Source organism: Brevundimonas faecalis (assembly GCF_040549405.1).
Lineage (GTDB): Bacteria > Pseudomonadota > Alphaproteobacteria > Caulobacterales > Caulobacteraceae > Brevundimonas > Brevundimonas faecalis.
The window spans coordinates 54,826-109,948 of sequence record NZ_JBEPTF010000004.1 but is presented as its reverse complement, the minus strand read 5'-3'; the positions used below and the strand labels follow the sequence as shown (position 1 = coordinate 109,948).

Here is a 55,123-nt window from a genome sequence, read left to right as displayed (position 1 = left end):
GCCGAGCGTTTCAACGGCGGCGGTCAGGTCGTCCAGAGTCGTCACGGCGGCGAAGGCCACGGTCGGAGCGCCCACGGCGTTCAGATAGGTCTTCTCGTCCACCCGGTCCTGGGCGACGGACAGGGCCGTCGGCCCCGGCGCGACCAGGGCGCCGGCCTCGGCCAGGGTCTCGACCGAGGCGGCGGGGACGTTCTCGAACTCGAAGGTGACGACGTCGCACAGGCGGCCCAGGGCCTGAAGCGCGTCAGGGTCGTCATAGGGGGCGGTGATCTGGGCGCGGGCCACGCGGGCGGCGGGGCAGTCGGGTTCGGGGTCCAGGATCACCACGTCGAAGCCCAGGCGCGAAGCGGCCTGGGCCAGCATCCGTCCCAACTGGCCCCCGCCGAGGACGCCGAGGGTCGATCCGGGGGGCAGGGGAAGCTGGGGCAAGTCAGTCCTCGACGGTTTCGGCGACGGAATCGGTCTGGGCGGCGCGGAAGGCGGACAGGCGCTCGGCTAGGCCGGGGTCCGACAGGGCCAGGATCTGCGCCGCCAGTATGCCGGCGTTGGCCGCGCCCGCTTCCCCGATGGCCAGGGTCGCGACCGGCACGCCGCCGGGCATCTGGACGATGGAGAGCAGGGAATCGAGACCCTTCAGCGCCTTGGACTGGACCGGGACGCCCAGCACCGGCAGATCGGTCATGGAGGCGGCCATGCCGGGCAGGTGGGCCGCGCCCCCGGCGCCGGCGATGATCACCTTGTGGCCCCTGGCCTTGGCGGTCGTGGCGAAGTCATAGAGGCGCTGGGGCGTGCGATGGGCGCTGACGACCTTGGCTTCCCAGGCGACGCCCAGTTGGTCCAGGCGTTCGGCGGCCAGCTTCATCGTGGGCCAGTCCGAGCGGCTGCCCATAATGATAGCGACAGGCGGCGTGGAGGCGGTCATGCGCAAAGGCTCCCCATGCGGAAAGCGGCCCGTTACAGCACACGCGTTGCGCCCGCAACCGAGGTCGCTAGAATCCTTGTCGTCGCGAGGGCCTGAGTCGCCCGGGACGGCGACAGCGGAGCCCTGACTTGACCGACGTGGCCGAACCGACTGCAGAGACCGATCTGCACGCCGAGATCGAACGGCTGCGCGCCGAAGTGACGGCCCTGACCGAGCGGGCCGAGCGGGCCGAGGCCCTGGCCGACCACGACGTGCTGACCCCGGCGCTGAACCGACGCGGCTTCATGACCGTGCTGGCGCGGAACCTGGCCTATTGCCGTCGGCACGGGGTCGAGGCGGCCCTGCTCTATCTCGACATGGACGGCTTCAAGGGAATCAACGACGGCCTGGGCCACGCGGCGGGCGACGCCGCCCTGCTGGCCGTGGCCGAACTGCTGCTGGAGAACGTGCGCGAATCCGACGCCGTGGGCCGCCTGGGCGGGGACGAGTTCGCCGTGGTGCTGATGAACGCCGGCGCCGACGAAGGGCGCGAGAAGGCGCGGCGGCTGGCCTCGGCTCTGGAAGATGAAGGCTTCGACTGGCAGGGCGCGCGCGTGGCCCTGGGCGGGTCCTTCGGCGTGCGCGCCTACGCCGGACAGACCGACGCCGAGGTCTGGCTGTCTGAAGCCGACGCGGCCATGTGGCTGCGGAAGAAGGCGCGGCCCGAGGCGACGCGCTGAGGAATTGAAAAGGGCGCCGGATCGACCCGGCGCCCTTTCCTCCATGGCGCGATTCTAGCCGTTCAGCAGGCTGCTGCGGCGGCTGTACAGCAGATAGACCGCCACCCCGATCACGTTCCAGACGACAAAGTTGATCTGGGTCGCGGCCGGCAGGCTGAAGAACAGATAGATGCAGCCCAGGATGGCCACTGGCCCGACCAGCCACCAGACCGGGGCGCGGAAGACGCGCGGGCGGCCCGGCTCGCGACGGCGCAGCACCATCAGACACAGGCCGACCGAGGCGAAGGCCACCAGGGTTCCCGCATTGGCCAGGGCGGCCAGGTCGCCCAGGGGGATGAAGCCGGCGATGATGGCCATCAGCACGGCCGTGCCCGCCGTGACGCGCACCGGTCCGCCAGACCGCTCCGACACATGGGCCAGGCCGCGCGGCAGCAGGCCGTCGCGCGCCATGACGAAGAAGATGCGGCTCTGGCCGAACATGAAGGCCAGGATGACGGTGGGCAGGGCCACCACGGCGGCTCCTGCGATCAGGGTGGCCCACAGGTCCGAGCCGACGGTGCGGATGATGTGGGACAGGGGCTCGGGCGACTTCATGAAGTCGGTGAAGGGCATGGCGCCCAGGGCGGCGACGGCCACGGCCATGTAGATGGCGACGCAGGCGACCATGGAGCCGACGATGCCGATGGTCAGGTCGCGGCCGGGGTTGCGGGTCTCCTCCGCCGCCGTGGCCACGGCGTCGAAGCCGTAGAAGGCGAAGAAGATGATGGCCGCCGCCGCCATGACCCCCATCTGCGCCCCGACCCCGTGCGAGAAGCCGTAGGGCATGAAGGGCTTCAGGTTGTCGGCGTTGAAGTGGGGCAGGGCGATGACGACGAAGGCGATCAGGGCGGCGATCTTGACCACGACCAGCACGGCGTTGATCGAGGCGCTTTCGCGCGTGCCCGCCACCAGCAGGGCGGCCACGGCCCCGACGATCAGGACGGCGGGCAGGTTGACGATTCCGCCCTGGGACGGGGCCGAGGTCAGGATGGCGGGCAGGCCCAGGCCGATCCCCTCCATCATGCCCGAGAAATAACCGGCCCAGCCGACGGCCACGGCCGAACAGACGACGGTGTATTCCAGGATCAGGCTCCATCCGACCATCCAGGCCGCCCCCTCTCCCAGGGCGGTGTAGGAATAGGTGTAAGCCGAGCCCGAGACGGGGATCATCGACGCCAGCTCGGCATAGGCCAGGGCGGCGCAGACGCAGACGATCCCGGCGATGACGAAGGCCAGCATGACGGCGGGGCCCGCCCGTTCCGCCCCCACCCCGATCAGGGTGTAGATGCCGGTGCCGACGATGGCGCCCACGCCCAGGGCCACCAGGTGCGGCCAGGACAGGGTCTTCTTGAGTCCATGCTCGGAGGGCGGCGCCTCCAACGACGGCATGGCGCGTCGGCGTGTAATGAAGTCCATACATCTCCCCCGAGAACGGGCGGTCGACATCCGGAAGGAAGTTCGCAATTCCGTCGGCAGACCGCATGAAATATCGCCATGAACCCTAAGGGCGCATGGAGGATGCGCTGGGAAATTCCTTCCAAGCAGCGCGTTTGGCAGCGTCTCGACTGGATGATAAATTCAGTTTTGGCGCAGAAACAACGCCATCACGCGTCTTTTGACCGAAAAATGGGCAATTCGAACTTGCGGGTCGTTTTTCGGCGCTCCGGTGAATTTTATTCCGGCAAGGCGGCAATATCCGAAACTCCTCTCGGTCGCTAAGTGGTAGCGAATTGAATACGGGAGAGCGGCGCTATTCAGCCGCCGGGGCGAGGGGCCCCGATCTTGGGAGGGACGACGGCTTGCAGACGACGGGTGGAATTCGTGCGGTTGCAGACGGTCTGGGCCGCGGCTTGGGCTGGGGACTGGGCGCGGTTTGCGCGGCGGCCCTGATGCTGGCGGCGACGCCGGCGGGGGCGATCTCGGGCCATGCTCAGACGCCGGCCCAGGCGTCCGCTCAGGCCTCGGCGCCGGCCGGTCGTGCGACCCTCAATCCCGCCCCGGCGCGACGCGCCGACGAAGGCTTCGGTCCCTATCCGCTGATGGTGATCCGGGGCGCGACCCTGATCGACGGCACGGGCGCGCCGCCCATGGGGCCGGTCGACATCGTCATCCAGAACGACAAGATCACCGACATCATCCAGTCCGGCTGGCCGGGCATGCCAGAGCGCCAGAACCGTCCGCCCCTGAACGCGGCGCACGAGATCGACGCGCGCGGCATGTACGTCATGCCCGGCTTCGTCGACATGCACGCCCACGGCGGCAGCCCTCAGAAGGCGCCGGACCTGGAATATGTCTACAAGCTGTGGCTGGCCCACGGCGTGACCACGGTGCGCGGCGTCAGCCTGGCGTCGCAGGACATCGCCGTGTCGGAAAAGGCCCGCTCGGCCCGCGGCGAGATCGTCGCCCCGCGCATCTACAACTATCAGACCATCGGTTCGGGCTGGTCGCGGGGCCGCATCCGCAATCCGGAAATGGCGCGCGAATGGGTCCGCTGGGGCAAGGCCAACGGCATCGACGGGATCAAGTTCTTCCTGCGCGGCGATGAAACGCCCGAGGTGGTCCTGGCCGCCATCGACGAGGCCAAGAAGAACGGCATGGGCACGGTGGCCCACATCGCCCAGCCGGGCGTGGCCCAGTTGAACGCCCGCGACCTGGCCGAGGCGGGCCTGGGCACGGTGACCCACTTCTACGGCCATTTCGAAGCCCTGCTGGGCGGTCGCCGCATCCAGAACTACCCGACCGACTACAACTTCTACGACGAGCAGAAGCGCTTCGGGGAAGCGGCCGAGATCTGGAAGGAGGTCGAGCCGGGCACGCCCGAATGGTTCGAGTACCTGGAGGAGCAGAAGAAGACCGGCGTCGTCTTCGATCCGACCATGACCATCTACGCGGCCTCGCGCGACCTGATGCGGGCCCGCAACGCGCCGTGGCACGAGCTGTACACCCTGCCGTCGCTGGCCGACTACTTCCAGTCCACGCGCGACAACCACGGCAGCTATTTCTTCGACTGGACGACCTCGAACGAGGTGGCCTGGCGTCACTTCTACGAGCGCTTCATGCGCCTGGTGAACGACTACAAGAACATCGGCGGGCGGGTGACGGTCGGGTCCGATTCCGGCTTCATCTGGAAGCTCTACGGCTTCGGCTACATCGAGGAGCTGGAGCTGTTGCAGGAGGCGGGCTTCAACCCGCTGGAGATCGTTCGCGCCGCCACCATGGACGGGGCGACCACCCTGGCCGAGCCGACCGGCCAGGCGCCGACCTTCGGCGTGGTGCGTCCGGGCATGAGCGCCGACCTGGTCATCACGTCTGAGAATCCGCTGGCCAACTTCAAGACCCTGTACGGCACCGGCCATGAACGCCTGAGCCCGGAAAACCGCATCGAGACGGTGGGCGGGGTGCGTTGGACGGTCACGCGGGGCGTCGCCTACGACGCGCCCGCCCTGCTGGCGGACGTGCGGGCCATGGTCGAGCGCCAGAGGCGCGAACGCGGCGAAGCCCCTGCGGGAGCCGCGTCGGGACGCTGATCATCGAATTCGTCGGCGCGGGCAGGAGGAGATCGCGCCGATGTGAAAATCAAAAATAAAGAGGGGACCACATGAGACTGTCAGCCTATCTGAAGACCGGAACCATGATCGCCGGCCTGGCCGTCATGGCGACTGCGCAGCCCGTCTGGGCGCAGGAAGCCCCGGCGTCCGCCGCCGAGCAGGAGGAGACGGTCAGCGCCGTCGCCGACATCGTCGTCACCGGCTCGCGCATCCGCCGTCCGAACGTCGAGGCCTCGACCCCGGTCAACGTCGTCGACGCCCAGGAAATCGAGAACACCGGCGTCACCAACCTGATCGACGCCATGGCGCGCCAGCCTCAGGTCGGCCTCGGCAGCTCGGCGGCCAGCACCACCAACTCGGTCGCGGGCCAGGGTCTGGCCACGCTGAACCTGCGCAACCTGGGTTCCAGCCGGACCCTGGTCCTGGTCAACGGCCGCCGTCATGTGGCCGGCTCCAGCGGCACCAGCGCCGTGGACGTCAACACCATCTCCAAGACCACCATCGCCCGCGTCGACACGGTGACGGGCGGCTCCTCGGCCGTCTACGGCGCCGACGCCGTGGCCGGGGTGGTCAACTTCATCACCAAGCAGGACTTCGACGGCGTCGCCTTCCAGTCGCAGTACGGCTCGGCCGACGGCCCCAGCACCTACTTCGGCTCGATCGCCGTGGGCCGGAACTTCAACGACGGCCGCACCAACATCATGGGCGCCGCCACCTACGACAAGACCGAAGGCCTGTACCGTCATGAGCGCGACTACGCCATGAGCGGCCTTGCCTACATCCCGAACCCGAACAAGAAGAGCCCGAACGACGGCCTGCCGTCCTTCATCATGGCGCGGGACGTCTACACCAACATCACCAACGACTCCTTCACCCCGGTGATCGTCACGCCGATCGGCGCGAACGCGGCCTACAGCCTGACCTTCACGCCGGACGGCAAGCTGGTTCCCTTCGATCGCGGCCAGATCACGGTGGACGGCGCGGGCCGTCCGCAGAAGTTCTCGATCGGCGGCGACGGCTTCAAGTTCCGTGAAGACGCCCTTCGCACCCCGGTGGAGCGTTACGGCGGCGAACTGCAACTGCGCCACCAGTTCCAGCCCACGGGCGGCTTCATCACCGAGCTGAACCTGTTCGCCGAGGGCAAGTATTTCCACACCGAGGCCACCAGCCAGCGCGAAAACGGCACCTTTGCCGGCGACGTGCCCGGCACGGCCACCGGCAACGCCTATCGCATCCAGGCCGACAACGCCTTCCTGCCCGACGACCTGAAGACCATGCTGACCACGGCCGGGGTGACGCAGTTCGACATCACCCGCAACGACCGCGACTTCGGCATCCGCACCTACGAAAGCGTCTACGACACGACCCGCTTCGTGACCGGCTTCGACGGCGCCTTCGCCAACGGCTGGCGGTTCGAGGCCTATATCAACTACGGCCAGACCAAGTCGGAGTTCACCAACTTCGACCGCCTGCAGAAGGAGTTCTACGAGTCGATCGACGCCATCCGCGAGAACGGCCAGATCGTCTGCCGCAGCGTCGACGCCCGCAGCCGCGGTTGTAAGCCGCTGAACCTGTTCGGCGCCGGCATCGCGTCGCAGGAGGCCATCGACTACTCCTACATCTACACGGTGCGGAACGATATCACCCGCCAGTGGAACGCGGTGGCCAGCGTCAACGGCGAACTCTTCTCCTATCCGTCGCTGTTCAGCGGAACCAGCCTGCCCGTATCCTTCGCGGCCGGCGTGGAGTGGCGCAAGGAATACGCCCGCTCGGTGCCGGACATCCGTTCGCAGAAGGGCCTGATCTTCCAGAACGCCCAGCAGATCACCGAGGGCCGCTATGAGTCCAAGGAGATCTTCGGCGAGATCAACCTGCCGCTGCTGGCTGATGTTCCCTTCGTCCAGTACCTGGATCTGACGGCGGCCTATCGCTACCAGGACTACACCACCACGGGCGGCGACAGCAGCTACGGCGTCGGCCTGGAATGGACGATCAACCGCGACATCCGCTTCCGGGGCAACTACGCCAAGGCGGTGCGTTCGCCGAACATCAACGAACTGTTCGGCGGCGGCAGCGAAGGCTACAACCTGATCGACGATCCGTGCGACGCGACGCGCCTGAACCTGGGCAACGCCTCTTCGAACCGGAAGGCGAACTGCGCGGCCCTGGGCCTGTCGCCGAACTTCGTCCAGTCGACGGCGACCCGGCCGGTGGTCAGCCAGGGCAACCCCGCCCTGAACCCGGAAGAGGGCGAAACCCTGACCCTGGGCGTAGTGCTGACGCCGTCGTTCCTGCCGGGCTTCGCCCTGACGGTCGACCACTACAGCATCAAGATCAGCGACGTGATCGCCTCGCTGGGCTTCCGCAACATCATCAACAACTGCGTCGACAGCCCGACCCTGAACAACCCGTTCTGCGCCAGCGTGTCACGGGGTTCGGACGGCAACATCACCCGGGTTCTGAACCAGGTGCTGAACGTGGCCGAGTACACCAACTCGGGCTGGGACATCACGGCCTCCTACCGCACGGACCTGGCCAAACTGGGCCTGCCGGACTACGGCTCGCTGTCGTTCAGCGCGACGGGCGGCCTGCTGGACGAGCTGACCTACGATCCGGTTCCGGGCGATCCCAGCGTGCGTGACGAGCAGGCGGGCGAACTGCCCAATCCCAAGCACCGCATGAACTTCCGCGTCACCTGGGACTACGAGAACCTGTCGGTCTCCTACGCCAACCAGTACCTGGGCAGCATGGTCCGTAGCAACCAGGATCCGGCCGGCGCCTACGAGCCCTACAAGGCGCCGTCGTGGGTCACTCACGACATCCGCGCCGAGTATCGCTTCGACAAGTTCTCGGTCTTCGCCGGGGTGAACAACTTCACCAACGAGGAACCGCCTCAGACGCCCTTCACCTGGACGGGCACCTCGCTGAGCAGCGGCTTCAACGGCAGCATCTACAACAACCTGGGCCGTTACGTTTACGTCGGCGTGAACGCCAAGTTCTGATCCATGTCAGGAGAAGCCGCCCGGCGACGGGCGGCTTTTTCCGCATCCGAGGCGTCGCAGAGCGTCCCGAAAACTCCGAGGGGGGAGACAAGATGAAGACCCTGATCGCAAACAGCGCCGTCGCCGCCGCCCTGGGCGTGCTGCTGACCGGCGTCGCCCTTTCGCCTGTCGCGGCTCAGACCGCCCAGGCCGCCCAGGCCCAGGCCGCCGTGGCGCCGCCGCAGACCGACCTGGACCGCCGCTTCCGCGCCATCGCGGATGAGGAATACGCCTGGCGTCAGAAGGAAATGCCGTCGCGCTCGTCCAAGCCGACCACCCTGCCGGACGTCAGCGCCGCGACCCAGCAGCGCCGACTGGCCTACTGGACCGACGTCCAGAACCGGCTGAAGGCCATTTCGCCGGACCAGCTCTCGCCGTCGGAACGGACCAACTACGCCGTCTACAAGCACCAGATCGACAACTACGTCGATGACGGCCGCCACCGCTTGTACGAGATGCCTTTCACGGCCGACAGCTCCTTCTGGTCGTCGCTCTCGGGCATGGGGAACCAGACCTACGTCACGGTCGAGGACTACGAGCGCTACCTGTCCCAGCTGCGCGACACCCCGCGCTACTTCGACCAGCAGATCACCAACATGCGGGCCGGCCTGGCGCGCGGCTTCACCCAGCCCAAGGCCTCCCTGGTCGGACGCGACGTCTCCATCACCGCCGTGACCGATCCGACCGATCCGCGGCAGAACCCCTTCTACAAGCCCTTCATCGACATGCCGGCGATGATGTCGGAGGCGGACAAGCAGCGCCTGCGCGCCGCCGCCGTCGAGGTGATCCAGCAGCAGGTCACGCCGTCCTATCGGACCCTGCTGACCTTCTTCCGCAACGAATACATGCCGGGGGCGCGCGATACCCTGGGGGCCAACCGCCTGCCGAACGGCGAGGACTTCTACCAGACGCAGATTCGCCAATACACCAGCGTCAACCTGACGCCGGACCAGATCCATCAGATCGGCCGGGGCGAGGTCGCCCGCATCCGCGCCGAGATGGAGGCGGTGATGCGCAGCACCGGCTACACCGGCAGCTTCGCCCAGTTCCTGAACTTCCTGAAGACCGACCCGCAGTTCCAGTACGAGAAGCCCGAGCACCTGCTGTGGCACGGCGCCTGGGTCATCAAGAAGGTGGACGGCAAGATGGGCCAGTATTTCGGCCTGCGTCCGCGCGACACCTTCAGCCTGGTGCCCGTGCCGGACAGCATCGCGCCCTTCTACACGGCCGGTCGCGGCGGCAACGGCAGCTGTCTGCTGAACACCTACGACCTGCCTTCGCGGCCCCGCTACAACATCCCGGCCCTGACGGTGCACGAGTGCAACCCCGGTCACGCCTGGCACGGGGTCCTGCGCCGCGAGCACGCCAAGCTGCCCGAGTGGCGGTCCCAGGCGGGCATCTCGGCCTTCGGCGAGGGCTGGGCCCTCTATACCGAGAAGCTGGCCGTCGAGATGGGCATCTATGAAAACCCCTACGAGGACTTCGGCCGACTGAACTACGAGATGTGGCGCGCGGCGCGTCTGGTCATCGACACCGGCCTGCATTCCAAGGGCTGGACCCGCGACCAGGCCATCGCCTTCCTGTCCGAGAACACGGCCCTGTCGGACCATGAGATCGGCACGGAGATCGACCGCTACATCACCTGGCCGGGCCAGGCCCTGGCCTACAAGCTGGGCGAGATCGAGATCGTGCGTCTGCGCCGCGAGGCGGAGCGCCAGCTCGGTTCCTCCTTCGACATCAAGGCCTTCCACGACCATCTGCTGGCCCTGGGCGTGGCCACCATCCCCTCCATGACGGCGGAGATGGAGGCCTTCATCGCCGACAGTCGGCGCACCGCGACGGCCGCGACGGCCGCGACGGCCGCGACGGCCGCCAACGGGGCCTGAACGGCGTTCGCGTCGTCATGACTGGACCGGCCGACGTCGCCCTCCAACGGCGTCGGTCCGACCGCCTGCCGAATCCATTGCGGATCGGCAGGCGGTTTGACATTCTCGGGAAGGGTATTTGAGTGGGAAATGGGCGCGTGAGTGTATCGGACTACAGGCTGGATGACGCGGATCGGCGGATCCTGCGGGTCCTTCAGCAGGACGGGCGGATAACCAACCAGGACCTGGCGGCCGCCTGCAACATGTCCGCCTCCTCCTGCTTCGAACGGGTGAAGCGCCTGCGGGAGCGGGGGGTCATCGTCGGCTATACGGCGCTGATCGATCCGCGCTTCGTCGAGCGCGAGCTGCTGATCTTCATCGAGGTCCTGCTGGACCGGACCACTTCGGACATCTTCGACCAGTTCGCCGAACGCATCCGTCGCTCGCCCGAGGTGCTGGAGTGCCACATGGTCGCCGGCGGCTTCGACTATCTGGTGAAGGTGCGGATGAAGGACATGGCCGGCTATCGCGCCTTCCTGGCCGACACCCTGATCATGATGCCGGGCGTGCGCGAAACCCGCACCTACGCCGTCATGGAAGAGGTCAAGGACTCGACCGTCATCCCCGTCTGAGATTCATCGTCTGAGGTTCATCGTCTGAGGTTCATGTCCCTCTTCCCGGCGGGAGAGGGAAGGCCGTCAGGCGATGATGTCGGGCAGGATGCGATCCTCGATCTTCACGATCTCGTCGCGCAGGGCCAGCTTCTTGCGTTTCAGCCGGGCGATCATCAGCTGATCCGGAATGGGCATATGGCCCAGGGCCTCGATCGAGGCGTCCAGATCGGCGTGCTCCTGTTGCAGAGCCTTCAGCTGCGTCCGCAGCTGTTCGTCCTCTTCGGACAGGAAGGGTTGGTCGTCGTTCATGCCTTGCCCCGTAAGCCCCGTTTTTATAGCCGAGCGCCGGTCAGGCGGAAAGTCGTTCAGCCAAGGTCGATAGGGCCGGACGCGGCGTGACGCGGTCCCAGAGGCGGGCCGTCGACACCAGTCCGTCCAGCACCGGGCGCGGCCCGCCGGACGGGGCGGGGGCCAGACCCTCCAACTCGACCATCAGACGACGCTCGGCGTCCAGCTCCAGCGCCTTGACCTGGACGCGCAGGGCCTGGCGGGCCTCGTCGTCGATGTCCGGCACAGGCGCCTTCAGGGTGCGGCGCATAGCGCGAAGCGGGGTCGTGATCACCCGGTCATAGGCGCGGGCGGCGTCGCAGGCGGCCTCGATCGTCTCCTCGTCCGGGCGGCGTCCCTCGACGGCGGCCCAGGCGCTCCAGAGCAGCAGGGGAACATTCTGCTCGTGAAAGTCCTGCAGGCTCAGGCAGGCCTCGGCCACGCCCGGCCGGCCATAGGCCTTCACGGCCCAGTCCCAGAAGGCGCTCATGCCTCGCCCGCGCCCTTCAGGCCGCTCCAGCGGCGCACGGGCGCCCAGTCCAGGCCGAACAGGTCCAGGGCGCGCCCGACCGACTGGTCCACCATCTCGGCGATGGAGGCGGGCCGGGCGTAGAAGGCGGGCAGGGGCGGGGCGATGACGGCGCCCATCTCGGCCAGGGCCGTCATGGTCCGCAGATGGCCCAGATGCAGCGGCGTCTCGCGCACCATCAGCACCAGGGGGCGGCGTTCCTTCAGCGTCACGTCGGCGGCGCGCGTCAGCAGGGTGGAGGTCACGCCCGTGGCGATCTCGCCCATGGTCCGCACCGAACAGGGGGCCACGATCATGCCCAGGGTGCGGAAGGAGCCGGAGGCGATGGAGGCGCCCACGTCGGTCAACCGGTGGACCACGTCGGCCCGTCCGGTCAGGTCGTCAGGCGTCAGATCCGTCTCCTGCGACAATGTGAGCAGGGCGGCCCGCGTGACCACCAGATGGCTCTCCACGCCCAGTTCCCGCAGGGCGTCCAGCACCCGCACGCCGTGAATAACGCCGGAAGCGCCAGAGATTCCAACGGCCAGGCGCGGGGGCGTCGGCCTGCTTACGGTCGTGTTCAAAACATCGGCCATTTCTGCATCCACATTATCCGCGTTCGGAGCGGCCGGAGGTCACCGCAATGTGATTCCACAGCCGATCGTTCCGGGCGCTCAGTGTAGTGGTCCCTAAGACATGGAGGCGCAAGCCATGACCATCGAGGCTCGTATTCGCGAACTGGGAAACCGTCACCGCTCGCTGGATGAGACCATCCAGCAGGAGATGCGCCGACCCACCGCGGACCCGACACACCTCAGGGAACTCAAGCAGAGAAAGCTCAGGCTGAAGGAGGAGATCACCAGTCTCGAAACCCGGGCCCACTGACCCGATCATCCTGAAAACAGAAACGGCCCCGAAGATTTCTCTTTCGGGGCCGTCGTCATGTCCGGGGTCCGGCGATCAGTCGTCGTCGCGCGAACCGAAGACCGATTCCGCCGTCGGCTCGGCGCCGGGACGGACGCGTTCCTCGGGAACGAAGTCGGGCTCCTCGGCCTCGACCGGGGCCTCTTCGATCGACTGCAGGGCGGCGCCGGACTTGAGGTCGTCCTTGGCCTTCTTGTCGGCGGCCTTGCGGACGACTTCGTCCAGCTGCAGCTGGCCGACCAGGCCCAGGGTCACGGGATCGACCGGCTTGATGTTGGCCGAGTTCCAGTGGGTGCGGTTGCGCACGCTCTCGATCGTCGACTTGGTGGTGCCCAGCAGCTTGGCGATCTGGGCGTCGGTCACTTCCGGGTGGTTGCGAACGAACCAGGCGATGGCGTCCGGGCGGTCTTGGCGACGCGACACGGGCGTGTACTTGGGGCCGGACTTGGTCGGCTTCAGCAGTTCGGCGTGGCGGCTGACCACGGCCTTCATGCGGTAGTTGGGGTCGGCCTGGGCCTTGTCCAGCTCGTCGCGGGTCAGCTGACCGTTGACCATGGGGTCGGCGCCGCGGATGTCGCGGGCCACGTCGCCGTCGGCGATGCCGCGCACTTCCAGCGGGTGCAGGCCGCAGAAGGCGGCGATCTGCTCGAACGAGAGCGAGGTGTTGTCCACCAGCCAGACCGCAGTGGCCTTGGGCATCAGGATGTCGGTCATGGGGCGTGCGTCCCGGCGTCTGCGGCCCGGAAACCGGGCGTTTGAAACAACGGCGCCCGACCTTTCGGCCGGGCGCGAGACATTCCGTATAGGCCCATTCGCGGCAAAAGAAAACGTTGTCCGACTGCGCCATACAGCAGCGGTTCATCCTGGGTGTTGAACATAGAGGGGCGAGGCGCGTTGTGCGCCCCGGAAGACTTAACTTTGGAGAGACGTCCGTGAAGCAGTTCGTCATCGCAGCCGCAGGTCTGGTCATGGCGACCGGCGGTGTTTCCTTCATCAGCGCCGGTTCGGCCGAGGCCCAGGCCGTGGCCTACGGCGCACCGCGCGGCTCCTACGCCCAGACCTGCAGCGGCTCCTATGTGAACCGGGGCCGCCTCTATGCGGACTGCCGCGACACGCGCGGCGCCATGCGTGAAACCTCGATCGAGCTGGCTCGTTGCTCCAGCGAGGAGATCCACAACGACAACGGCCTGCTGGTCTGCGGCCGCAACCGCGGCGACTATGAGGACAGCAACCGCCCGGGTCGTCCCGGTCGCCCTGATCGTCCCGGCGGCGGTTGGGGGGGCGGCAACGGCGGCGGCTGGGGCGGCGGCTCCGGTTCGATCACCGTCTACCGCGACGCCGACTATCGCGGCCAGTCGCAGACCTTCAACAGCGAGATCCGCAATCTGCGCGACTATGGGATGAACGACGCCATCAGCTCGGTCCGCCTGTCGCGCGGCTCATGGGAGCTGTGCGAGCACGCCGACTTCCGCGGCCGCTGCGAGGTCGTGCGCGGCGACATCCGTACCCTGCGCGATCTGGACTTCAACGACCGCGTCTCCTCCCTGCGTCCGGCGGGTCGCGGCGGCGGCCGCTGGTAAGCCGCTCAGGCCTGAAAGGAAATGGGGCGGGAGGCTTCGGCTTCCCGCCCTTTTTCATGCCCGGAATCGGCTCTGGATCAGGGAATCAGGACGATCTTGCCCACGTGATCGCCGGCTTCCAGCCGGGCGTGGGCGGCGGCGGCCTCGTCCAGGGGGAAGGTCGCCTCGACCTGAGGCCGGATCGCGGCCGAGACGATCCAGGGCCAGACCGTCGCCTCCACCGCCGCGGCCAGGCGGGCCTTTTCGTCGGCGCTGCGGCTGCGCAGGGTCGAACCGGTCAGGACCAGGCGCTTCAGCATGATCCGCATCAGGTCGATCGGGGCCTGACCGCCGGTCAGGGTCGCGATGACGACCCAGCGGCCGCCGGGATTCAGGGCGTTCAGGTTCAGCTCGGCATAGGCCGCCCCGACCATGTCCAGCACCACATCAGCCCCGCCCGCGGCCCGGATCGCCTCGGCCAGGTCCACGGCGGTGGCGTCCAGGCTGACGTCGGCGCCCAGGGCGCGCGCGGCCTCGGCCTTGGCCGCCCCGCGCGAGGTGGCGATGACGCGGGCGCCCGCCGCCTTGGCCGCCTGGATCGCCATGACGCCGATGCCGCTGGTCGCCCCGTGGATCAGCAGGGTCTCGCCCGCCTTCAGCCCGCCGGCTTCGAAGACGTTGGCGAAGACGGTGAAGGCGGTCTCCGGCAGGGCCGCCGCCTGGACGAAGTCGAGGCCTTCCGGGATCGGCAGGGCGTGCCGCGCGTCGACCACGGCGTATTCGGCGTAGCCGCCTCCGCCCAGCAGGGCGCAGACCCGGTCGCCGATCCGCCAGCGCTCGACGCCTTCGCCCGCGGCCTCGACCTCGCCCGCGATCTCCAGGCCCAGCAGGTCCGAAGCCCCAGGCGGCGGGGGATAGAGGCCCATGCGCTGGACGATGTCGGGCCGGTTGACGCCGGCGGCGCGCACCCGCACGCGGATCTCGCCGGCCGCCGGGGCGGGCAGGGGCCGCTCCCCCGGACGCAGGGCCTCGGCTGGACCCCGGCCGCCCTCGATCTCGATGACCCTCATTCCGCTCTCCCTTGCATTCGACGCCGTTCGAGCGCTTTCATAAGGGTTGGTTCGGTCGCTGGCCACGGAGACGAGGATGTCGTTCGAAGAACTGGAGCCCCGGCCGGGTCGCGGCGAGGCCCTGGCCGGCCTGGGACGCGAAGACCTGGATCTCTACGCCGTCGAGGAACTGCATGAGCGGATCGTCGCCCTTGAGGCCGAGATCGCGCGGTCCCGCGCGGCCATAGAGGGCAAGGCTTCCAAGCGCAGCGCCGCCGACGCCCTGTTCAATTTCCGCTGACGACCCTCTCCTCGCCGGCGACAGTTCGTGGCATGACGATTGCAGTACCGGTCCGCACACGGTCGTTCTGACCGTTTTCCAGACGGACGCGCGTGACATTCATGGGTAGGACCGAAGTGACGGCCATTGACGCTGACGCCCTGGGGGCGCGTTCGCGCACGACAGAAGTGCTGGATTTCGCGCGTTCCGAGCTGTTCGACCGCACCTTCCGCGAAGGCATGGAGCTGGTCGAGGAGACGGCCGCCTATCTGGACGGGGACGGGCGGCAGGATTCGCGCCTGCTGTCGCGCGCCGCGGCCCTGGCCTACGCAGGGGAAAGCATGAAGCTGACCACCCGGCTGATGCAGATCGCCTCCTGGCTGCTGGTCCAGCGCGCGGTGCGCGAGGACGACATGACGGCGGCCTCGGCCTGCGAGCCGCGCTATCGCCTGGCCGAGCGCAAGGTGGAGGCCTCGCCCGGCCGTCAGGAACTGCCCATCGCCCTGATCGAATACGCCGTCCGGGCCGAACGTCTCTATGACCGTGTCCAGCATCTGGACCGGCGCATGTATGTGGACGGCGAGGACGACACTCCGGTCAATCCGGTCCAGAACCAGCTCGACCGCCTGCGCGCCGCCTTCGGCTGACGCCCCTTATCCTCCCCTGCTCGGCAGGGGAGGGCTAGGTCGTAAGGATCAGGGCGCGATGTCGTTCGGATCGATCGGCGCGTCGGCCACCACGCGCGGCAGGTTGACCGCGATGCCCAGGGCCTGGGCCAGCTTGGCGTCCCGCTGATAGACGTCCTCGCGGAAGGCGACGCGGCCCTGGCCGTCGACGAAGGCCGTCCAGTAGAGCAGGCGCACGCCGATCTCGCGTCCGGTGGTGACGCGGGTGGTCTCGCGGCTGTCCTGGGCCGTGTCGAACTGGGCCAGCTTGGCCGGATCGGGCTGCAGCAGCAGGCGGGCGAACTCGACCGCGTTCTGCACGCGGACGCAGCCGTGGCTGCGCTGGCGCACCGACAGGTTGAAGGCCGCCTTGGACGGGGTGTCGTGCAGGAAGATGGCGTAGCTGTCGCGCAGCTCGAACTTCACATAGCCCAGGGACGAACGGGGACCGGCGCGCTGCACCACCCAGCCGTCGCTGTTCACATACATGTCGTTGGCGGCCAGATAGCCCGGCCCCTTGGGCAGGATTTCGCGCCGGGCGATGCCCATGGGCACGGTCCAGGGCGGATTGGCCACGACCGAGGCGAAGGGCTTCTCCAGGCTGGGGGTCTGGTTCTCGGACGAGCCGACGACGACGCGGTTGGAGTGAACCGGCTTGCCGTCCTTCCAGTAGACCATGATGGCGGCGGCGGTGTTCACCTCGATCCGCTCGGGCTGGAGCTCGCGCTTCAGCCAGCGGCGGCGTTCCAGGTTCAGGGCGATCTGGCGGGCGCGGTCCTCGGCCGAGGCGCCGAGCGAACGCTGGGTCGCCGGGCCCAGGCGGCCGTCCGTCCCCAGGCCGTGACGGACCTGGAAGCTGCGCACCGCCTGCTGCAGGTCGGAGCCATAGGCCAGGTTGCCTTTCAGGCGTTCGCCGGCGGCGGCGGTCAGGTCCCCCTCGGCCACCAGTCGCGCCACCAGGGCGGGAATGCGGGCGTCGCTGGCGCCCGGCTCGATGGTCGGGCCCGGGCGGAAGGCGGGCCAGCCGCCCGCCCGGGTGATGCGGCGATAACGGGCGTAGCCGGCCGACAGATTGGTGTAGCCGAGGTCCGTCGGCGCCAGGGTGTCGAACCACTGGCTCAGCCGGTTCGCCGATACGGCGTCGGTCAGGCCGCGCGGGATGTCGACGCTGTTCTTCTGCATCTCCCACAGCTCCTCGACCGTCTCGGGGCGGACGCGCCCCTCGGCCAGGACGCGGGCGTAGGTCACGGCGGCCGCCGTGGTGCGGATCTCGGCCGTCTCGCGGTCGGCGGCCAGGCCGACGAAGTCGAAGAAGTCCCCGACGGGCAGGGCGTGGCGCTCGGCCCCGGCGGCCACTTCCTGAAGGACGCGCAGGCGGTCGGCGGTCCAGATCGGCTTGCCGCCGGTCAGTTCATAGACCTTGCGGACGTCGGCCTGGACTGCGGCGGGCAGGCGGGCGGCCTGGGCGTCGAAACCGGCGATGAAGACCTGGGGATCGACTGAGCGTTGCTGGGCCGCCGCGCTGCTGCCTGCCGCCAGGGTCAGTGTCGTCGTCGCGACGCCAAGGCCCAATTCCCGTCGGTTCATGTCTTCTAACTCTTTAGTCCGATCCGGCGGCGAGCCCATCGCCCGCGCCCCAGAGGAACGAACGCGGCCATGTTATCGGCGTTCCGGCCAAACAAAAAGCGCCGGCCCAAAGGACCGGCGCTGATGTGGCGAATTCGTCGCAGCCCGTGGTCGAACGCCCCCAGGGCGCCCGATGGGCGAACGGCTTACTTCTTGATGAAGCCGCCGAACTTGTTGTTGAAGCGCGACACGCGGCCGCCGCGGTCCAGCAACTGGGCGTTGCCGCCCGTCCAGGCGGGGTGGGTCGACGGATCGATGTCGAGCGACAGGGTGGCGCCTTCCTTGCCGTAGGTCGAACGGGTCTGGAAGGAGCTGCCGTCGGGCTTGACCACCGTGATGAAGTGGTAGTCGGGGTGCGTGTCCGCTTTCATAGATCTGATCCGTCTCTGCGCGACGACGATGCCGACCGTCACTGCGCGTAAATAGAGAATCCCGCCGCGAAGGCGACGGGAACGAGCGGCGGCGTTTACACCGGGGGGCGTTCCGGGGCAAGAGCGCCGTCATGACCCATGCTGATCCCCAACGTCACGCCCAACCCGCCGGCCAGGCGGCCGGCCGCCCCGGCGCCGGCGCGCTGCTGGCCGAACAGATGGACGAGGCGGGGGGCAAGCGGGCCAAGAGCCGCAACATCCGCCCCCTGGCCCGGCTGCTGCCCTTCCTGGGACGGCACAAGCTGGACGCGGCCATCGCCGGGGTCTGGCTGATCGGCTCGACCGTGGGCTCCCTGGCCCTGACGGCGACGGCGCGCGGCGCCATAGACCAGGGCTTCGAGAACGGCGGGCGTCATATCGACCTCTGGTTCCTGATCCTGGGTCTGAACGCCGTGGTCCTGGGGCTGGCGACGGCCTTCCGCTACTTCTACGTGACCAAGACGGGCGAGCGGGTCATCGCCGACCTGCGCACGGCCCTGTTCCAGCGCATCCTGACACTGGATCCGGTCTTCTTCGCCCACATGCGCACCGGCGAGGTCCTGTCGCGCCTGACGACGGACATCCAGCTGGTCGACACCCTGCTGACCACCTCGGTCAGCTACGCCCTGCGCAACTTCCTGACCCTGATCGGCGGCGTGGTCCTGCTCTTCTTCGTCAGCCCCAAGCTGACGGGCTTCGTCCTCCTGATCGTGCCGGTGCTGATTGTGCCCCTCTTCCTGTTCGGCCGCGTGGTGCGCCGCCTGACGGTGAAGTCGCAGGACACCTTCGCCGGGGCCGTGGGCTTCGCCGGGGAAAGCGTGGACGCCATCGAGACGGTCCAGGCCTTCGGGCGTGAAAGGAGCGCCATCGGCCGCTTCGGTGCCGCGGTGGAGGAGGCCTTCGGCGTCTCCCTGAAACGGATGCGGGCGCGGGCGGTGATGACCGCCATGATCATCGTCGTCATGTTCGGCGGCGTGACCCTAGTCCTGTGGCTGGGCGCGCAGGACGTGATCGCCGGGACCATGACGCCGGGCGCCCTGCTGCAGTTCGTCCTGCTGTCGGTCTTCGCCGCCGGGGCCGTGGGCGCCCTGGGCGAAAGCTGGGGCGATGTCCAGAAGGCCGCCGGGGCCATGGAGCGGATCGACGAGCTGATGCGGGCCGTCCCCGCCATCGCCCCGCCGGCCAACCCGGTCGCCCTGCCGCAGCCGCCGCTGGGCGAGGTGTCCATGTCGGCGGTGGACTTCGCCTACCCCGGCCGTCCCGACCTGCCGGCGCTGAAGGGCTTCAGCCTGACCGTGCGTCCGGGCGAGACCGTGGCCCTGGTCGGTCCGTCGGGGGCGGGCAAGTCGACGGTCTTCCGCCTGTTGCTGCGCTTCTACGACCCGCAGTCGGGCCTGGTCTCGGTGGACGGCGTCGACGTGCGCGCCGCCGATCCGGTCGAGGTCCGCGACCGCTTCGCCTGGGTGTCGCAGGAGGCGCCGCTCTTCTCGGGCTCGGCTCTGGAGAACATCCGCTTCGGCCGGGAGGCCGCCTCCCTGGACGAAGCCCGCGCCGTCGCCGCCGAGGCCCAGGCCCTGGGCTTCATCGACGCCCTGCCGGAAGGTTTCGACACCCCCCTGGGCGAGCGCGGCAAGAGCCTGTCGGGCGGCCAGCGCCAGCGCCTGGCCATCGCCCGCGCCCTGGTGCGCGAGGCTCCCATCCTTCTGCTGGACGAGGCCACCAGCGCCCTGGACGCCGAGAACGAGCGCCTGGTCCAGGCCGCGCTGGATCAGGCCATGGAGGCCCGCACCACCCTGGTCATCGCCCACCGCCTGGCCACGGTCCTGCGCGCCGACCGCATCGTCGTCATGGACGGCGGCAAGGTGGTGGAAGAGGGCACGCACGCCGAACTGACGGCTCGCGGCGGTCTCTACGCCCGCCTGGCCCAACTGCAGTTCCAGGGAACCTAGGGTTCTTTCCTCCCTGTCGCGAAGCGATGGGGAGGTGGCGCGGCGGCGCAGCCGACGTGACGGAGGGGGCGACTCCACGGCTCACGCCTGCGCCGCCCCCTCCACCGCTTTGCGGTCCCCCTCCCCACGCGTGGGGAGGAAAGCCGGCATTGTCTAACGCGCCCCGACCGCCATCCCCGGAAAGTCGCTGAACACCGCATCGACGCCCAGGTCGCCGAAGGCCTTCAGATAGGCGTCCAGGTCGCCGTGGTCGGCGGGGCCTTCGCCCCGGCGCAGTTCCAGGGGCAGGAAGGCGTTCTCGGCGCGGAAGGTCCAGACCACGACCTTCAGGCCCGCCGCATGGGCGTCGGCGACCAGGGCGGTCGCGGTCAGACTGCGCCCCGCCTGATCCCGGGGCAGGATCATCCCGGTCTCGACCCCCACGGCGTCGGCATAGGCGGCGACGGCGCGCAGGCCTTCCGGCCTGCTCATGGCGGCGTAGGTCAGGTCGGGGCGATCGACCGGGCCGCCCGCCGCGCTCATCAACTGCAGCAGGGGCGCGTCGATGCGGGTCTTCAGCCGCTCCAGGGGGCCGACCTCGAAACACTGGATCAGGATGGGCGCATCCGCCCCCGTCAGGCCCTGACGCTCCAACGTCGCGACGAAGGTCTCCTCCATCGGCAGGCCGATGCTCGCGAAGTAAGACGGGTGCTTCAGCTCCGGCGCCACGCCGATCACGCGGCCGACCCGCGCCCCTTCCTCGCGCGCCAGGGCCACGACCTCGTCGAAGGTCAGGATGCCGTCCCGGCCGTCGAAGGCGGTGTTGCCGGGGCGCAGCAGGGGCAGGCGCTCGCGGGCGCGCAGGGTCTTCAGCTCGGCCAGGGTGAAGTCCTCGGTGAACCAGCCGACCGTCTCGACCCCGTCGATGACCTTGGTCGTCCTGCGATCCGCGAACTCGGGCCAGTCGGCCACGTCGGTCGTGCCGCCGATCTCGTTCTCGTGGCGCACCACGAAACGACCGTCGCGGCTCATGACCAGATCGGGCTCGATGAAGTCCGCGCCCTGTTCCACCGCCAGCCGATAGGCCGAGGCGGTATGCTCGGGTCGCTCGCCGGACGCCCCGCGATGGGCGATGACCTGGGGCGACGACAGGGACATGGCGGGGGTTCCGCTGAGAAGAAGGGCGAGGGTCAGGATGAGACGGATCATGCCGCGAAGCTAGGGCGCTCGCGCGACAGCTTCATGATCACGCCTTCTTCTCCTCCCCTGCGCAGCGGGGGAGGGGGACCGCGCGCAGCGTGGTGGAGGGGCGAAACTCGTGCGCCGGTTTCCGGGGCGGGGGCGGCGGTGAAAACCGGGTCAGCGTCGCGGATGGAGCCGCCCCCTCCACCGCTCCGCGGTCCCCCTCCCCCGTGAACGGGGGAGGAGATAAAAGCGTCACGCCCCCTGCAGGATCTTGCGCAGCTGCGGCTGAAGTTCAGGGTTGGCGGCGACGATCTGCTTGCCCTGCTTGGGGTCGCCGTCGATGTCGATGGTCGTCACCAGGCCGCCGGCTTCGGTGACCAGCAGGATGCCCGCCGCCACGTCCCAGGGCTGCAGGTTGCGCTCGTAATAGGCGTCGAAGCGGCCGGCGGCGACCCAGGCGAAGTCCAGGGAGGCGGCGCCCAGGCGGCGAATGCCGGCGACGCGCTGGCCCACGGCGTGGATGTCCTTGATGGCCTGGGCGTGGCCGGTCTTGCCGATGAAGGGCAGGCCGGTGGCGATCAGGCTCTCGTCCATCATCTTGCGGCCCGCGATGCGGATGCGCTGATCGTTCAGGTAGCAGCCCTTGCCCTTCTCGGCCCAGAACATCTCGTTCATGACCGGGTTGTAGGTGACGGCGGCCACGATCTCGGACGAACCGTCGGGGTGGCGACGTTCCAGGCCCACCGTGATGGCGAAGTGGGGCATGGCGTGCATGAAGTTGGTGGTGCCGTCGATCGGGTCGACGATCCAGGTGTGCGACTTGTCGGTGCCCTCGACCATGCCGCGCTCCTCGCCCAGGAAGCCGTAGCCGGGGCGGGCCTTCAGCAGCAGTTCGAACAGGGTCTGCTCGGCCTTGACGTCGGCGGCGGTGACGAAGTCGCCGGGTCCCTTGCGCGACACCTGGAGGTGCGCGACCTCGCCGAAGTCGCGAAGCATCGGGCGGGCGGTCTTGCGGACGGCGTCCATCATGACCTGGAGCAGGGCGGAAGCGAGGGCCATAGGCGTTCTCCTGGTCCGTCGATCCTTGAAAGGCCTGTGGCCCGGATGGACGGAGAAGCAAAAGGGGCGCGGACCATCCGCGCCCCTGCAGTCTTGTCTTACAGCGCCCGGCCTTGACCGGGAAAGACGGTGTTTTTTAGTCCGCGCGGCGGACGTACTCGCCCGAGGTCGTGTCGACGATGATGCGCTCGCCCGCTGACATATAGGGCGGGATCATGATGCGCACGCCGTTGTTGGCGATGGCGGGCTTGTAGGAGGAAGAGGCCGTCTGGCCCTTCACGGTCGGCTCGGTCTCGGCGACTTCGAGAACCACCTGTTCCGGCAGCTCCAGGCCGATCGGGCGGCCTTCGTGCATCTCGATGACCACCTTCATGCTCTCTTGCAGGTAGGGGATGCGGTCTTCGCCGACCCAGTCCTTCTGCAGTTCGATCTGCTCGAAGGTGGCGTCGTCCATGAAGACCAGGCTGTCGCCGTTGTCGTACAGATAGGAGAAGTCCTTCTGCTCGAGCGTGACGCGCTCGACCTTGTCTTCCGAACGGAAGCGCTCGTTCAGCTTGTTGCCGGTCTCGAGGTTCTTGGCCTCGACGTTGGCGAAGGCGCCGCCCTTGCCGGGCTTGACGTGGCTGGCCTTGGTGACGACCCAGAGGCCGCCGTTGTGCTGCAGGACCATGCCGGGCTTGATGGTGTTGCCGTTGATTTTCATTGAAACCGCTGGGATCGAAAGGGCAGGGGGCGGCCCGGCCGCTTGACAGGCGGGCGCGCGAAATCGCCGCGAGCCGTAGAGGAAGCGCGGAAAAAGGGCAATGGGGCGCTGATGGCGTCAGTCGATCTCCTTGCCCTCGGGCGGGGTCAGGTCGGCGGGGTCCAGATCATAGTCCAGCAGGTCGCCGGGACGGCAGCCCAGGGCGGCGCACAGCCGGGCCAGGGTGCTGAACCGGATGCCCTTCACCTTGCCGGAGCGGAACAGCGAGAGCTGGGTCTCGCTCAATCCCACCTGGGCGGCCAGGTCGCGAGCCTTGATCCCCTTGGCGACGATCAGGGCGTCCAGGGTGACGCGGACGGCCATCAGATCATCTCGTCCAGCTCGGCCTGGACGGCTCCGGCCTGATCCACCACCCGGCCCAGCAGGAACAGGGCGCCGCCGATCATGCCCAGGGTCATCCCCGCCACGTCGAAATACAGATAACCGCCCTTGGCGGGGTCGATCAGCCGCAGCAGGTTGGTGACGACGAAGACGCTGATCACGCCGCCGAAGCCCAGCGACAGGCCGACGCGGCGCAGGGCGGAGGCCAGGGTCGGCTGGATCAGCCTTCCCCGCGCCAACTGCCCCATGGCCCGACCGATGAACCAGACGCCCATCAGGTAGAAGGCGGCGGGCGAAGCCCAGATCAGGTCGCCCGCGGCGCGACGGGCGAAATCCGGCGGTCCGTCGCGAAGCCAGACCATGGCCGGCGCGATCACATGCATGAGCAGCAGCAGCCCGCCCACGCTGCACACCATGAAGACCGCCAGCCAGCGGTACTGGCCGCACAGGCGGCGAAAGCGGTCGAGGTCGCGGGTCACGGGGCGCTCCAAATCTGTCTCATCTTTAATCTTGACTTAAAGTTCTGTGCTTCGCAACTTTATCTAAGACTTAAACGAAATGGAGGCTCCGGTCATGGCCGGAATGATAGAGACGCAAGGGCTGACGCGGCGCTTCGGCGCGCGGACGGCGGTGGAGGCGGTGTCGATGACCGTCCCGGATCAGGCCGTCTACGGCTTCCTGGGCCGCAACGGCGCGGGCAAGACGACGACGCTGAAGATGCTGCTGGGGCTGATCCGCCCGACCGCCGGAACGGCGCGGATCGACGGGATCGACGTCGCCCGCGACCGCATGGGCGCGGCGCGCAAGGTCGGGGCCCTGCTGGAGGCGCACGGTTTCTACGGCAATCTGACGGGGCGCGAGAACCTGGACCTCAGCCGTCGCCTGCTGGGTCTGCCGGTCTCCGAGATCGACCGCGTGCTGGCGGTGGTCGAGATGAAGGCCGACGCCGGGCGCCGGGTCGCGGGCTATTCCCTGGGCATGCGGCAGAGACTGGGTCTGGCGCGGGCCATGCTGGGCGCCCCGCCGGTCCTGCTGCTGGACGAACCGACCAACGGCCTGGACCCGGACGGCATCGTCGAGATGCGCCGCTTCCTGCGCGACCTGCCCGCCCGGACCGGCGCGACGGTCCTCCTGTCCAGCCACCTGCTGGGCGAGATCGAGCAGATCGCCGGCCATGTCGGCGTGATCCACCAGGGGCGGCTGGTGCTGGAAGGCGAGTTGTCGGCGCTGAAGGCGGCCGGGGCGCCCGAAATCCATCTGCGGGTGGACGACCCGGGCCGGGCGGCGGCGGTGCTGGCCGGATACGACCTGACCGTGACCCGGACCGACGAAGGCCTGACCGCGCGGCTGCGTCCGGGCCAGGACCATGACGCCGCGACCGCCCGCCTGAACCGCGCCCTGGTGGAGCAGGGCGTCGCCGTCTTCGCCGTCGTCGCGCGCGAGCATTCGCTGGAGACCCTGTACCGCCGGGTCACGGAAAACCCCCAACCCCTTTCGGAGGCCGCATGACGCCGCCTGTTCTCTCCGTCCTGTCCGTCGAGGTTCGCAAGCTGAACCGCTCCCTGGCCCTGCTGCTGGCCGCGGCGGCTCCCGGCCTGATCGCCGTCTTCGGCTTCTTCATGGTCCTGCGCGGCAAGGAGGCCTCGTCCTGGGACATGTGGATGACGAACGGGTCGGCGATCTGGGCCTTCTTCATGATGCCGATGAGCGTGACGGCCCTGACCGCCCTTGTCGCGCACATGGAGCACGGGCCCAGGTCCTGGGATCATCTGCGCGCCCTGCCGATCCCGCGCTGGGGCCTGTACGCGGCCAAGGCGGCCTGCGTGATCGCTCTGACGGCCCTGATGAACGCAGGCGTCCTGGCCCTGTCGTCGACCTCGGTCTGGCTGGCGGGGGTGATCAAGCCCGCCGTGGCGCCGACGGGCGTCTTCGACTTGGCGAACTACGCCCGGATCCTGGGCCTCATGCTCGTGGCCGGAACCCTGATGATCGCCATCCAGTTCTGGGTCGCCCTGCGTTTCGCCAGCTTCGTCCCCGCCCTGGCCGTGGGCATAGGCGGGACCTTCTTCGCCGTGGTGGCCACGGCGGCCAAGCAGGGCGTCTTCATGCCCTGGCAGATGCCGGTCAACATCCTGGCGACCGAGGCCTGGCGGATGCAGACGGCCCTGGGGCTGGGCGGCGGACTGGGCCTGGTCGTCCTGATCCTGGCCGTGGCCCATCTGGCGCGACGCGAGGTGCTCTAGGCCCAAGCAAAAGGGGCGGCCGACATCTCGACCGCCCCTTCATTCCATGACCTGCGTCCGGAGGTCAGCCGCCGGTGGCGGCGCCGTCCGTGACGATCTCCTTCATGGCCGACTGCAGATAGTTCTGCGCGCCCATCAGCTTGATCAGGCTGTGCTGGTTCTCGAGGAAGTCGATGTGCTCCTCGGTGTCGGCCAGGATCTTCATCAGCAGGTCGCGGCTGACGTAGTCGCGGGCTTCCTCGCACTGGGTGACGGCGGCGGCGGTGGCTGCGCGGCTGTCGATCTCCAGCTTCAGGTCGGCGCCCAGGCATTCGATCGGGTCTTCACCGACCTTCAGCTTGTGCAGGTCCTGCAGGTTGGGCAGGCCGTCGAGGAAGAGGATACGCTTGATCAGCATGTCGGCGTGCTTCATCTCGCCGATCGATTCTTCGTAGATGACGTTGCCGAGGTGGCTGAGACCCCAGCTTTCGAACATGCGGGCGTGCAGGAAGTACTGGTTCACCGCCGTCAGTTCATTGGTCAGAACCGCGTTCAGGGTGCGGATGATCGCCGGATCGCCCTTCATGGTCTTTCGCCTTTCATTCTCAAACGCGGAACGGACGCCCGAACGGCGTCCAGACTCGATCCGCAGCCTGTCGAAGAGGCTTTTAACACGGTCGGACGGCGTTTGATTATTTGCGAGTACTTATCACTGCATTGATAGTGCGAGTGATTTTCCTGTGCGGCGGGCGAAGGACGCGTGGTTCGCCTATTCGGCGGCCAGGGCGAAGGCGGCCTGGGTTTCCTGGATCATGTCGCGCATCTCGCACACGCACTTGGCGCACTGGGGCGAGCATTGGTTGGCGGCGAAGATGTCCTTGGGACGGGTCGCGCCGGCCTCGATGGCTTGGGCGACGTCACGCTGGCGAAGGCCGTTACAGTTACAGACGTACAAGGCGAGGCGGCCCCGGCGAAAACTGAGAATGGCTCGCTATAGCATTTATTAAGGCGAGTGCAAATCGTTCGCATGGGGATGCGACATTGACGCCCGGCGCGCGGACGGGCAGGGCGGGGGAATGGCTCGTCAACCCGTCCTTCCGCCCCGCCCGCCCTGCCAGCTCTACCTGATCACCCCGCCGGCGATCGAGGACCTGGACGCCTTCGCCGGCCTGCTGGAGCAGGCCCTGTCGGCGGGACCGGTCGCGGCCCTGCAGATTCGCCTGAAGGACGTCGGGGACGATGTCGTCCGCGCCGCCGTGGCGCGGCTGGCGCCCGTGGCGCAGGCCCACGGGACGGCGGTGATCCTGAACGACCGGCCCGACCTGGCCCGGGCGACCGGCTGCGACGGGGTTCATGTGGGTCAGGACGACGCCTCGGTCGCCGAGGCGCGGCGGATCATGGGGCCGGACGCCATGATCGGCGCCACCTGCCACGACAGCCGCCACCTGGCCATGGAGGCGTCCGAGGCGGGCGCCGACTATGTGGCCTTCGGCGCCTTCTTCCCGACGGACACCAAGGAAACCACGCACAGGCCCGACCTGATCGAACTGACCATCTGGCAGGAGACGATGGAGGTCCCCTGCGTCGCCATCGGCGGGATCACGGTCGACAACGCCGCCCAGGTCGCGGCGGCGGGGGCCGATTTCGTCGCCGTCAGCGCCGGAATCTGGAAGCATCCGGAAGGGCCGGGCGCGGCGGTGCGCGCTTTCGACGCGGCCCTGGCGAACGCCTTCTGACTTCAGAGGATATTTAGAAAAAGCCGGTCATCATGGGGGCGACAGTCGCGTAAGTCGGAACCCAACATGACCCTGAGCCGTGCGCTCGACAGGCCGGAAGACCATTCCGAAACCGCCTTGGCCGAAGGCGGGAGCACGGCGTCGAACGTCGCCTTCTTCCGGCAGCCCCTGGCGCCCATACTGACGGTGGTCGGGGTCACGGTCCTGGTGGTCCTGGCCATCGGCTTCGCGCGCACCAACGGCCTGATCGCCGCCCTGTGGGGCGCGGGCGGCCTGGCCATGGCGGTGTGGCTGCGCGGCGGGCGCGGCCTGGCCTACGACATGGGCTTCGGCGGCCTGATCGCCGTGGCGGTGCTGGCGGGCGAGTTCCTGGTCGGCAACGGCCCGGTCATGTCGGTGATGTTCACCGTGCTGAACCTGCTGGAGATCGTGCTGGCCGCGGTCCTGGCCCGGCGTTTCGTGCCGGGCTTGAGCGTCAACTCGGTCCAGGGCCTGACCCGCTTCCTCTCCGTCTGCGCCGTCGCCTCCCTGCCGTCGGCCGTGCTCAGCGCCTTCGCCGTGGACTCCCTGACCGGGGTCGACTTCATCGACAACCTGCGCATCTGGTGGTTCGGCCACGCCCTGGGCTTCGCCGTGATCGGAACCCTGGGCCTGGCGATCCGTCGTCGACATCTGGCCGTGTTCCGCCAGCCGGTCCGCCTGATCGAGGGGGCGGCTCTGCTGGGCCTGATCGGCGGAGCCTGTTACGCCATCTTCTCTCACCTCAGCCTGCCCTACGGCTTCCTGCTGATGCCGGTCCTGCTGACCATGGCGGTGCGGTTCCGCGTGGCGGGCATCGCCATCGCCCTGGCCCTGGTGACCATCATGGCCATCGGCGGGACCATGGCCGGACACGGCCCCTACCACAGCTTCGATTCCGAACATCGCGCCCTGCTGGCCCAACTCCTGGTCCTGCTGGGCTACATGCCCATCCTGATGGTGGCGGCCCTGCTGGAGGAGCGCGACCGCCTGGCCGACCGCGCCCGCGCGGGCCGCGAACGCGCCGAACGCGCCTCGGCCGCCAAGTCCCGCCTGCTGGCCAATGTGGCCCATGAGATCAAGAGCCCGGTCGGCGGGGTCATCGGCATCGGCGAACTCTGGGCCGGCGGCCACCTGGGTCCGACGACGGCCGAACAGGTCGACATGGCCCAGATGCTGGTCAAGACCGCGCGCCAGGTCGAAACCCTGGCCCATGACCTGCTGGACGTGGCCCGCGCCGAGGCCGGTGCGGTCAAGGTCGACCTGCGCCCGACCGACGTGGCGGGTCTTCTGGAAGACGTCCGCCGCAGCCTGCTGCTGAACCCCGAGGCCAAGGGCGTGGCCATAGAGGTGGTGATCGAGGAGGACGGCCTGATCGCCCTGGCGGACTCCGACCGCCTGGCCCAGGTGGTCGGCAACCTGGCGGGCAATGCGGTCAAGTACGGCGGCGCCGGCGGCAAGGTCCGCCTGCGCGCGGCCTGGGCCGACGCCCGGGTCCGCATCGAGGTCATCGACAAGGGGCCCGGCCTGTCGCTGGAGAAGCAGGCCCAGCTGTTCGAACCCTTCAACCGCCTGGGGCTGGAGCGGTCGAGCATAGAGGGGCACGGCATCGGCCTGGCCCTGGCCAAGCGCCTGACCGAGCTTCAGGGCGGCGAGATCGGCGTGATCTCGGCGCCGGGCCAGGGCGCGACCTTCTGGGTCGAACTGACGGCGGCTTGACCTGCCGGGGGCGGGCGCCCAAGGTTTCAGGCATGAAGACGATGCTGATCGCCGCCGCCCTCCTGACCGCCGCTCCGCTCGCGGTCCAGGCCCAGACACCCGGCCAAACCTCGGCTCAGGGTCGCGCCTCGCCGACCGCCGAGGAACTGACGCGGATGCTGAACGGCGCTCCGCCCGCGCCCGCCCGGCCCGCGACCGCCGCACAGGCCCCGACCGCCGCCCCCGCGCCGACGCGCCCCGCCGCCGTGACCCCGGCCCAGCCTCAGAGCCGGACCCCGGCGCCCGCCGCGACCTCGCCGCGCCCGACCGCAACGCCCGCGCCCGCCGCCCGTCCTCAAACCCAGGCTCAGCCTCCGGCGGCGGCGCGCCCGGCTCCGGCTGCTCCCGTTACCGCGCCCGTTACTGCGCCCCGACCCCAGACGCCGCCTGCCCAGGCTCCGGCTGTTCAGACGCCCGCCGTCCGCGCCCCCGCGACCCCGGCTCCTCGTCCTCAGCCCGCTCCCACGCCGCGTCCCCAGACCGCGCCGGCTCCGACGACGCCCGCGCCGACCGCTTCCGCCGCTCCGGCCCCGGCTCCGGCCGCGCCTGCGGCCCTCAGCGCCGCGGCCCGCGCGGCCCTGCCGTTCACCGTGGACCTGCCCGCGGGCTTCCAGCTGTTCGAGAGCCGCGCGGCGCCGGGCTCGCACGTCTATTCGGCGCGCAAGGCGGGCAAGACCTATCTGATGATCTATGTCGGGCCGTCGTCGCAGTTCCCCATCTATGACGGAGAACAGGTCACGGCGGCGGGCCGGGTCTCGGTCGTCGTGACCGAGGGAACCCGCCGCATCGCCATGGAACACCTGTTCCAGCAGTCCCGCGATCCGGCCGAGATCCACGTCTGGCTGATGGGCCTGGACGGCGCCGACCGCGACGAGGCCGAACGCATCGCCCAGACCCTGGACCCGAAGTAGGACCTATTTCTCCGACCAGACGGCCAGGTCGTTGCCAGACGGGTCGCGGAAGTGGAAGCGGCGCCCGCCGGGGAAGTCGAAGATGGCGTGGGTGATGTCTCCGCCCGCCGCCTCGACCTTGGCCTGCATGGCCTCCAGGTCGTGGGCGTAGAGGACGGGCAGGGGCTTGGGCGTCATGGCGTCCGGGGTGAAGCCGCCGTCCAGCCCCTCGCTGAAGGCCGCATAGGCGGGGCCGTAGTCCTGGAAGCTCCAGCCGAAGGCCTGGGCGTAGAAGGCCTTGTGCGCGGCCAGGTCCGTCGCCGGCAGTTCGAGATAGTCCAGCTTGCCGTCTTCGCGCATGGCGACTCTCCTGAAAGAAATGGAGGCGGACGCTTGCACGAAGGCCGACTCTGCGCAAACCTGCAAATGGTTCGCAAATGCAGGAGTCGTCCCATGATCGTCCTGAGCGCCGGATGCGGCTCCCTGGCTGCGCTTATGCGCCGGGAAACCAAGGCCGAGACGCGGCCTGAAACGACAAGGGCGCCGGTCGAAACCGACCGACGCCCCCGCCTCATGTCCATGAACGGCTCGGATCAGCGCGCCGTCTGGGTCTCGCCCGCGCGCCAGACGCGATAACGCACCTCGACGTCCGACGGGGCGTAGACCACCACCGGCAGGCGCGAGTTGTAGCGGATCAGCGGCTGCTCCTGCGTGGTCACGAAGGCCTGGCGCTCCGACCCGGGCGGGCAGGCCATCAGGGTGCTGGCCGCGTTCCCCAGCGCGGGCAGGACGTAATAGTCATAACCCCAGCCCTCGGCCGTGCGGGTCTCCAGGCGACCGCCGAAGAACTGGCGGTTGCAGTCGACCGTCTGGGTCTTGCCCAGGATCAGCTCGACCTTCAGCGCGTCTTCGTCCGACCGGCTGGGCAGGTTGACGACATGCCGGGCCTGGCCCGCCGTGGCGGCGGGGAAGGCCTTCAGGGCGTCGGCCTGCTCCGAGGAGGGGGCGGTTTCAGTCATGGCTTGAGCCGTCGCGCAGGCCGACAGGGTCAGGGCGGCGACGCCCGCGAAAAGGATGGAGGGGAGTTTCAAGGGGGAGGGTCTCCACGATCTAGAGAAAGCGTGACCGTGGAGAACGCAGACCGGTCAGACCAGTTCCACCGCCATGGCCACGGCCTCGCCGCCGCCGATGCACAGCGACGCCACGCCCTTCTTCCCGCCGCGCGCCTGCAGCGCCGCCAGCAGGGTGGACAGGATGCGCGCGCCCGAGGCGCCGATGGGGTGGCCCAGGGCCGTGGCGCCGCCGTTGACGTTCAGCCTGGCGCGGTCGATGCCCAGTTCCTGTTGGGCGATCATGGCGACGACGGCGAAGGCCTCGTTGACCTCCCACAGGTCCACGTCCTCGACCGACCAGCCGGCCTTCTTCAGGGCCTTCTGCATGGCCGGGACGGGGGCGGTGGTGAACAGGCCCGGCTCATGGGCGTGGGCGGCGTGGCTGACCACACGGGCGACGATCGGCAGGCCCAGGGCCTTGGCCGTGCTCTCGCGCGTCATGACCACGGCGGCGGCGCCGTCGGAGATGGAACTGGCGTTGGCGGCGGTGATGGCGCCGTCCTTGGTGAAGGCGGGGCGCAGGGTCGGGATCTTGGCCGCGTCGGCCTTGCCGGGCTGCTCGTCCTCGCTGACCGTGACCGGGCCCTTGCGGGTGGCGACCTCGACCGGAACGATCTCGGCCTTGAAGGCGCCCGAGGCGATGGCGTTCTTGGCGCGGGTCAGGCTCTCGATGGCGTACTCGTCCATCTGTTCGCGGGTGAACTGGTACTGGGCCGCCGCGTCCTCGGCGAAGACGCCCATGGCCTTGCCGGGGGAGTATGCGTCTTCCAGGCCGTCCATCATCATGCTGTCGACGATGACGTCGTGGCCGATGCGGGCGCCGCCGCGGTGCTTGTTCATCAGATAGGGGGCGCCGGTCATCGACTCCATGCCGCCCGCGACGATGACCTCGGCCGTGCCGGCCAGCAGGGCGTCATGGGCCATCATGGCCGACTGCAGGCCCGAACCGCACATCTTGTTCACCGTCGTCGCCTCGACATGCTTGCTCAGGCCCGCGCCGATGGCCGCCTGACGCGCCGGGGCCTGGCCCAGGCCGGCGGGCAGGACGCAGCCCATGAAGATCTGCTCGACCTTCTCAGGGGCGACGCCGGCGCGCTCGACGGCCGCCTTGACGGCGGCGGCGCCCAGGTCGGTCGCCTTGACCGTGGACAGGGCGCCCTGGAAACCGCCCATCGGGGTGCGGGCGAAGGAGCAGATGACGACGGGATCGGCAGCGGCGGTCATGACAGGCGTTTCCGTGGATGAATCGTTTGATGGGGGATTAGGGGAGGCGAAGGCCCGCTGGCAAGCGGCGCCTCACAGCAGCTTGCGGCGTTGGCGGGCCAGGGCCAGGGGGCGGCCGTCCGCGCCCCAGGCGATCGCCTCGTCCATCGACCAGCCCAGGCCGTGGTCCAGCAGCCGGTATTCGAAGAAGGCCCAGCCGTCGGGCGCCGTCTCCGGCGTCGGATCGGCCAGGATGTCGTAGCGCAGGTCCACCGTCGTCATCATCGGCGGCGCCTTGAAGGCCGTCCAGGCGGGCGGATAGAGGGCGTCCAGCAGATAGGCCAGCCGCAGCTCGTCCAGCGGCGCCCCGTCCCGGGTCCGCATCCACACCCGCTCCACGACCGGCTTGCCCTCGTTGCCGCCCAGGATGTTCGGCCCTCCGTCGAAGCGATAGTCGACATGCTGCGAGAAGCGCGGGGCCAGCGGCCCGCTGATGCCCGGCGCGTCCTTCAGGCTTTCCAGCGACGGCGGCGGGGCCGACAGCGGGCTCAGCGGCTGGGCGGTCTCGGCGTCGGCGCCGTATGTGGCGGCGGCGTGGTGGGTCAGGCGCGACCCCTGACCGGCCTCGACCACGGCGTAGGCGACGTTGCGCCCGCCGCGCAGCAACCGGGGACGGAAATGGATCGGCTGGCCGTACTTGGCGGCGGCCAGGTACTGGACGCTGAGGCTGCGCAAAGGCGCCTTGATCTCCAGCCCCTGCCGCATGGCCCCGGCGCACAGGGCCGCCAGCAGGCCGCCGAAGGGAAAGCCCGCTTCGGGCGGGGCGCTGATCGGGCCGTTGGAGAATTCGCCGGACAGATGGGCCGACAGGCCCTCGTCAGAGGGCGTCAGGGTCAGGGCGTCATGCAGGGGGCGGGGCAGGGGATGAGGCAGGGGGGCGGCTTCGGTCATCGGTTCACTTGAACGGCGGTCGAAAGAGGCGGGCGGAAACTGACGCGTCCCCGCCCGCAAGTCGAGGAATGCAGAAACCGGAGGAGGGGAGCCGCCAGTTCGTTGCGAAAGAAAACTGACAAACTGCGTGGCGATTGGCAACCCACTTGTCAAAAGCCTGACGCGGGGTCACTTTCATTTTATGGGACGCACCGCCGACTATAGCCGCCAGAGCTGCTCGATCGCCGCCACGCTGGAGGTGATCGGCGACCCCTGGACCCTGCTGGTCATCCGCGACGCCTTCAACGGCGTGCGCCGGTTCGAACAGTGGCAGGACCGGCTGGGCGTGGCCCGCAACGTCCTGGCGGCGCGGCTGAAATCCCTGGTGCAGCACGGCGTCCTGGAGCCCCAGCTCTATTCCGAGCGCCCGCCGCGCAAGGAGTACGTCCTGACCGCCAAGGGCAAGGACCTGTACGGCGTCCTCGTCACCCTGCACGCCTGGGGCGAGAAGCACGTCTACGGCGACGCCGACAGCGGCATCTCCATGGTCCACAAGACCTGCGGCCACGACCTCAAACCCCGCATCGCCTGCGGCCATTGCAACGAGATCGTCAAACCCCGCGACATCGCCCTGACCTGGGCAGAAAACCGCCCGACCGTGGGCGACGTCATGCCGAAGGACGAGGCGGCCTAAGGGCTGTCGGAAGGCAGGCCTATATGGAAGCTCTCCTACATATCGCAGGAATAATGGCTGGGGTTGCCTTGCTGCTGTGGCTTCCTCTGACCTTTTTCGTCGGACTTCTCTTGTTTTCCGAGCTTAAGGCAGAAGAGAGGAGGGCTTGGTATTGGGCGTTCCCGATTTTCATTAAACGAGATCAGCTCGCCCCGCATGGCGTTAAGTTGCTAAGCCTCTACCGCTTCCTCGTGTTCGGCTTCCTCGTTATTTGGTCGGTAGGCATGATTTGGGGGCTGGTCTCCCAACGAGCCGCTTCATGAAATCTGCAATGGGTCGATTTCGGTCCTGAGCCTTGGCGCTGAAAGCGGACATTGGCCGTCAGGCCGGAAACCGGCCGCGGTCGACTAAAGGGTGACTAGGGGACGGATCGCCAGTCGATGACGGGCTCCCGCTTGCGTTCGTAGAATTTCTTTTTCTCGGTAAGGCCGTAGAAAAGCGTGCCGTGGATGCCCACGACCTTCTTTTTGTCGACCTGCCGTTCCTAGATGCGCGCCATAATGGCGGTTGCAGTCTCGGATTTGGCTCGACGAAAGAAGTCTTCCGAAAATTCTATGTCTTGACCCTTGCCGGGAAAGATCGCGGAGAACTCCTCGTCCGTGGCCGCGAAGATTGAATAGCTGGCGTTGATTGCACCATCTATCACCTGGATGTTTTTCATATTCAGCATGGCCTCCGGCGAACCCGTCTACCTTGGCCGCGCATTCGAATCCAACACCTGCAACGGGCGGCTTCGATCTTTTGGCCGCCTCGTCACTTCTCGGCGCCGAGCCTCTTCAACTGTTCCGCAGCATTGAGGTTCGCCGGATCGAGCACGAACGATTGGCGGTAGTTTTCGATGGCGCGAAGCCTGTCGCCGGAACGGGCGTAGACCTCGCCCAGGCTGTCGTAGGCGTTGCTGCTTTCCGGGTAGAGGGCGACGATGAGCTTCATCAAGGTCAGGGCCTCGGCGATCTTGCCGCCGGACAGCAGGCGATAGCCCCAGCTGTTCAGTTCGCTCTCGGGCAGAGCGGCCAGGCCGTCCCGCGCCGCCAGTTCCCGCGCGATCGGCTCGGCCCGATCGAAGCCTTCCGCTTCCAGCCGCTCGCGCAGGGCGGTGGTTCCGCTCAGCGTCATGCCGGGAATGAAGCGGGCGGCGAGGGGATCGGCCATCTCTTCAGGATAGGCGCCGGCCAGATTGCTCAGGACGATCACCGCCACGCGGTCCTTCTGGTAGACGAAGAAGGCGGAACGACCGCCGCCCATCATCCCGACGGAGGGATGGTCTGCACGCTTGGCGATCACCCAGCCGTTGGCCCATTCCCCTGTCCGGCCGTCGTTGAAGCGCCCCGGCGCCCAGAGCGCGTCCAGCGTCGCCGGATCAAGAATCTCGCCGGCCTGAAGCGCGATCAGCCAGCGCGCCAGATCGGTCGCCGTGCTGTTGAGGCCGGCGGCGCTGCGGGTATAGGGCGGGAAGAGTTCGTGCACGTTCTGAAGGCGGGCCGGGGCGTCGCCGGCGGGGCTGCTGAAGCGATAGCTGTCGGCCTTGCCTGGAACGACGTCGAGCGAGTCCCCGAAGCCGGACCGGCTCATGCCCAGCGCTGCAAACACATCCGCGCCCACGACCGCCTCGAAGTCGCGGCCGCGCGCCCGCTCGATGATCCATTGCAGCAGGACGTAGTTGGTCTGGTTGTAGGAGAAGCGTTCGCCCGGAACGGATCGCAGCGGCAGGTCGGCGAGGGCGGCGAGGGCGCCGGGCCTGTCCTGTCCCACATAGCCGCCGCCCGGCGTGAGGATGTCCGGCAGGCCCGACATATGCGTCAGCAGTTGGCGCACCGTGATCGGACGCCAGGCGTCGGGCAGGTCCGGAAGATAGGTGGAGACCGGCGCATCAAGGCTGACCTCGCCGCGCTGGACCAGCTTCATGATCTCGACCCCGGTAAAGGTCTTGGTCGCCGAATTGATCGAGAAGACGGTGTCCTCGGTCACTGGAACAGGGGTCTGCAGATTGGCCGCGCCATAGGCGCCGGAGTGGACGATGCGTCCATCCTTCACGACCGCGACCTGCATCCCCGGGATCGAACGAAGCTCCATCTGGCGCCGAACCCAGGCGTCAAGTTCAGCGGCGGTCGAGGACTGCGTCATCGACCTGGCCAGGACGTGGACCGGCGCGCCGATCAGCCCGACTGCGATCGTTACGGCGAGGACAAGGCGGTGCAACGACATGGCGGCTCCGATCAAGAGAGCCGCCAATGATCATCTTGCCTTCCCCGTCGCCAGTGAAGCTTTGGTAATCCGCAGGTTAGGGGCGCCGCTGTCTGGGGGCCGGACTCTCGAGACGTCGGGAAGGCAGGGAGAGCGGACTGTCGGCTACGGGTGGATTGCCGATCCGGAATGCGGATGCGAGACTTAGCCAATGAATGCTTCATCAGATTCAGCCTTGGCGGCAGTTCAGATGATCTTCCTGGCCGGGTTCTTCTTTTGGTGGGTCTACCTGGCAGGCCTCGGACTCGGCATCGTCGCCTTGGTGCACGCGATCAGGCTCCGCCGAGTTGCGGCTTTCACGATAGGATTGCAGTTCGCGCCGCTGATGGCGTTGTTGATCCTGTTCGCACTGGCTTTCGTCGGTCTGGCGGTGGGCCAAGCCATTCATGCGTTCTTCGCGAATACCATTGCAGTTACCGGTCTTCTGGCTGGACCAGTCGCCACCGTCTGGCTGATCTTCGCGATGGTCACATCGCGCGCCGCGAATGCCAGCGCGGGCCCGTAGCGTCCAATGTCCGCAACGGGTCGATTTCGGGCCTGAGCCTCGGCGCCGAAAACGGACCTTGGCGCTCGGGGTGGAAAGCGGTTGGGGGCGAGGGCGGCCGAGGGGAGGGCGACGGCCCTCTCGGGCTAAGCCTCGTTTCGATTTTCGGCCTTCGCCAAGAGGACCTTTGTCGTCGCCCAGGTCAGCGGCAGGCCGACAACCACCATGAGGCCGAGCAGGCCGAACTGACCGCCCCATTCCGGCGGAAAACGGTCTCGGAACAGCCAGAAGGTCACGATCAATCCCAGCCCCAGCGTGGTCGCATTGGATTTCGGAACGACGAGCGCCGTCTTGCATCGCGAACATGGAAACGGCTTGCCGAGGTTCCATTGCGTCCGCCCCAGGGGGCACGGTCTTCGCACAGCTTGGGCATGTGGGGCCTAATCGCATCGTGTCCTCAAGGCGGGTGAACGATGAGATATAACGGCAGGGCGCTCGCGGACAATGCGGGCCGCGCTGGCGGGCCGTCGCGTTTCGCGGAACCGCCGCCTGGCTGAATCTCGACCGCACCCGCCTGATTTCCAACGAAAAGCGCGTCATGGCGTTTGACAGGCCTATTTGTACAACATATTGCGCAATATATTGTACAAATAGGAGCGGCGATGTTTTCTCGGACCTTCATCTCCCTGTTGGCGGCCGCTGTCCTGGCGCCGGGATCGGTATTCGCCCAGGCGGCGGACCTCAAGATGCTGGATCAGCAGGCGCAGCGAGAGGTCGTCTCTCGCCTCGAGGCGACGCTGCAGCGAAACTACGTCTTCCCGGATCGCATTCCCGCCATATCGGCGGAGCTGGGCCGGCAGGTCCGGTCCGAACCGGTCGACGCCGACCAGTTCGCGGACAGCCTTTCGCGAGGCATGATGAAGGCGAGCCGGGACTTGCACTTCTCGGTGGCCTTCGACCCTGACGAGGTCGCCGCCAGCCGTCAGGCCAAGGCGAGCGGAGACGCGACGACCCAGGCGCGGCGCGACGTCGAACGCGCGGCCAACTTCGGTTTCCGCGACGCGCGGCGGCTGGACGGGGGGCTGGCCTACATCCGCTTCGACTTCTTCGCCGACCCCCAGTACGCCCAGGACGCGGCGGCGGGGGCCATGCGCTTCACCGAGGGCGCCAAGGGGATCATCTTCGACCTTCGCTACAACAACGGCGGCGTCCTGGAGATGGCGCAACTGCTGATGAGCTACCTGTATCCGGCCGGCAAGGAACAGGAGTTCTTCGACTACAACTACACCGAGGACGGCAAGAGGGTGGCGCGGGGGCAATGGAACCTGGCCGCCGTGCCGGGCCAGAGGTCAGGCGATGTTCCCGTCGTGGTCCTGACCGGATCGACCTCCTTCTCGGCCGCCGAGTGGATGGCCTTCTCGCTGCAGCGGCTGGGCCGTGCGACCGTGATCGGCGAACAGACCGCCGGCGGCGCCCATCCGGTCACCCGCGTGCCGGTCGACGACCGGTTCATGCTCCAGGTGCCGATCGGCCAGATCAGGGACCCGATCAAGGGACAGGATTTCGAGGGCGTCGGCGTGACGCCCGATCTGGCCGTGCCGGCCTCCGGCGCCCTGCTGGCGGCGCAGAAATTCCTGTTGCAGAGCCGGGCCGAGGCCGGCGACGCGGAGGCCGCATGGTCCCTGGTCCCAGTGGAGTTCGCCATCGCCGGCCAGGTCCCGAGCGCCGCGGACCTGGATGAGGCGGCCGGCGCCTATGAGAGGCGGACCCTGGTCCGCACCCCGACCGGCCTCGCCTATCACTGGCGCGATCGCTTCGTTCTCGCGCTTGATCCGATCGGGAAGGATCTGTTTGCAGTTCAGGGATCGGATGACTACCGGTTCCGGCTGGTGCGCGCGAACGGCGCCGTCACGGGACTGGAGCGCGTCGACAAGTCTGGCGAGACGACCGTCTATCGCCGCCTGAATTGAGGGAGCCGTCGGGCGAATGATCGAGTTGAACCGCACCTTCCTGGGCCGTCTCAGCGAGCAGTTGAGCGAACTGATCGAGCAGCAGTCGGCCGAGGTCTTCAAGCGCGCCGGCCTGGTCATTCCGGTCAAGTCCTCATCCCTGATGGGGGCCATCGCCCTGCTCGGCCCGGTCTCGGTCGCCGATCTGGGGCGGGCGCTGGACCGGTCGCACCAGCTGATCCAGCAGAAGATCCCGAAGCTGGCGACCCTGGGCCTGATCGTCCGTCAGCCCGACCCCCAGGACCAGCGCGTGATCCTGATCGCGATCACGGACAAGGGACGCGAGCAACTGGCCCTGCTCGACAGCCTCGATGGAGAGTTCGAGCGCGCCTACGCCGAGATGGAGCAGGACGCCGGTCCCGTGTTCGACGGGATCAAACAGGCCATCCGGTCCCTGCAGGCGCGGCCCTTGGTCGAGCGGATGGAAATCTGAACGGCCCGAGGCCATTCAGTTTCCGTCAACTCTCCGCCGTTAACTTTTGGGCCATGTTCCTGTCCCTGACGTCCAGGATCGCCGCCGTGGGCGCCCTGGTGGTGATCGCTTTGCTGGCCCTGGTCGCGTCCCTCGTCGACGCCTCGCGGCAGAGTCGCGAGAGCTTCCGCTGGGTGACGCACTCCGCCCAGGTGATCGAGGCCATGGAAGAGACCATGGCGGGGTTGCGGGACGCGGAATCCGGCCAGCGCGGCTATGTCCTGACGCGCGATCCCGGCTACGCCCAGTCCTTTGACCGTCGGGTCGCGGACTCGCTGCACGCCTTCTCGGACCTGGTCGAGCTGACCAAGGACAACCCTGCCCAGAAGGCGCGCGTCCAGGCCTTCGGCGGCCTGTTGTCGGAACGGACGGAACTGCTGCGTCAGCCGCTGGACCTGGCGCGCCAGGGCCGCTTCGACGAGGCTGAGGCCGCCATCGCCGGCGGGCGCGGACTGGATTCCATGGGCCAGGTCCTGTTGGCGTCGCAGGAGTTCCTCAGCGAGGAGCGTCGGTTGCAGGCCGAACGGATCGAGGCGGCCGAGCGACGCCTGGAGTGGGGCAAGCGGCTGGCCCTGATCGGCGGGCCGTTGATCGCCCTGTTCTCGCTGTCGGTCTCGGTCATGGTCATTCGCGGCATCCGGCGCCCCGTGCGGGTCATCACCCGCGCCATGACCAGCCTGGGCGCGGGCGATCTGGATCAGCGCATCACCGACCGCATGGGGTCTCGCGAGTTCAACCGCCTGGCTCAGGGCTATAACCAGATGGCGGATCGGGTGGCGGCGGCCTCCAGCGATCAGAGGCGCAGCGAGCATGAACTGAAACAGGTTCATCACGAACTTCTGTCCAGCAGTCAGGTCCTGCGTGAACGAGGCGAGGTGATCGAACTGCTGGGCGGCATGGCCCACCGGATGCAGGCGGCCCGCACCGAGGCCGAGCTGGCCCAGGTCATTCACGCCTTCGTGCCGCGCGTCCTGCCGGGCCTGCCGGGCGTGCTCTACGCCTACAACAACTCGCGCAACCTGCTGGTCCCGATCTCGACCTGGGGCGAGCATGGGGGCGACGGCGACGCCTTCGGGCCGGATCAGTGCTGGGCCCTGCGTCGCGGCCAGAGCCACTTTGTCGGGGAGCCGGGGGCGGACATCGTCTGCGACCACGTTGGCGACAAGGATCACGCCTATCACTGCGAACCCCTGCTGGCCTCGGGCGAGGTCATCGGCGTCCTGCATCTGGACGGGGTGCTGGACGTCGAGAGCGGCTTCCGCATCAAGGTCCTGGTCGAGAACATCGCCTCGGCCATGGTCAATCATCAGCTGCAGCGCGACCTGAAGGAACAGACGATCCGCGACCCGCTGACCGGCCTGTTCAACCGTCGCTACATGGAAGAAGCCCTGGCGCTGGAGGTGGCGCGATCCGCCCGGTCGGGCAGCCCCCTGTGCGTGGTCATGTGCGACGTGGACCACTTCAAGCGCTTCAACGACGAGTTCGGCCACGACGCCGGCGACCTGGTGCTGCAGGCCGTCGCCGCCGAACTGGGCCACCGCTTCCGCGACGGCGACATCGTCTGCCGCTACGGCGGCGAGGAGTTCACCGTCATCGCCCCCGGCACGACGCCGGAAGCCCTGCTGCAGCGGATCGAGGCGGTGCGTCAGGCCATCGCCGGCATCTCCCTGCGTCAGCGCAATCAGGCCCTGGGCAGCACCAGCATGTCCTTCGGCGTCGCCAGCTGGCGGCCGGGCATGGACCGCGAGGGCCACGCCGCCCTGCAGGCGGCCGACGCGGCCCTCTATCGCGCCAAGAAGGAAGGCCGCAACCGGGCCGTCCTTCATGTCGAGGAAGCGGCCTGACGCCTCAGTCCGCCTTGCGCACGTAGCGGTTCAGGAAGGCCAGATAGGCTTCCTGGGCGGTGACGCGGTTGGCGCGGCGCTGGAAGCCGTGGCCCTCGTCGGGGAAGACGACGTATTCGACCGGCACATTGTTGGCGCGGACCTTCTCGACCAGTTCGTCGCTCTCGACCTGCAGCACGCGCGGGTCGTTGGCGCCCTGGACGACCAGCAGGGGGCGACGGATCTTCTCTGCGTGGAACAGGGGCGAGATGGCGCGGTGGCGCTCCGCGTCCACGGCCGGGTCGCCCATCTCGTCGAACAGGGCCACGCGCTGCGCGCCCCACCAGGCGGGAATGGACTGCAGGGTCCGCACCCAGTTGGTCACGCCGAAGATGTCGATGCCGGCCTCGAACTTCTCGGGATGGAAGGCCAGGGCCGCCGCCGTGATGTAGCCGCCGTAGGAGCCGCCCATGACCGCCACCTGATCGTCGGCCACCCAGTCCTGGGCGCGCAGCCAGTCGCCGCCGGCGACGATGTCGCGCAGGTCGGCCTCGCCGTGCTTCTTGTCGTCCATGTGGAAGAAGGTCTTGCCGTAGCCGGACGAGCCCCGGTTGTTGGCGCCCAGCACCGCATAGCCGTGATTGACCAGGTGCTGGACCATGGCGGAATAGCCGCGCCGCGTCTGGCCGCCCGGCCCGCCGTGGACCAGGACGACCGCCGGGGCCGGATGGGCCGCCGAGGCGCCCTTGGGCCGATAGAGGACGGCCGGGACCATCACCCCGCCTTCGCCCGGATAACGGACGATGGTCGCCTCGACCAGGTCGCTTTCCTTGATGGCCGGGTTCAGGGCGTGGGTCAGGCGGCGCGCCTGTCCGGTCGCCAGGTCGGCGACGAAGATGTCGGCGGGCGAGGTGTCGGACACGACGGTGAAGGCGGCCAGGCCTGCGCCGGGGTCGAAGCGGACGCCGGTGATGTCGCCCTGGGGCAGGCCGGTCAGGCGCACCGGCGCGCGGGTCTGCGCGTCCTCGATGGTCAGCTCGGTCGAGGCGTCGGCGTTGACCGCCGTCACGCGGTATCGACCATTGGGCGAATAGGAGACGTACATGACGTCCCAGTCGGCCTGGGTCGTCCGATTGTGGGCCTTGTTGGCGATGTCATAGGCGTAGGCCTGGGCGAACTCGCCGTCCTGATTGCTGGTGTAGATCAGGGTTGCGCCGAACGGGCCGAAGCCGCTGACCTCATAGGCGACGTCGCCGGTATGCGGGGTGATCAGATAGGGCTCGCCGCCCGCCTGCAGGTCGGCCAGATAGATGTCGGAGTCGGCGCTGGTGTGCGACTTGGTCAGGGCGACCAGGCGTCCGTCGCCGGAGACGGCGGCCACGTCCATGCCGGGGTTCTGGAAGATCAGCTTCCGCTCATAGGTCGCGGCGTCATAGGCGTAGAGGTCGAAGACCTGCGCGTCGCGCTCGTTGCTGGTCAGCCAGAAGGTCTTGCCGTCGTCGCTGAAGCCGACGAAGCCGGCCTTGAGCTTGTCGCCCGGCGTCAGGTCGCGCAGCGTCCCGTCCGTCTCGCGCACATAGACGTGGGTCAGTTCGTTGCCGCCCTGGTCCGCCGCCACCAGGACGCGGCGACCGTCGGGGAAATAGCTCTGGGCGATGGTGGCGTTGGTCGTCGAGGCGGTCAGCGGCACGGGCTCGCCGCCTGCGACGGGCAGGGCGTAGGCGTTGAACACCCCCGTCTTGTCCGACGAGATCAGGACGTGGCTGCGTCCTTCGGAAAAGGCCAGGCCGTCCGGGTTGGCCATCGAGAAGCTGGTCGTCTCGAAGAACTGGGCGGCGGTGTAGGGCGTGACGGCGACCGATGCTGCCGGCGCTGGCGCGGCCGCTTCAGTCGCGGCGAGAGCCGGAACGGCGGCGACGAGCGCCAGGACGGAAACCATGCAGGCGAAGGAGCGCATTCGGGGCCTCTTGAGATGCGTGATGACCTAGGGAGGCTGAAGCATGGCCGTATGGATGCGGCCTGTCTCGAAATTAATGAGCGTCGTTACGCCGCGTCGGGCGCGAAACGACGAAAGCCGGCCGCGTTTGTGCGCGACCGGCTCCCGTCATCCCTTGACGCACACCACCTGACGCAGGGTGTGGACGACCTCGATCAAGTCGGCCTGGGCGGCGATGACGGCGTCGATGTCCTTGTAGGCCATCGGCGTTTCATCGATCACCGCGGCGTCCTTGCGGCACTCCACGCCCTGGGTCGCACGGGCGTGATCCTCCAGGGTGAAGCGGCGCTTGGCCTCGGTCCGGCTCATGGCCCGGCCCGCGCCGTGCGAGCAGGTGCAGAAGCTGTCCGCATTGCCCTTGCCGCGCACGATGAAGGACTTGGCCCCCATCGATCCGGGGATGATGCCCAGCTCGCCGTCCCTGGCCGACACCGCGCCCTTGCGGGTCAGGTAGACCTCCTGGCCGAAGTGCTTCTCCTTCGAGACGTAGTTGTGGTGGCAGTTCACCGCCTCCTTCGTCGTCGTCAGATCGGGCCAGATCGCCTTCAGCACCCCCAGCACCTGCTCCATCATCACCTCGCGGTTGGCGCGGGCGTACTTCTGCGCCCAGGACACCGCGCGGACGTAGTCGACGAAGCCGTCCGTCCCCTCGGGGAAGTAGGCCAGGTCCTGGTCCGGCAGGTTCAGATGCCAGCGCCGCGCCTCATGCTTGGCCCGCTCGATGAAGTAGGTCCCGAAGCGGTTGCCCACCCCGCGCGAGCCGGAGTGCAGCATGACCCAGACGTCGCCCGCCTCGTCGAGGCACAGCTCGATGAAGTGGTTGCCCGTGCCCAGGGTGCCCAGGTGGCCGTAGCCGCGCGGGTGCCCCGCCTTGGGGTGGCGCTCGATCACGGCGTCATAGCCCGCCTTCAGTTCCGCCCAGCGGGTCGCGGCGGCGGCCGGGGGCTCCGACTGCCAGGCGCCCTTGTCGTTGCGGCCGCCGTTGTCCGTGCGGCCGTGCGGAACCGCCGCCTCGATGGCGGAGCGAACGCCCGACAGGTCGTCGGGCAGGTGTTCGGCCCGGATCGAGGTCCGCACCGCCATCATGCCGCAGCCGATGTCCACGCCCACGGCGGCGGGGATGATCGCCTTCAGCGTCGGGATCACCGAACCCACCGTCGCGCCCATGCCCCAGTGCACGTCGGGCATCACCGCCACGTGCTTGTGGATGAAGGGCAGGGAGGCCACGTTCTTCAGCTGTTGCAGCGCCGCATCCTCGATGGGCACGCCCCGGGTCCACGCCTTGATCGGCGCGCCCGGACTTTCGATCACGTCATAGCCAGGCATGGCCGACGTCTCCTTTTCTGTCTGTCTTCGATCCTTCCGGACCGGCGCGAAAAGGGACCCGCGAATGCAAGAAACCCCTCCGGCCGGAAGCGGGAGGGGTTTCTGGAAATCCGAAGTCGATGGACCGACGTTCCTTCCCTAGGCCTCTCCCACGCGCGCGCCTTCGCCCTGGACCGACAAGCGGTCTCGGGTCTTCGGTGCGTTCATGGCGATGGCGTGGGTGAACATGGGTTTCTCGTTTTCGGAGCGGGGCGGATACACCCTCCGTCGTCGCCGCGCCAGTCCAAAAAGGATGCTGCCGCTTTATGGCGGCGAGTCTGCTAGGACGGCGGGGTGGCGCGATCCGAACGACTTCTTGACCTGTTGAACGTCCTGCGACGGCATCGCCGGCCGGTGAGCGGCCGCGCCCTGGCCGAGGAGATGGGGATCTCCCTGCGCACCCTGTACCGCGACATCGCCAGCCTGCAGGCCCAGGGGGCGGTGATCGAGGGCGAGCCGGGCGTGGGCTATGTGATGAAGCCGGGCTTCATGCTGCCGCCCCTGATGTTCACGCCGGAGGAGATCGAGGCCCTGGCCCTGGGATCGCGCTGGGTGGCGGAACGGGCTGACGCCCGGCTTCGCGACGCGGCCCTGAACGCCCAGGCGCGGATCGCGGCCGTCCTGCCGCCCGACCTGCGCGAGGAGATGGAGGCCTCGGCCCTGCTGATCGGGCCGGGAGCGCCCATCCCGGCCGACGCCGTCGACCCGGCCCTGCTGCGCAAGGCGATCCGCGTCGAGCGCAAGCTGAGGCTCAACTATCGCGACGAGGCGGGGGCGGCCTCCGACCGGGTGGTCTGGCCCTTCGCCCTGGCCTTCTTCGACCGGGTGCGGCTGCTGCTGGGCTGGTGCGAGCTGAGACAGGATTTCCGCAGCTTCCGCACTGACCGCATCCTGGAGGCCGAGGTGCTGGAGGTTCGCTATCCGACCCGCAAGGCGGCCCTGCTGAAGACCTGGCGGGAAATGTGCGACGAGCGCGGCCCGCCGAGATGATGCTGACGGAAACTGGCAGCAGTCCGGTCTAGGTTCCCCTTCTGTTCAGACGGATGGAGGGCCTCATGATCGATATCGACGACATTTCCCGGGCGAACGTCTCCGAGGCCGACATTCCGCTGAGCGTGGCCGATCCCGACGCCAGCGCCCGCTTCTACGCCGGGCTGCTGGGCCGTCGGCCGGTGCGGGCGGGGCCGGATCACGCCGTCTTCCTGCTGGCGCCGGGCCGGACGCTGAGCCTGTGGCGCGGCCGGGGCGCGACCCAGGTGGACCTGCGCATGCCGGCGCCCGCCGCCGTGGACGAACTGCACATCGACTGGTGGGACCGGGGCGCGCGCATCCTGCTGCCGCCCATGGACATGGACTGCGGCCACGGCTTCGTGGCGGGCGACCCGGACGGCAACCAGCTGCGGGTCTATGCGGCGGCCTGAGCGGGCCTAGACGGCGACGGCGGCGGTCGAGCGGATGAAGCCGCCGCCCAGAACGCGCTCGTCGTCGGCTGGGTCGTAGAGGACGCAGGCCTGGCCGGGCGCGACGCCTTCCTCGCCCTGATCGAAGATCACCTGAACGGCCTCATTTGCGAAAACCAAGCGGGCCGGCGAGGGCTGGCGGGTCGAGCGGACGCGGGCCAGGACCGGGACGCCGTCGCGGGCGGCCTCCTCGATCGTGGCCTGATCGCCCAGCCAGTTGGTTTCCTCCAGCGTCAGCGAGGCGGTCAGCAGGGCCTCGCGCGGGCCGACCACGACCTGGCGCTGGTCCGGGTCCAGCCGGGTCACGAACAGGGGCTCGCCCACGGCGACGTTCAGGCCCCGGCGCTGGCCGATGGTGTAGTCGGTGATGCCCGAGTGGCGGCCCAGCACCCGGCCGTCCATGTGGACGATGTCGCCGGCCTCGCGCCCCTGGGGCCGCAGGCGGTCGATCAGGGTGCGATAGTCGCCGGTCGGCACGAAACAGATGTCCTGGCTGTCCGGCTTGGCCGCGATGCGCAGGCCCAGGGAGGCGGCGACGCCCCGCACCTGGGGCTTCTCCAGGTCGGCCAGGGGGAAGCGCAGATAGTCTAGCTGCTCCTGCGTCGTGGCGAACAGGAAGTAGGACTGGTCGCGTGAATGGTCGATCGCCTTGCGCATCTGCGAGCGGTTGCCGACGGGCGAGCGGCGGACGTAGTGGCCGGTGGCCATGGCCTCGGCGCCCAGGTCGCGGGCGACATCCAGCAGGTCGCGGAACTTCACCGTCTGGTTGCAGCGGATGCAGGGAACCGGCGTCTGGCCCTTCAGATAGGAGTCGGCGAACTGGTCGATCACCGCGTCCTTGAACCGGCTTTCGTAGTCCAGGACGTAGTGGGGAATGCCGATGGTCTCGGCCGCCAGGCGGGCGTCGTGGATGTCCTGACCCGCGCAGCAGGCGCCCTTCTTCTTCAGCGCCGCGCCGTGGTCGTAGAGCTGCAGCGTCACGCCCACGACGTCATAGCCCGCCTTGTGCAGCAGGGCGGCGACGACGGTGGAATCCACCCCGCCCGACATGGCGGCGACCACGCGGGCGCCGACCGGCAGGCCGACGGCCTGTCGCGCGCTCTCGATCGCGGCTTCCATGTCGGCCGGAGACGACATAGGGGCGATATCGGGAATGGGGCAGGCGGGGTCGAGGACGGTCATGCCCGCCATATAGAGGGGCAAGCGCGCCATTTCGAGGCGCAGCCGTTCTATCTCCCGCCTGATCTTGCGCCGAAGGGCGGGGTCAGGCGCCCAGGCCGACGTCCGGACGGTCGGTCCCGGCGGCGGGCACGAGCACGGCCAGGGGCGGAGAAGAGGAAGCGGAGCGGGGCGGCAGGTCCTCGATCCCGAAGGCGGCGGCGCGGGCGGCGACCCTGTCTATGCGGGCCTGCAGCCCTCGCACGGCCCGGCGATCCCTGGGATCGGCCCGCGTGATGTCCGTGCGCAGGCTCAGCAGCTCGCGCGTGCAGTCCGCCAGCGACGTCAGGGGTTCGGCGACGGGATCGGCGGCCTTGGTCTCCAGCGAGGCATCGGCCGGCGGCTGTTCGGCGGCGGCGGCCGCCTCGGCCTTCAGCGTCCGCCAGATGCGCAGCCAGGACGAGGCCTCGGAGGCGCGGCCCGACAGGACGGCGTGATTCAGGCGGATCAGGGCGCCGCGCGCCATGCGGTCGAGGCAGGGCGGCTCGCCGTCGATTTCGGCGTCCAGATTGAAGTCGGCGTCGCGGTCGGTCATGGCGGTCCCTCCGGTTTGAAGGGACAGGTTGGGGCGATCCTGCGTCAGGATCGGACGTAGACGCGCGTCGCCCCGCCGGCCGCAGGAATCGCCCCGCAGAGTCTTGCGAATTTCCTTCGGGGCGCGGGTATCGTTTCCAGCTGGTTAACCGTATCTGGGGCATAGGGGCGGGCTAGTAGTCGGATCGTCCCATGCGCGCGCCCCTGAACACCCTCCACGTCGCCGTCCTGATGGGCGGCCTGTCGTCGGAACGCGAGGTTTCGCTGTCCTCCGGGCGCGGGTGCGCGGACGCCCTGGAAGGCCAGGTCGGCAAGGTGACCCGGGTCGACGCCGGCCGCGACCTGGCCCAGGTCCTGACGGCGTTGAAGCCCGACGTGGTCTTCAACGCCCTGCACGGCGCCTGGGGCGAGGACGGCTGCGTCCAGGGCGTCCTGGAGACGCTGAAGATCCCCTACACCCACTCCGGCGTCTTGGCCTCGGCCCTGGCCATGGACAAGGACAAGTCCAAGTCCGTGCTGCGCGCGGCGGGCGTCACCGTGCCGGGCGGCGGCCTGTACGACCGGCATGAGGTCGCCTCGCGCCACGTCATCGATCCCCCCTATGTGGTCAAGCCGAACGCGGAGGGCTCCTCCGTCGGCGTCTATGTGGTGCTTGAGGGCGCGAACCGGCCGGTGGCCGAGGTCGGTGAGGACAGCTGGACCTACGGCGACCTGGTCATGGTCGAGCCCTTCATCGCGGGCAAGGAGCTGGCCGTCACGGTCCTGGGCGAGGCGGCGGGGCCGCGCGCCCTGACCATCACCGACATCACCCCGACCAAGGGCTTCTATGACTATGAAGCCAAGTACGCGCCGGGCGGCTCGCGCCACGTCCTGCCGGCCGAGCTGCCGGCCCATGTATTTGACAAGGCTTTACGTCAGGCGGAGCTGGCCCACGCGGCCATGGGCTGCCGCGGCGTGTCCCGATCCGACTTTCGTTATGACCTTGTTAACGACGTCCTCGTCTTGTTGGAGGTCAACACCCAGCCCGGCATGACGCCTACCTCGCTCGTTCCCGAGCAGGCGGCCTTCGTCGGAATGGATTATCGCGAATTGGTTCGGTGGATGGTGGAGGACGCCTCATGCCCGCGGTAGTGCGCGGCGGTCGGCGCCAGGGAGCGGCGAAAGGCGCCGGTCGTGGCGGTCGCAACGTCCAGGGCGCGGCAGGCAAGGCCGGGCCGGGCAAGGTCGCGGCCATCGGCCGTATGGACCTGTCGCCGCGCGCCGTCGTCATCTCCATCGTGGCGGGCGTCGTGGTGCTGGGCGCGGTCCTGGCCACCGGGGCGCGGGCCGAGCGCATCTCCAACTCCGTCTCCGACCGTTTCGACGCCCTGACGACGGGCATGGGGCTGAAGGTCCGCAAGCTGCACGTCACCGGCGCCTCGCCCGAGGCCCAGGCCGAGATCCAGCGCGCCGTCGGCGTGACCGCCGACCAGCCGATCGTCAGCCTGGACCTGAAGGCCGTGCGCGACCGGGTCCAGGCCGTGGGCTGGGTCAAGGAGGCGCGGGTGGTGCGCCTGCTGCCCGACACCCTGATCGTGGACGTCAAGGAGCACGACCGGCTGGCCGTCTGGCAGACCGGCGGCCAGGCCTATGTCATCGACAGCCGGGGCGAGGTCATCCAGGGCGCCGATCCCGGCCGCTATCCCAAGCTGCCTCTGGTCGTGGGCAAGGGGGCGGACCTGACCGCCGCCGAAATCCTGCCCCTGCTGGCCCAGCGTCCGCGCCTGATGGCGCGCATCGACGCCCTGGTCCGGGTGGACGAGCGCCGCTGGGACCTGCGGCTCAAGGACGGCAGCCTGATCCAGCTGCCCGCCGTCGACCAGGATTCCGCCCTGATCCGCCTGGACGCGCTGGACCAGCGCGAACGTCTTCTGGACCTGGGCTTCGCCCGGGTCGACCTGCGTACGCCCGAGGAGGTCGCCGTCCGGCCCTCCGAAGGCGCCGTCTGAACTTCATCGGGATAGTCACGCCATGACCGGACGCCGCCGAGACACGACCACGGAACAGGGCAGGGGCGCGCCGCGCGCGCCCGCCGTGGCCGCGCTCGACCTCGGCCAGTCCAAGGTCGCCTGCTTCATCATGAAGCCCGAGGGCGTGCGCCACGCCGACCGCACCATCCGCGTCGCGGGCGCCAGCCATGTCCAGTCGCGCGGCGTGCGCGGCGGGGCCATCGTCAACATGGACGAGGCCGCCCAGGCCATCGGTCATGCGGTCGAGCGCGCCGAGCGCGCGGCGGGGACGCCCGTCTCCGGCGTGGTCGTGACCACGGCCATCGGCCAGATGGCCAGCCACAGGGTCCAGGCCCGAGTGTCGCTGGGCGCCCACCCGATCACCGACGGCGACCTGGCGCGGGCCATCGGCATGGCCCTGGCCCAGATCCGCCTGCCCAATCGTCGCCCGATCCACGTCCTGCCCATCGCCTGGTCGGTGGACGGGGCGCGCGGGGTTCATGATCCGCGCTCGATGCGCGGCGGCTCCCTGGGGCTCGACCTGCTGGTCGTCTCCATGTCCGAGGGTTCCTTCGGCGCCCTGAGCCACTGTCTGGAGCTGGCGCACCTGGACCTCCAGGGCGTGGCCGCCGCGCCCGTCGTCTCCTCCCTCGCCGCGCTGGAAGAGGATGAGATGGAGCTGGGCGCCGTCTGTATCGACATGGGCGGAGGCTCGACCTCGGCCGCCGTCTGGGGCGGGCGAAGCCTGCTGCACATCGAATCCCTGAACGTCGGCGGGGATCACGTCACCGCCGACATCGCGCGCGGCCTGTCGACCTCCAAGGTCGGGGCCGAGCGGCTGAAGACCCTGCACGGCTCGGCCATGGCTTCGGCCAACGAGGACCGCGAGATGCTGGAGGCGCCGCCGCGCGGCGAGGACGCGTCCGCCGGCCCCGTCATCGTCCCGCGCGCCATGCTGAAGACCGTCATCGCGCCCCGCGTCGAGGAGACGCTGGAGCTGCTGCGCGACCGGCTGAAGCACGCCGGCGTGGGGCTGGAGCCCGGCGCGGGCCTGGTCCTGACCGGCGGCGCCAGCCAGCTGAACGGGGTGCGGGAACTGGCCGTGCGCGTCTTCGACCGCCCGGTCCGCCTGGGCCGCCCGCAAAGGGCGCCCCACCTGGCCGACGCCGCCTCCGGCCCGGCCTTCTGCTCGGCCTCGGGCGTGCTGCTGCGCGCCGCCTACGGCCCGCGCGAGGCGGTCTCGGCCCGCAAGCTGATGTCGCGCCAGATCACCGCCGCTGACGCCCCCAAGGTCCACCGCGGCGGCATGGTCGCCCGCGCGGCCGGCTGGTTGCGCGACAACCTGTAAGAGGCTCCACAGCGTTCCAGGTCTCGCCTCAATCCTGAGGACGAGCGTCGTTTTGTCGCCGCCGATCTCGCCGGGGGAGGGCGGCGTAAACCATTTCGGCCGCTCGGATTCGGCGAGTTATTAACCTTTTGTCATTCAAGAATTTTCGTAATGAGTTGTTTTTAAAGGAAAAAATATCATCATTTCAAGGATGTGGGCGAACGGGAATTTTCCTGCCCCCCAAAAGCCTCGGGTGTGACCTGATTGTGACGCTCTGGCGTCAAATGTGTTTGCATTGTGCTGTTCAACTTGCTCCAACGCGCGGCGCGGCCATAAAGTCGCGACACAGCGCTCTGCAAATTGTTGCGGGGCTTTGGATTAATTGTTGGGGAAGTCACGCTAGTGAACACAATCACCAAGGAACGCCTGCTGGGGTCGACCATTGTCGCGGGTTTGACCGTCGGCATGATGGCGATCGCGCCGGCCGCCTATGCCCAGGCGAACAACACGAACAATCAACAGCCCAAGACCTCCGACCAGGCCACGCAGGTCGAAGAAGTCGTGGTCGTCGGTTCGCGCCTGCGCCGTGACAACTACAACTCGCCGTCGCCCGTTCAGGTGGTGACCCGCGACGAAGCGACCCTGGCGGGCTTCGCGTCGACGACTGAGGTCCTGCAAGGCACGGCCGTCACCGGCGGCGCTTCGCAGATCAACAACGCCTACGGCGGCTTCGTGACCAACGGCGGCCCGGGCGCCAACACCCTGTCGCTGCGCGGCCTGGGCGCCGAGCGCACCCTGGTGCTGCTGAACGGCCGTCGCGTGGCTCCGGCCGGTTCGCGCGGTTCGGTCGGCTCGGCCGACCTGAACGTTCTGCCCTCGTCGATGGTCGAGCGCGTCGAAGTCCTGAAGGACGGCGCTTCGTCGGTCTATGGTTCGGACGCCGTGGCCGGCGTGGTGAACATCATCACCCGCAACAACATCGACGGCGTCAGCATCGAGGGCCAGTACAACGCCCCGACCGACGCCAACGGCGCAGGCACCTCGAGCCGTCTCTCGATCGTCGCCGGCACCTCGGGCGACCGCTGGCACCTGTCGGGTTCGGTCGAGCGTTACAGCCGTTCGGAACTGCGTCTGAAGGACCGTAACTTCACGCACTGCAACATCGACGGCTTCACGAACGGCCAGGACTTCATCGACCCGCTGACGGGCCGCTCGAAGTGCTATCCGATCACGGACACCGGCTCGAACGGCGTGACGATCAATACGATCGCCACCGGCAACACCCAGCGCATGATCTACGGGGATCCGTCCTATGCGCGCGGCGCCGGCGCTCCGGATGACTTCTACTACGCCAACCGCTGGCGTCCGAACTCGGCCGTCACCACGGGTCTGGTCGGCTTTGAAGCCGTCGGCGGCTTCGAAATCGACGACACGGGTGAGTTCCTGGTCGCCACCAACCTGAACATCCGCGACACCTTCGAGCCGCGCATGCTCGAGGAATCCCTGATCTCGCCGGTTGACGTCTCGACCTTCTACATCGAAGGCGCCTACGATCTGCAGGCCCTGGGCAACGCCGAACTCTACGGCGAACTGCTGATCAACCGTCGCGAATCCTCGCAGACCGGCTACCGTCAGCTGTCGCTGGACTACTACAAGGGCAACCTGCTCATCCCGCAACACCTGGGCTTCTCCACGGTCGGCGCCAACGGCGGCCTGAGCCCGACGGCGGCCAGCGGTTCGCCGTTCGCCAACGCCAACATCGGCGTGCGCGCCTTCATCGGCTTCGGCAACGACACCACCGAACAGACGGTGGACTTCGCCAAGTCGCTGGCCGGCATCCGCGGCGACTTCATCATCCCCGGCTGGCGTTATGACGCCTATGCGAGCTACACGCGTTCGCGCGCCGAATACCGCTTCGAGCAGTTCATCACCAACCTGATGCAGAACTCGCTGGATGTGGTCGTGGCTCCGACGGGCATGGACCCCCGCCTGACCCGCACCGGCACGCTGAGCAACGGCACGCAGGGCACCGTGACCTGCCGCGTCAACCTGACCAACCCGACCCTGGGTTGTATCCCGGCGCCCTTCCTGACCAGCCAGACGATCGGCGGCAAGCTGCCGGAAGACTGGAAGAACTATATCTTCCGTCCGATCACCGGTACGACCGAGTACATCGAGAAGGTCGTCAGCGTCGGCTTCGACGGTCCGCTCTTCAAGCTGCCGGCCGGCGAAGTGTCCGCCTTCGTGGGCGCCGAATGGCGCGAAGCGGAGATCGATGACACGCCTGCCATCGACATGCAGACGGGCAACATCTTCAACTTCTCGACGGCCACGCCGACCCGCGGTTCGGAATCGGTCTGGGAAGTGTTCGGTGAGCTTGAAGTGCCGCTGCTGGCCAACGTCACCCTGGTCGACTCGCTGACCCTGAACGCCTCGGCGCGCTACACCGAGTATGAGAACGCAGGTTCGGACACCACCTATAAGGCTGGTCTGGTCTACTCGCCGACGAACTGGCTGACCCTACGCGGCACCTACGGCACCTCGTTCCGCGCTCCGGCGCTGTTCGAACAGTTCCTGGGCGCCACCTCGGGCTTCCAGGCCGCTTCGCTGGACCCCTGCTCGGAACTGACGGCCACGGCCAACGCCAACCGTCGCGCCAACTGCGCCTCGCAAGGTCTGGGCATCGGCTCGAACTACGTCGCCAACCAGAGCGTTCGCGTCTTCACCCTCGGCGGTGCGGAGAACAACCTGAAGCCGGAAACGTCCGACAACATGACGATCGGCGTCATCCTGCAGCCGCAACTGCCCTCGGGCTGGGGCGAGCTGTCGTTCGCGACCGACTATTACGAGATCAAGATCGAAGACAGCGTCACTCGTCTGGGCGCCGGCGCGATCCTGACGGACTGCTTCAACTCCGACCCGTCGGAGTTCAACGCCAAGGCAAAGAACTGCGCCTTCATCTCGCGCGCTTCGAACAACAACGCCCTGACGGTTGAAAGCAGCTACATCAACATCGCCACGGACTCGATCAAGGGTCTGGACTACACGCTGCGCTATCGTCGGGACATCGGCCCTGGCTCGGCTCTGTTGAACCTGGGCGTGACCCAGATCACCGAGACCTACAGCCAGACCCTGCCCACCGACACCATCCGCGACCAAAAGGGCCGGATCGGCGTGCCGGAGTTCTCGGCCTATGCCGACCTCAGCTACTCGTGGGACAAGTGGCGCGTGCGCTACGGCGTCGAGTGGCTGCAAGGCATGAACGACAACGACTACTACCTGCGTGAGTTCAACCAGGACCTGTCTGCCGACGGCTACAACTTCGATGTGCCGGACTACTGGCTGCACTCGATCTCGGCTCAGTACCGCGCTGACGAGTGGACCGTTACGGCCGGCATGCGGAACATCTTCAACGAAGATCCGCCGGAAATCTCGAATGGCCTGTACAACCGGATCGGCAACGCTCCGCTGTACTCGGGTTACGACTATGTCGGCCGCCAAGTGTTCGTGAACGTCACCAAGACCTTCTAAGCACTTAGACGACTGAAAAAGACTGAGGCGGCGGGTTTCCACCCGCCGCCTTTTTCTATGCGCCGTTCAGCGACGGCGACGGGCTTGAAAGGCTGAAGCGGTCGCGTCTCGTCGGCGTCGGATCCGCGAGGCCCGCCGCCTCCAAGCCCCCCCAAAAAAGAACGGGTGGAGCGCATCTTGATCCAGGGACGTCATGCTGAGGCTGAGGCCGTGGGAGGGGCGTCTGAAGCGACGCGGGGCTGGTCGCTCCGATGTGCCGACCGCATTATTGGGGCAGGTTCCGCAGCCTAGCGCGGCGGTCGGACACGGGAACGAGGCAGGGCCCATGAAAAAACCGCCCCAGCCCGAAGGCTGAGGCGGCTTGCCGATCAGGGGAAGGGCGGGCCTTAGAGGCCGGAACCGCCGCAACCGGTACGCAGGTAGCTGTCGATGTAGCCGAGCTGTTCCGCCATGATCTCGCGGGTCCAGGCCGGGCCGTGGGCGTAGTCCTTGATCAGGTGGTACTGCACGTCCTGACCACTGGTGCGCGCACGGGCGACATAGAGATCCGAGTGGTCCTGGGTGACCGTGCGGTCGCGCTCGCCGGTGAAGACCATCATCGGAATCTGGATCTGATTGGCCCGTGTGATGGGGTTCAGACCGTTGACGGTGTCGCGCTGGGCTTCCCGCGTATACGGGTTCTGGAACATGCTGGACCGGATCTTCGTCAGGTCGGACA

55 protein-coding genes and 1 pseudogene (2 of these 56 running past the window's edge) are annotated in these 55,123 nt (G+C 68.3%); 27 read left to right on the top strand and 29 right to left on the bottom strand.

Annotated elements, in window-relative coordinates; translation table 11 throughout:
- Both ABIE19_RS13870 and purE read right to left on the bottom strand, forming a co-directional pair.
- Positions 1–429: the 5' portion of a 5-(carboxyamino)imidazole ribonucleotide synthase gene (locus ABIE19_RS13870; protein WP_354089806.1), read on the bottom strand. Its footprint begins 660 nt before the window's first position; the window shows 429 of its 1,089 coding nt (coding positions 1–429); it begins with the start codon at positions 427–429; its stop codon lies beyond the left edge, outside the window.
- Between the two features lies 1 nt (position 430).
- A complete protein-coding gene (gene purE, locus ABIE19_RS13865) occupies positions 431–922 on the bottom strand; it encodes a 5-(carboxyamino)imidazole ribonucleotide mutase (protein WP_354089804.1) in 492 nt (163 codons plus the stop codon).
- Positions 923–1,059: 137 nt separating this feature from the next.
- Between purE and ABIE19_RS13860 the strand changes: the two genes are divergently transcribed.
- Positions 1,060–1,641 (top strand): GGDEF domain-containing protein, encoded by a 582-nt coding sequence (locus tag ABIE19_RS13860; protein WP_354090089.1) that lies wholly within the window; start codon positions 1,060–1,062, stop codon positions 1,639–1,641.
- A 54-nt stretch (positions 1,642–1,695) separates the two neighbouring features.
- Here ABIE19_RS13860 and ABIE19_RS13855 read toward each other — a convergent pair whose 3' ends face one another.
- Complete coding sequence (locus ABIE19_RS13855) at positions 1,696–3,096, bottom strand: amino acid permease (RefSeq protein WP_354089803.1); 1,401 nt, start codon at positions 3,094–3,096, stop codon at positions 1,696–1,698.
- Between the two features lie 383 nt (positions 3,097–3,479).
- On the opposite strand from ABIE19_RS13855, the gene ABIE19_RS13850 reads away from it, so the two are divergent.
- The 4 genes from ABIE19_RS13850 (at position 3,480) to ABIE19_RS13835 (ending at position 10,766) form a co-directional block, all read left to right on the top strand.
- Positions 3,480–5,207: an amidohydrolase family protein gene (locus ABIE19_RS13850; protein WP_354089802.1), complete on the top strand. Its 1,728-nt coding sequence runs from the start codon at positions 3,480–3,482 to the stop codon at positions 5,205–5,207.
- A gap of 71 nt (positions 5,208–5,278) precedes the next feature.
- Positions 5,279–8,230 carry a TonB-dependent receptor domain-containing protein gene (locus ABIE19_RS13845; protein ID WP_354089801.1) on the top strand — a complete coding sequence of 984 codons (2,952 nt, stop codon included), beginning with the start codon at positions 5,279–5,281 and terminating at the stop codon, positions 8,228–8,230.
- 92 nt (positions 8,231–8,322) lie between these two features.
- The gene (locus ABIE19_RS13840) at positions 8,323–10,155 is read left to right on the top strand and encodes a DUF885 domain-containing protein (protein ID WP_354089800.1); all 1,833 of its coding nucleotides are present in this window, start codon (positions 8,323–8,325) and stop codon (positions 10,153–10,155) included.
- A 137-nt stretch (positions 10,156–10,292) separates the two neighbouring features.
- Positions 10,293–10,766 (top strand): Lrp/AsnC ligand binding domain-containing protein, encoded by a 474-nt coding sequence (locus tag ABIE19_RS13835; protein ID WP_354089799.1) that lies wholly within the window; start codon positions 10,293–10,295, stop codon positions 10,764–10,766.
- A 66-nt stretch (positions 10,767–10,832) separates the two neighbouring features.
- On the opposite strand, the gene ABIE19_RS13830 is transcribed toward ABIE19_RS13835, so the two are convergent.
- From ABIE19_RS13830 to ABIE19_RS13820, 3 genes are read right to left on the bottom strand one after another with little or no spacing between them, the layout of a single operon-like run.
- Complete coding sequence (locus ABIE19_RS13830; RefSeq protein ID WP_354089798.1) at positions 10,833–11,057, bottom strand: YdcH family protein; 225 nt, start codon at positions 11,055–11,057, stop codon at positions 10,833–10,835.
- A gap of 40 nt (positions 11,058–11,097) precedes the next feature.
- Entirely contained in the window at positions 11,098–11,565 is a 468-nt protein-coding gene (locus ABIE19_RS13825; protein ID WP_354089797.1) for a TIGR02444 family protein, read from the bottom strand.
- Positions 11,562–12,179, bottom strand: coding sequence for a UbiX family flavin prenyltransferase (locus ABIE19_RS13820; protein ID WP_354089796.1), 618 nt, complete (start codon positions 12,177–12,179; stop codon positions 11,562–11,564). The genes ABIE19_RS13825 and ABIE19_RS13820 overlap by 4 nt, the downstream gene beginning before the upstream one ends.
- A 115-nt stretch (positions 12,180–12,294) precedes the next feature.
- Here ABIE19_RS13820 and ABIE19_RS13815 point away from each other — a divergent pair, with 115 nt between their 5' ends.
- Positions 12,295–12,468 (top strand): YdcH family protein, encoded by a 174-nt coding sequence (locus ABIE19_RS13815; protein WP_354089795.1) that lies wholly within the window; start codon positions 12,295–12,297, stop codon positions 12,466–12,468.
- 75 nt (positions 12,469–12,543) lie between these two features.
- Here ABIE19_RS13815 and ABIE19_RS13810 read toward each other — a convergent pair whose 3' ends face one another.
- On the bottom strand, positions 12,544–13,221 hold the full coding sequence (locus tag ABIE19_RS13810; RefSeq protein WP_354089794.1) for a DUF1013 domain-containing protein: 678 nt from the start codon (positions 13,219–13,221) through the stop codon (positions 12,544–12,546).
- A gap of 218 nt (positions 13,222–13,439) precedes the next feature.
- On the opposite strand from ABIE19_RS13810, the gene ABIE19_RS13805 reads away from it, so the two are divergent.
- Entirely contained in the window at positions 13,440–14,087 is a 648-nt protein-coding gene (locus tag ABIE19_RS13805; protein WP_354089793.1) for a beta/gamma crystallin-related protein, read from the top strand.
- 77 nt (positions 14,088–14,164) lie between these two features.
- On the opposite strand, the gene ABIE19_RS13800 is transcribed toward ABIE19_RS13805, so the two are convergent.
- Entirely contained in the window at positions 14,165–15,136 is a 972-nt protein-coding gene (locus ABIE19_RS13800) for an NAD(P)H-quinone oxidoreductase (protein WP_354089792.1), read from the bottom strand.
- Positions 15,137–15,212: 76 nt separating this feature from the next.
- On the opposite strand from ABIE19_RS13800, the gene ABIE19_RS13795 reads away from it, so the two are divergent.
- Both ABIE19_RS13795 and rcdA read left to right on the top strand, forming a co-directional pair.
- Positions 15,213–15,416 (top strand): DUF1192 domain-containing protein, encoded by a 204-nt coding sequence (locus tag ABIE19_RS13795; RefSeq protein ID WP_354089791.1) that lies wholly within the window; start codon positions 15,213–15,215, stop codon positions 15,414–15,416.
- Positions 15,417–15,517: 101 nt separating this feature from the next.
- Positions 15,518–16,042 (top strand): protease adaptor protein RcdA, encoded by a 525-nt coding sequence (gene rcdA / locus ABIE19_RS13790; protein WP_354089790.1) that lies wholly within the window; start codon positions 15,518–15,520, stop codon positions 16,040–16,042.
- Between the two features lie 48 nt (positions 16,043–16,090).
- Here the strand turns inward: rcdA and ABIE19_RS13785 are convergent, their stop codons facing one another.
- Together ABIE19_RS13785 and rpmE are read right to left on the bottom strand one after the other, a co-directional pair.
- Positions 16,091–17,647: a L,D-transpeptidase family protein gene (locus tag ABIE19_RS13785; RefSeq protein WP_354089789.1), complete on the bottom strand. Its 1,557-nt coding sequence runs from the start codon at positions 17,645–17,647 to the stop codon at positions 16,091–16,093.
- Between the two features lie 185 nt (positions 17,648–17,832).
- The gene (gene rpmE / locus ABIE19_RS13780; RefSeq protein WP_354089788.1) at positions 17,833–18,057 is read right to left on the bottom strand and encodes a 50S ribosomal protein L31; all 225 of its coding nucleotides are present in this window, start codon (positions 18,055–18,057) and stop codon (positions 17,833–17,835) included.
- 131 nt (positions 18,058–18,188) lie between these two features.
- Between rpmE and ABIE19_RS13775 the strand changes: the two genes are divergently transcribed.
- Complete coding sequence (locus ABIE19_RS13775) at positions 18,189–20,045, top strand: ABC transporter transmembrane domain-containing protein (protein WP_354089787.1); 1,857 nt, start codon at positions 18,189–18,191, stop codon at positions 20,043–20,045.
- Positions 20,046–20,198: 153 nt separating this feature from the next.
- Here the strand turns inward: ABIE19_RS13775 and ABIE19_RS13770 are convergent, their stop codons facing one another.
- The 5 genes from ABIE19_RS13770 to ABIE19_RS13750 form a co-directional block, all read right to left on the bottom strand.
- Positions 20,199–21,233, bottom strand: coding sequence for a glycerophosphodiester phosphodiesterase (locus ABIE19_RS13770; RefSeq protein WP_354089786.1), 1,035 nt, complete (start codon positions 21,231–21,233; stop codon positions 20,199–20,201).
- A gap of 228 nt (positions 21,234–21,461) precedes the next feature.
- Positions 21,462–22,268, bottom strand: coding sequence for an inositol monophosphatase family protein (locus ABIE19_RS13765; protein WP_354089785.1), 807 nt, complete (start codon positions 22,266–22,268; stop codon positions 21,462–21,464).
- Positions 22,269–22,404: 136 nt separating this feature from the next.
- Complete coding sequence (gene efp, locus ABIE19_RS13760; RefSeq protein ID WP_354089784.1) at positions 22,405–22,971, bottom strand: elongation factor P; 567 nt, start codon at positions 22,969–22,971, stop codon at positions 22,405–22,407.
- A gap of 117 nt (positions 22,972–23,088) precedes the next feature.
- The gene (locus ABIE19_RS13755) at positions 23,089–23,334 is read right to left on the bottom strand and encodes a helix-turn-helix domain-containing protein (RefSeq protein WP_354089783.1); all 246 of its coding nucleotides are present in this window, start codon (positions 23,332–23,334) and stop codon (positions 23,089–23,091) included.
- Entirely contained in the window at positions 23,334–23,831 is a 498-nt protein-coding gene (locus ABIE19_RS13750) for a DUF2975 domain-containing protein (RefSeq protein WP_354089782.1), read from the bottom strand. The genes ABIE19_RS13755 and ABIE19_RS13750 overlap by 1 nt, the downstream gene beginning before the upstream one ends.
- Before the next feature lie 94 nt (positions 23,832–23,925).
- Between ABIE19_RS13750 and ABIE19_RS13745 the strand changes: the two genes are divergently transcribed.
- Both ABIE19_RS13745 and ABIE19_RS13740 read left to right on the top strand, forming a co-directional pair.
- Positions 23,926–24,861: an ABC transporter ATP-binding protein gene (locus ABIE19_RS13745; protein WP_354089781.1), complete on the top strand. Its 936-nt coding sequence runs from the start codon at positions 23,926–23,928 to the stop codon at positions 24,859–24,861.
- Positions 24,858–25,595, top strand: a complete 738-nt coding sequence (locus tag ABIE19_RS13740; protein WP_354089780.1) for an ABC transporter permease — start codon at positions 24,858–24,860, stop codon at positions 25,593–25,595. Before ABIE19_RS13745 ends, ABIE19_RS13740 begins: the two co-directional genes overlap by 4 nt.
- Before the next feature lie 64 nt (positions 25,596–25,659).
- On the opposite strand, the gene bfr is transcribed toward ABIE19_RS13740, so the two are convergent.
- The gene (gene bfr, locus ABIE19_RS13735; protein WP_354089779.1) at positions 25,660–26,160 is read right to left on the bottom strand and encodes a bacterioferritin; all 501 of its coding nucleotides are present in this window, start codon (positions 26,158–26,160) and stop codon (positions 25,660–25,662) included.
- A 183-nt stretch (positions 26,161–26,343) separates the two neighbouring features.
- Positions 26,344–26,529: a (2Fe-2S)-binding protein gene (locus ABIE19_RS13730; RefSeq protein WP_354089778.1), complete on the bottom strand. Its 186-nt coding sequence runs from the start codon at positions 26,527–26,529 to the stop codon at positions 26,344–26,346.
- A gap of 121 nt (positions 26,530–26,650) precedes the next feature.
- Here ABIE19_RS13730 and thiE point away from each other — a divergent pair, with 121 nt between their 5' ends.
- The 3 genes from thiE (at position 26,651) to ABIE19_RS13715 (ending at position 29,997) form a co-directional block, all read left to right on the top strand.
- Positions 26,651–27,310: a thiamine phosphate synthase gene (gene thiE / locus ABIE19_RS13725; protein WP_354089777.1), complete on the top strand. Its 660-nt coding sequence runs from the start codon at positions 26,651–26,653 to the stop codon at positions 27,308–27,310.
- Between the two features lie 66 nt (positions 27,311–27,376).
- Positions 27,377–29,047 (top strand): sensor histidine kinase, encoded by a 1,671-nt coding sequence (locus ABIE19_RS13720; RefSeq protein ID WP_354089776.1) that lies wholly within the window; start codon positions 27,377–27,379, stop codon positions 29,045–29,047.
- A gap of 32 nt (positions 29,048–29,079) precedes the next feature.
- Positions 29,080–29,997 (top strand): hypothetical protein, encoded by a 918-nt coding sequence (locus ABIE19_RS13715; protein WP_354089775.1) that lies wholly within the window; start codon positions 29,080–29,082, stop codon positions 29,995–29,997.
- A gap of 3 nt (positions 29,998–30,000) precedes the next feature.
- Here the strand turns inward: ABIE19_RS13715 and ABIE19_RS13710 are convergent, their stop codons facing one another.
- The 4 genes from ABIE19_RS13710 to ABIE19_RS13695 all read right to left on the bottom strand — a co-directional run bounded on the left by ABIE19_RS13710 (position 30,001) and on the right by ABIE19_RS13695 (position 33,242).
- Positions 30,001–30,336 (bottom strand): VOC family protein, encoded by a 336-nt coding sequence (locus ABIE19_RS13710; protein ID WP_354089774.1) that lies wholly within the window; start codon positions 30,334–30,336, stop codon positions 30,001–30,003.
- 233 nt (positions 30,337–30,569) lie between these two features.
- A complete protein-coding gene (eco, locus tag ABIE19_RS13705) occupies positions 30,570–31,067 on the bottom strand; it encodes a serine protease inhibitor ecotin (RefSeq protein ID WP_354089773.1) in 498 nt (165 codons plus the stop codon).
- 54 nt (positions 31,068–31,121) lie between these two features.
- Positions 31,122–32,312, bottom strand: coding sequence for a thiolase family protein (locus tag ABIE19_RS13700; protein ID WP_354089772.1), 1,191 nt, complete (start codon positions 32,310–32,312; stop codon positions 31,122–31,124).
- Between the two features lie 72 nt (positions 32,313–32,384).
- The gene (locus tag ABIE19_RS13695) at positions 32,385–33,242 is read right to left on the bottom strand and encodes an acyl-CoA thioesterase (RefSeq protein WP_354089771.1); all 858 of its coding nucleotides are present in this window, start codon (positions 33,240–33,242) and stop codon (positions 32,385–32,387) included.
- 181 nt (positions 33,243–33,423) lie between these two features.
- On the opposite strand from ABIE19_RS13695, the gene ABIE19_RS13690 reads away from it, so the two are divergent.
- Positions 33,424–33,915, top strand: a complete 492-nt coding sequence (locus tag ABIE19_RS13690; protein WP_354089770.1) for a winged helix-turn-helix transcriptional regulator — start codon at positions 33,424–33,426, stop codon at positions 33,913–33,915.
- 53 nt (positions 33,916–33,968) lie between these two features.
- Positions 33,969–34,217, top strand: a complete 249-nt coding sequence (locus tag ABIE19_RS13685) for a hypothetical protein (protein WP_354089769.1) — start codon at positions 33,969–33,971, stop codon at positions 34,215–34,217.
- A gap of 95 nt (positions 34,218–34,312) precedes the next feature.
- Here the strand turns inward: ABIE19_RS13685 and ABIE19_RS17515 are convergent.
- Both ABIE19_RS17515 and ABIE19_RS13675 read right to left on the bottom strand, forming a co-directional pair.
- Positions 34,313–34,615: pseudogene (locus tag ABIE19_RS17515) on the bottom strand (hypothetical protein).
- A 92-nt stretch (positions 34,616–34,707) separates the two neighbouring features.
- Complete coding sequence (locus ABIE19_RS13675) at positions 34,708–36,159, bottom strand: serine hydrolase (protein WP_354089767.1); 1,452 nt, start codon at positions 36,157–36,159, stop codon at positions 34,708–34,710.
- A 229-nt stretch (positions 36,160–36,388) separates the two neighbouring features.
- Between ABIE19_RS13675 and ABIE19_RS13670 the strand changes: the two genes are divergently transcribed.
- Complete coding sequence (locus ABIE19_RS13670; protein ID WP_354089766.1) at positions 36,389–36,703, top strand: hypothetical protein; 315 nt, start codon at positions 36,389–36,391, stop codon at positions 36,701–36,703.
- A gap of 125 nt (positions 36,704–36,828) precedes the next feature.
- Here ABIE19_RS13670 and ABIE19_RS13665 read toward each other — a convergent pair whose 3' ends face one another.
- Positions 36,829–36,984 carry a hypothetical protein gene (locus ABIE19_RS13665; RefSeq protein ID WP_354089765.1) on the bottom strand — a complete coding sequence of 52 codons (156 nt, stop codon included), beginning with the start codon at positions 36,982–36,984 and terminating at the stop codon, positions 36,829–36,831.
- A gap of 360 nt (positions 36,985–37,344) precedes the next feature.
- Between ABIE19_RS13665 and ABIE19_RS13660 the strand changes: the two genes are divergently transcribed.
- The 3 genes from ABIE19_RS13660 to ABIE19_RS13650 are packed head-to-tail and all read left to right on the top strand — an operon-like array spanning position 37,345 to position 41,007.
- Positions 37,345–38,652 carry a S41 family peptidase gene (locus tag ABIE19_RS13660; RefSeq protein ID WP_354089764.1) on the top strand — a complete coding sequence of 436 codons (1,308 nt, stop codon included), beginning with the start codon at positions 37,345–37,347 and terminating at the stop codon, positions 38,650–38,652.
- Between the two features lie 16 nt (positions 38,653–38,668).
- Complete coding sequence (locus tag ABIE19_RS13655; protein ID WP_354089763.1) at positions 38,669–39,124, top strand: MarR family winged helix-turn-helix transcriptional regulator; 456 nt, start codon at positions 38,669–38,671, stop codon at positions 39,122–39,124.
- Positions 39,125–39,177: 53 nt separating this feature from the next.
- On the top strand, positions 39,178–41,007 hold the full coding sequence (locus ABIE19_RS13650; protein WP_354089762.1) for a diguanylate cyclase: 1,830 nt from the start codon (positions 39,178–39,180) through the stop codon (positions 41,005–41,007).
- A 4-nt stretch (positions 41,008–41,011) separates the two neighbouring features.
- On the opposite strand, the gene ABIE19_RS13645 is transcribed toward ABIE19_RS13650, so the two are convergent.
- Together ABIE19_RS13645 and ABIE19_RS13640 are read right to left on the bottom strand one after the other, a co-directional pair.
- Positions 41,012–42,943 (bottom strand): S9 family peptidase, encoded by a 1,932-nt coding sequence (locus ABIE19_RS13645; protein ID WP_354089761.1) that lies wholly within the window; start codon positions 42,941–42,943, stop codon positions 41,012–41,014.
- Between the two features lie 147 nt (positions 42,944–43,090).
- Positions 43,091–44,308 carry an RtcB family protein gene (locus ABIE19_RS13640; RefSeq protein WP_354089760.1) on the bottom strand — a complete coding sequence of 406 codons (1,218 nt, stop codon included), beginning with the start codon at positions 44,306–44,308 and terminating at the stop codon, positions 43,091–43,093.
- A 333-nt stretch (positions 44,309–44,641) separates the two neighbouring features.
- Between ABIE19_RS13640 and ABIE19_RS13635 the strand changes: the two genes are divergently transcribed.
- Together ABIE19_RS13635 and ABIE19_RS13630 are read left to right on the top strand one after the other, a co-directional pair.
- The gene (locus ABIE19_RS13635; protein ID WP_354089759.1) at positions 44,642–45,337 is read left to right on the top strand and encodes a helix-turn-helix transcriptional regulator; all 696 of its coding nucleotides are present in this window, start codon (positions 44,642–44,644) and stop codon (positions 45,335–45,337) included.
- A gap of 65 nt (positions 45,338–45,402) precedes the next feature.
- Positions 45,403–45,768 (top strand): VOC family protein, encoded by a 366-nt coding sequence (locus ABIE19_RS13630; RefSeq protein ID WP_354089758.1) that lies wholly within the window; start codon positions 45,403–45,405, stop codon positions 45,766–45,768.
- A 6-nt stretch (positions 45,769–45,774) separates the two neighbouring features.
- Here the strand turns inward: ABIE19_RS13630 and mnmA are convergent, their stop codons facing one another.
- Entirely contained in the window at positions 45,775–46,944 is a 1,170-nt protein-coding gene (mnmA, locus tag ABIE19_RS13625; protein WP_376854905.1) for a tRNA 2-thiouridine(34) synthase MnmA, read from the bottom strand.
- 127 nt (positions 46,945–47,071) lie between these two features.
- Positions 47,072–47,560: a hypothetical protein gene (locus tag ABIE19_RS13620; RefSeq protein WP_354089757.1), complete on the bottom strand. Its 489-nt coding sequence runs from the start codon at positions 47,558–47,560 to the stop codon at positions 47,072–47,074.
- A 191-nt stretch (positions 47,561–47,751) separates the two neighbouring features.
- On the opposite strand from ABIE19_RS13620, the gene ABIE19_RS13615 reads away from it, so the two are divergent.
- From ABIE19_RS13615 to ABIE19_RS13600, 4 genes are all read left to right on the top strand, one after another.
- Positions 47,752–48,690: a D-alanine--D-alanine ligase gene (locus ABIE19_RS13615; protein WP_354089756.1), complete on the top strand. Its 939-nt coding sequence runs from the start codon at positions 47,752–47,754 to the stop codon at positions 48,688–48,690.
- Positions 48,678–49,547, top strand: a complete 870-nt coding sequence (locus ABIE19_RS13610) for a cell division protein FtsQ/DivIB (RefSeq protein ID WP_354089755.1) — start codon at positions 48,678–48,680, stop codon at positions 49,545–49,547. The genes ABIE19_RS13615 and ABIE19_RS13610 overlap by 13 nt, the downstream gene beginning before the upstream one ends.
- Positions 49,548–49,569: 22 nt before the next feature.
- A complete protein-coding gene (gene ftsA, locus ABIE19_RS13605; protein ID WP_354089754.1) occupies positions 49,570–50,895 on the top strand; it encodes a cell division protein FtsA in 1,326 nt (441 codons plus the stop codon).
- Positions 50,896–51,276: 381 nt separating this feature from the next.
- Positions 51,277–54,405 (top strand): TonB-dependent receptor domain-containing protein, encoded by a 3,129-nt coding sequence (locus ABIE19_RS13600; protein ID WP_354089753.1) that lies wholly within the window; start codon positions 51,277–51,279, stop codon positions 54,403–54,405.
- A 386-nt stretch (positions 54,406–54,791) separates the two neighbouring features.
- Here ABIE19_RS13600 and ABIE19_RS13595 read toward each other — a convergent pair whose 3' ends face one another.
- On the bottom strand, positions 54,792–55,123 hold the 3' end of the coding sequence (locus tag ABIE19_RS13595) for an alpha/beta hydrolase family protein (protein WP_354089752.1). It continues 1,720 nt past the right edge of the window; the window shows 332 of its 2,052 coding nt (coding positions 1,721–2,052); its start codon lies off the right edge, out of view — the gene reads right to left on this strand; it ends in the stop codon at positions 54,792–54,794.

Coding starts and splice junctions, on each gene's coding strand:
- purE (WP_354089804.1), bottom strand. CDS start 922: ATGACCGCCTCCACGCCGCCTGTCGCTATCATTATGGGCAGCCGCTCG.
- ABIE19_RS13855 (WP_354089803.1), bottom strand. CDS start 3,096: ATGGACTTCATTACACGCCGACGCGCCATGCCGTCGTTGGAGGCGCCG.
- ABIE19_RS13845 (WP_354089801.1), top strand. CDS start 5,279: ATGAGACTGTCAGCCTATCTGAAGACCGGAACCATGATCGCCGGCCTG.
- ABIE19_RS13840 (WP_354089800.1), top strand. CDS start 8,323: ATGAAGACCCTGATCGCAAACAGCGCCGTCGCCGCCGCCCTGGGCGTG.
- ABIE19_RS13830 (WP_354089798.1), bottom strand. CDS start 11,057: ATGAACGACGACCAACCCTTCCTGTCCGAAGAGGACGAACAGCTGCGG.
- ABIE19_RS13825 (WP_354089797.1), bottom strand. CDS start 11,565: ATGAGCGCCTTCTGGGACTGGGCCGTGAAGGCCTATGGCCGGCCGGGC.
- ABIE19_RS13820 (WP_354089796.1), bottom strand. CDS start 12,179: ATGGCCGATGTTTTGAACACGACCGTAAGCAGGCCGACGCCCCCGCGC.
- ABIE19_RS13815 (WP_354089795.1), top strand. CDS start 12,295: ATGACCATCGAGGCTCGTATTCGCGAACTGGGAAACCGTCACCGCTCG.
- ABIE19_RS13810 (WP_354089794.1), bottom strand. CDS start 13,221: ATGACCGACATCCTGATGCCCAAGGCCACTGCGGTCTGGCTGGTGGAC.
- ABIE19_RS13800 (WP_354089792.1), bottom strand. CDS start 15,136: ATGAGGGTCATCGAGATCGAGGGCGGCCGGGGTCCAGCCGAGGCCCTG.
- ABIE19_RS13795 (WP_354089791.1), top strand. CDS start 15,213: ATGTCGTTCGAAGAACTGGAGCCCCGGCCGGGTCGCGGCGAGGCCCTG.
- rcdA (WP_354089790.1), top strand. CDS start 15,518: ATGGGTAGGACCGAAGTGACGGCCATTGACGCTGACGCCCTGGGGGCG.
- ABIE19_RS13785 (WP_354089789.1), bottom strand. CDS start 17,647: ATGAACCGACGGGAATTGGGCCTTGGCGTCGCGACGACGACACTGACC.
- rpmE (WP_354089788.1), bottom strand. CDS start 18,057: ATGAAAGCGGACACGCACCCCGACTACCACTTCATCACGGTGGTCAAG.
- ABIE19_RS13775 (WP_354089787.1), top strand. CDS start 18,189: ATGACCCATGCTGATCCCCAACGTCACGCCCAACCCGCCGGCCAGGCG.
- ABIE19_RS13770 (WP_354089786.1), bottom strand. CDS start 21,233: ATGATCCGTCTCATCCTGACCCTCGCCCTTCTTCTCAGCGGAACCCCC.
- ABIE19_RS13765 (WP_354089785.1), bottom strand. CDS start 22,268: ATGGCCCTCGCTTCCGCCCTGCTCCAGGTCATGATGGACGCCGTCCGC.
- efp (WP_354089784.1), bottom strand. CDS start 22,971: ATGAAAATCAACGGCAACACCATCAAGCCCGGCATGGTCCTGCAGCAC.
- ABIE19_RS13755 (WP_354089783.1), bottom strand. CDS start 23,334: ATGGCCGTCCGCGTCACCCTGGACGCCCTGATCGTCGCCAAGGGGATC.
- ABIE19_RS13745 (WP_354089781.1), top strand. CDS start 23,926: ATGGCCGGAATGATAGAGACGCAAGGGCTGACGCGGCGCTTCGGCGCG.
- ABIE19_RS13740 (WP_354089780.1), top strand. CDS start 24,858: ATGACGCCGCCTGTTCTCTCCGTCCTGTCCGTCGAGGTTCGCAAGCTG.
- bfr (WP_354089779.1), bottom strand. CDS start 26,160: ATGAAGGGCGATCCGGCGATCATCCGCACCCTGAACGCGGTTCTGACC.
- thiE (WP_354089777.1), top strand. CDS start 26,651: ATGGCTCGTCAACCCGTCCTTCCGCCCCGCCCGCCCTGCCAGCTCTAC.
- ABIE19_RS13720 (WP_354089776.1), top strand. CDS start 27,377: ATGACCCTGAGCCGTGCGCTCGACAGGCCGGAAGACCATTCCGAAACC.
- ABIE19_RS13715 (WP_354089775.1), top strand. CDS start 29,080: ATGAAGACGATGCTGATCGCCGCCGCCCTCCTGACCGCCGCTCCGCTC.
- ABIE19_RS13710 (WP_354089774.1), bottom strand. CDS start 30,336: ATGCGCGAAGACGGCAAGCTGGACTATCTCGAACTGCCGGCGACGGAC.
- ABIE19_RS13700 (WP_354089772.1), bottom strand. CDS start 32,312: ATGACCGCCGCTGCCGATCCCGTCGTCATCTGCTCCTTCGCCCGCACC.
- ABIE19_RS13695 (WP_354089771.1), bottom strand. CDS start 33,242: ATGACCGAAGCCGCCCCCCTGCCTCATCCCCTGCCCCGCCCCCTGCAT.
- ABIE19_RS13690 (WP_354089770.1), top strand. CDS start 33,424: ATGGGACGCACCGCCGACTATAGCCGCCAGAGCTGCTCGATCGCCGCC.
- ABIE19_RS13685 (WP_354089769.1), top strand. CDS start 33,969: ATGGCTGGGGTTGCCTTGCTGCTGTGGCTTCCTCTGACCTTTTTCGTC.
- ABIE19_RS13675 (WP_354089767.1), bottom strand. CDS start 36,159: ATGTCGTTGCACCGCCTTGTCCTCGCCGTAACGATCGCAGTCGGGCTG.
- ABIE19_RS13670 (WP_354089766.1), top strand. CDS start 36,389: ATGATCTTCCTGGCCGGGTTCTTCTTTTGGTGGGTCTACCTGGCAGGC.
- ABIE19_RS13660 (WP_354089764.1), top strand. CDS start 37,345: ATGTTTTCTCGGACCTTCATCTCCCTGTTGGCGGCCGCTGTCCTGGCG.
- ABIE19_RS13655 (WP_354089763.1), top strand. CDS start 38,669: ATGATCGAGTTGAACCGCACCTTCCTGGGCCGTCTCAGCGAGCAGTTG.
- ABIE19_RS13650 (WP_354089762.1), top strand. CDS start 39,178: ATGTTCCTGTCCCTGACGTCCAGGATCGCCGCCGTGGGCGCCCTGGTG.
- ABIE19_RS13645 (WP_354089761.1), bottom strand. CDS start 42,943: ATGCGCTCCTTCGCCTGCATGGTTTCCGTCCTGGCGCTCGTCGCCGCC.
- ABIE19_RS13640 (WP_354089760.1), bottom strand. CDS start 44,308: ATGCCTGGCTATGACGTGATCGAAAGTCCGGGCGCGCCGATCAAGGCG.
- ABIE19_RS13630 (WP_354089758.1), top strand. CDS start 45,403: ATGATCGATATCGACGACATTTCCCGGGCGAACGTCTCCGAGGCCGAC.
- mnmA (WP_376854905.1), bottom strand. CDS start 46,944: ATGTCGTCTCCGGCCGACATGGAAGCCGCGATCGAGAGCGCGCGACAG.
- ABIE19_RS13620 (WP_354089757.1), bottom strand. CDS start 47,560: ATGACCGACCGCGACGCCGACTTCAATCTGGACGCCGAAATCGACGGC.
- ABIE19_RS13615 (WP_354089756.1), top strand. CDS start 47,752: ATGCGCGCGCCCCTGAACACCCTCCACGTCGCCGTCCTGATGGGCGGC.
- ABIE19_RS13610 (WP_354089755.1), top strand. CDS start 48,678: ATGCCCGCGGTAGTGCGCGGCGGTCGGCGCCAGGGAGCGGCGAAAGGC.
- ftsA (WP_354089754.1), top strand. CDS start 49,570: ATGACCGGACGCCGCCGAGACACGACCACGGAACAGGGCAGGGGCGCG.